58 protein-coding genes (2 of these 58 running past the window's edge) are annotated in these 57,671 nt (G+C 40.8%); 31 read left to right on the forward strand and 27 right to left on the reverse strand.

Going from position 1 to position 57,671, the window contains the following annotated elements; genetic code table 11:
* The 5 genes in view from kynU to GO816_RS12230 are tightly spaced (at most 58 nt apart) and all read right to left on the reverse strand, a layout consistent with a single transcriptional unit that may run on beyond the window.
* Positions 1 to 51: the 5' end (the start) of a kynureninase gene (gene kynU, locus GO816_RS12210; protein WP_157542209.1), read on the reverse strand. It extends 1,239 nt beyond the left edge of the window; only the first 51 of its 1,290 coding nucleotides appear in the window; it begins with the start codon at positions 49 to 51; its stop codon lies beyond the left edge, outside the window.
* Positions 52 to 93: 42 nt separating this feature from the next.
* Entirely contained in the window at positions 94 to 600 is a 507-nt protein-coding gene (locus GO816_RS12215; RefSeq protein WP_157542210.1) for a pyridoxamine 5'-phosphate oxidase family protein, read from the reverse strand.
* Positions 601 to 658: 58 nt separating this feature from the next.
* Positions 659 to 1,264, reverse strand: coding sequence for a DNA-3-methyladenine glycosylase (locus GO816_RS12220; RefSeq protein WP_157542211.1), 606 nt, complete (start codon positions 1,262 to 1,264; stop codon positions 659 to 661).
* Positions 1,248 to 1,904: an alpha/beta hydrolase gene (locus tag GO816_RS12225; RefSeq protein ID WP_157542212.1), complete on the reverse strand. Its 657-nt coding sequence runs from the start codon at positions 1,902 to 1,904 to the stop codon at positions 1,248 to 1,250. The genes GO816_RS12220 and GO816_RS12225 overlap by 17 nt, the downstream gene beginning before the upstream one ends.
* Positions 1,905 to 2,381, reverse strand: coding sequence for a GAF domain-containing protein (locus GO816_RS12230; protein ID WP_157542213.1), 477 nt, complete (start codon positions 2,379 to 2,381; stop codon positions 1,905 to 1,907).
* 74 nt (positions 2,382 to 2,455) lie between these two features.
* Between GO816_RS12230 and GO816_RS12235 the strand changes: the two genes are divergently transcribed.
* Both GO816_RS12235 and GO816_RS12240 read left to right on the forward strand, forming a co-directional pair.
* Positions 2,456 to 3,160 (forward strand): DUF3291 domain-containing protein, encoded by a 705-nt coding sequence (locus GO816_RS12235; protein ID WP_157542214.1) that lies wholly within the window; start codon positions 2,456 to 2,458, stop codon positions 3,158 to 3,160.
* Between the two features lie 3 nt (positions 3,161 to 3,163).
* Complete coding sequence (locus GO816_RS12240) at positions 3,164 to 3,409, forward strand: hypothetical protein (RefSeq protein WP_157542215.1); 246 nt, start codon at positions 3,164 to 3,166, stop codon at positions 3,407 to 3,409.
* On the opposite strand, the gene GO816_RS12245 is transcribed toward GO816_RS12240, so the two are convergent.
* From GO816_RS12245 to GO816_RS12255, 3 genes are read right to left on the reverse strand one after another with little or no spacing between them, the layout of a single operon-like run.
* Entirely contained in the window at positions 3,406 to 3,912 is a 507-nt protein-coding gene (locus GO816_RS12245) for a 2'-5' RNA ligase family protein (protein WP_157542216.1), read from the reverse strand. The two genes, GO816_RS12240 and GO816_RS12245, sit on opposite strands and share 4 nt — an antisense overlap.
* A gap of 32 nt (positions 3,913 to 3,944) precedes the next feature.
* Positions 3,945 to 4,535 carry a DinB family protein gene (locus GO816_RS12250; RefSeq protein WP_157542217.1) on the reverse strand — a complete coding sequence of 197 codons (591 nt, stop codon included), beginning with the start codon at positions 4,533 to 4,535 and terminating at the stop codon, positions 3,945 to 3,947.
* Positions 4,536 to 4,575: 40 nt separating this feature from the next.
* Positions 4,576 to 5,145: a Crp/Fnr family transcriptional regulator gene (locus GO816_RS12255; RefSeq protein WP_198171507.1), complete on the reverse strand. Its 570-nt coding sequence runs from the start codon at positions 5,143 to 5,145 to the stop codon at positions 4,576 to 4,578.
* A gap of 411 nt (positions 5,146 to 5,556) precedes the next feature.
* Here GO816_RS12255 and GO816_RS12260 point away from each other — a divergent pair, with 411 nt between their 5' ends.
* The 11 genes from GO816_RS12260 to GO816_RS12310 all read left to right on the forward strand — a co-directional run bounded on the left by GO816_RS12260 (position 5,557) and on the right by GO816_RS12310 (position 17,092).
* Positions 5,557 to 6,204, forward strand: coding sequence for a GNAT family N-acetyltransferase (locus GO816_RS12260; protein ID WP_157542219.1), 648 nt, complete (start codon positions 5,557 to 5,559; stop codon positions 6,202 to 6,204).
* A 31-nt stretch (positions 6,205 to 6,235) separates the two neighbouring features.
* Positions 6,236 to 7,435, forward strand: a complete 1,200-nt coding sequence (gene argG, locus GO816_RS12265; RefSeq protein ID WP_157542220.1) for an argininosuccinate synthase — start codon at positions 6,236 to 6,238, stop codon at positions 7,433 to 7,435.
* Positions 7,425 to 7,877: a GNAT family N-acetyltransferase gene (locus GO816_RS12270; RefSeq protein WP_157542221.1), complete on the forward strand. Its 453-nt coding sequence runs from the start codon at positions 7,425 to 7,427 to the stop codon at positions 7,875 to 7,877. The genes argG and GO816_RS12270 overlap by 11 nt, the downstream gene beginning before the upstream one ends.
* Before the next feature lie 2 nt (positions 7,878 to 7,879).
* Entirely contained in the window at positions 7,880 to 8,863 is a 984-nt protein-coding gene (gene argC / locus GO816_RS12275) for an N-acetyl-gamma-glutamyl-phosphate reductase (protein WP_157542222.1), read from the forward strand.
* A 24-nt stretch (positions 8,864 to 8,887) separates the two neighbouring features.
* A complete protein-coding gene (locus GO816_RS12280; protein WP_157542223.1) occupies positions 8,888 to 10,030 on the forward strand; it encodes an aspartate aminotransferase family protein in 1,143 nt (380 codons plus the stop codon).
* 55 nt (positions 10,031 to 10,085) lie between these two features.
* Positions 10,086 to 11,033 (forward strand): N-acetylornithine carbamoyltransferase, encoded by a 948-nt coding sequence (locus tag GO816_RS12285; protein ID WP_157542224.1) that lies wholly within the window; start codon positions 10,086 to 10,088, stop codon positions 11,031 to 11,033.
* 1 nt (position 11,034) lies between these two features.
* The gene (locus GO816_RS12290) at positions 11,035 to 11,649 is read left to right on the forward strand and encodes an FMN-binding negative transcriptional regulator (protein WP_157542225.1); all 615 of its coding nucleotides are present in this window, start codon (positions 11,035 to 11,037) and stop codon (positions 11,647 to 11,649) included.
* 183 nt (positions 11,650 to 11,832) lie between these two features.
* Positions 11,833 to 13,716, forward strand: a complete 1,884-nt coding sequence (htpG, locus tag GO816_RS12295) for a molecular chaperone HtpG (RefSeq protein WP_157542226.1) — start codon at positions 11,833 to 11,835, stop codon at positions 13,714 to 13,716.
* Between the two features lie 149 nt (positions 13,717 to 13,865).
* Entirely contained in the window at positions 13,866 to 14,762 is an 897-nt protein-coding gene (locus GO816_RS12300; protein ID WP_157542227.1) for an ABC transporter ATP-binding protein, read from the forward strand.
* A gap of 10 nt (positions 14,763 to 14,772) precedes the next feature.
* Complete coding sequence (locus tag GO816_RS12305) at positions 14,773 to 16,023, forward strand: ABC transporter permease (protein ID WP_157542228.1); 1,251 nt, start codon at positions 14,773 to 14,775, stop codon at positions 16,021 to 16,023.
* Positions 16,024 to 16,090: 67 nt separating this feature from the next.
* The gene (locus GO816_RS12310; protein WP_198171508.1) at positions 16,091 to 17,092 is read left to right on the forward strand and encodes a Ppx/GppA phosphatase family protein; all 1,002 of its coding nucleotides are present in this window, start codon (positions 16,091 to 16,093) and stop codon (positions 17,090 to 17,092) included.
* On the opposite strand, the gene GO816_RS12315 is transcribed toward GO816_RS12310, so the two are convergent.
* The gene (locus tag GO816_RS12315) at positions 17,093 to 17,839 is read right to left on the reverse strand and encodes a glycosyltransferase family 2 protein (RefSeq protein ID WP_232336563.1); all 747 of its coding nucleotides are present in this window, start codon (positions 17,837 to 17,839) and stop codon (positions 17,093 to 17,095) included.
* Positions 17,840 to 17,976: 137 nt separating this feature from the next.
* Between GO816_RS12315 and GO816_RS12320 the strand changes: the two genes are divergently transcribed.
* From GO816_RS12320 to GO816_RS12345, 6 genes are all read left to right on the forward strand, one after another.
* Positions 17,977 to 18,678, forward strand: a complete 702-nt coding sequence (locus tag GO816_RS12320; RefSeq protein WP_157542230.1) for a 3'-5' exonuclease — start codon at positions 17,977 to 17,979, stop codon at positions 18,676 to 18,678.
* A 47-nt stretch (positions 18,679 to 18,725) separates the two neighbouring features.
* On the forward strand, positions 18,726 to 20,450 hold the full coding sequence (locus GO816_RS12325) for an ABC transporter ATP-binding protein (protein WP_157542231.1): 1,725 nt from the start codon (positions 18,726 to 18,728) through the stop codon (positions 20,448 to 20,450).
* Positions 20,451 to 20,552: 102 nt separating this feature from the next.
* Positions 20,553 to 22,694: a ribonuclease R gene (gene rnr, locus GO816_RS12330; protein ID WP_157542232.1), complete on the forward strand. Its 2,142-nt coding sequence runs from the start codon at positions 20,553 to 20,555 to the stop codon at positions 22,692 to 22,694.
* A 23-nt stretch (positions 22,695 to 22,717) separates the two neighbouring features.
* The gene (locus GO816_RS12335; RefSeq protein ID WP_157542233.1) at positions 22,718 to 23,692 is read left to right on the forward strand and encodes a polyprenyl synthetase family protein; all 975 of its coding nucleotides are present in this window, start codon (positions 22,718 to 22,720) and stop codon (positions 23,690 to 23,692) included.
* Positions 23,693 to 23,846: 154 nt separating this feature from the next.
* Complete coding sequence (locus tag GO816_RS12340; RefSeq protein WP_157542234.1) at positions 23,847 to 24,767, forward strand: WD40/YVTN/BNR-like repeat-containing protein; 921 nt, start codon at positions 23,847 to 23,849, stop codon at positions 24,765 to 24,767.
* 47 nt (positions 24,768 to 24,814) lie between these two features.
* On the forward strand, positions 24,815 to 25,204 hold the full coding sequence (locus GO816_RS12345; protein WP_157542235.1) for a VOC family protein: 390 nt from the start codon (positions 24,815 to 24,817) through the stop codon (positions 25,202 to 25,204).
* 110 nt (positions 25,205 to 25,314) lie between these two features.
* On the opposite strand, the gene GO816_RS12350 is transcribed toward GO816_RS12345, so the two are convergent.
* Entirely contained in the window at positions 25,315 to 25,665 is a 351-nt protein-coding gene (locus GO816_RS12350) for a hypothetical protein (RefSeq protein WP_157542236.1), read from the reverse strand.
* A 370-nt stretch (positions 25,666 to 26,035) separates the two neighbouring features.
* Between GO816_RS12350 and GO816_RS12355 the strand changes: the two genes are divergently transcribed.
* A complete protein-coding gene (locus tag GO816_RS12355; RefSeq protein WP_232336564.1) occupies positions 26,036 to 27,163 on the forward strand; it encodes a mechanosensitive ion channel family protein in 1,128 nt (375 codons plus the stop codon).
* Here GO816_RS12355 and GO816_RS12360 read toward each other — a convergent pair.
* Both GO816_RS12360 and GO816_RS12365 read right to left on the reverse strand, forming a co-directional pair.
* Positions 27,160 to 27,645 (reverse strand): DUF4126 family protein, encoded by a 486-nt coding sequence (locus tag GO816_RS12360; RefSeq protein WP_157542237.1) that lies wholly within the window; start codon positions 27,643 to 27,645, stop codon positions 27,160 to 27,162. The two genes, GO816_RS12355 and GO816_RS12360, sit on opposite strands and share 4 nt — an antisense overlap.
* 498 nt (positions 27,646 to 28,143) lie before the next feature.
* Entirely contained in the window at positions 28,144 to 29,016 is an 873-nt protein-coding gene (locus GO816_RS12365) for an AraC family transcriptional regulator (protein WP_157542238.1), read from the reverse strand.
* 325 nt (positions 29,017 to 29,341) lie between these two features.
* Here GO816_RS12365 and GO816_RS12370 point away from each other — a divergent pair, with 325 nt between their 5' ends.
* From GO816_RS12370 to GO816_RS12395, 6 genes are all read left to right on the forward strand, one after another.
* On the forward strand, positions 29,342 to 30,490 hold the full coding sequence (locus GO816_RS12370) for an iron-containing alcohol dehydrogenase (RefSeq protein WP_157542239.1): 1,149 nt from the start codon (positions 29,342 to 29,344) through the stop codon (positions 30,488 to 30,490).
* 41 nt (positions 30,491 to 30,531) lie between these two features.
* On the forward strand, positions 30,532 to 31,470 hold the full coding sequence (locus tag GO816_RS12375; protein WP_157542240.1) for a dihydrodipicolinate synthase family protein: 939 nt from the start codon (positions 30,532 to 30,534) through the stop codon (positions 31,468 to 31,470).
* On the forward strand, positions 31,463 to 32,506 hold the full coding sequence (gene pdxA / locus GO816_RS12380; RefSeq protein WP_157542241.1) for a 4-hydroxythreonine-4-phosphate dehydrogenase PdxA: 1,044 nt from the start codon (positions 31,463 to 31,465) through the stop codon (positions 32,504 to 32,506). The genes GO816_RS12375 and pdxA overlap by 8 nt, the downstream gene beginning before the upstream one ends.
* The gene (locus GO816_RS12385; protein ID WP_157542242.1) at positions 32,503 to 33,660 is read left to right on the forward strand and encodes a four-carbon acid sugar kinase family protein; all 1,158 of its coding nucleotides are present in this window, start codon (positions 32,503 to 32,505) and stop codon (positions 33,658 to 33,660) included. The genes pdxA and GO816_RS12385 overlap by 4 nt, the downstream gene beginning before the upstream one ends.
* A 25-nt stretch (positions 33,661 to 33,685) precedes the next feature.
* Positions 33,686 to 35,260, forward strand: a complete 1,575-nt coding sequence (locus GO816_RS12390) for a sodium:solute symporter (protein ID WP_157542243.1) — start codon at positions 33,686 to 33,688, stop codon at positions 35,258 to 35,260.
* 92 nt (positions 35,261 to 35,352) lie between these two features.
* Complete coding sequence (locus GO816_RS12395; protein WP_157542244.1) at positions 35,353 to 37,290, forward strand: glycoside hydrolase; 1,938 nt, start codon at positions 35,353 to 35,355, stop codon at positions 37,288 to 37,290.
* 8 nt (positions 37,291 to 37,298) lie between these two features.
* Here the strand turns inward: GO816_RS12395 and GO816_RS12400 are convergent, their stop codons facing one another.
* The 6 genes from GO816_RS12400 to GO816_RS12425 form a co-directional block, all read right to left on the reverse strand.
* Positions 37,299 to 38,012: a ThuA domain-containing protein gene (locus GO816_RS12400; RefSeq protein WP_157542245.1), complete on the reverse strand. Its 714-nt coding sequence runs from the start codon at positions 38,010 to 38,012 to the stop codon at positions 37,299 to 37,301.
* A gap of 114 nt (positions 38,013 to 38,126) precedes the next feature.
* Positions 38,127 to 39,092, reverse strand: coding sequence for an ankyrin repeat domain-containing protein (locus GO816_RS12405; protein ID WP_157542246.1), 966 nt, complete (start codon positions 39,090 to 39,092; stop codon positions 38,127 to 38,129).
* A gap of 7 nt (positions 39,093 to 39,099) precedes the next feature.
* A complete protein-coding gene (locus GO816_RS12410; RefSeq protein ID WP_157542247.1) occupies positions 39,100 to 40,539 on the reverse strand; it encodes an ankyrin repeat domain-containing protein in 1,440 nt (479 codons plus the stop codon).
* Entirely contained in the window at positions 40,532 to 41,035 is a 504-nt protein-coding gene (locus GO816_RS12415; RefSeq protein WP_157542248.1) for a hypothetical protein, read from the reverse strand. Before GO816_RS12415 ends, GO816_RS12410 begins: the two co-directional genes overlap by 8 nt.
* 156 nt (positions 41,036 to 41,191) lie before the next feature.
* On the reverse strand, positions 41,192 to 43,678 hold the full coding sequence (gene priA, locus GO816_RS12420) for a replication restart helicase PriA (protein WP_157542249.1): 2,487 nt from the start codon (positions 43,676 to 43,678) through the stop codon (positions 41,192 to 41,194).
* Between the two features lies 1 nt (position 43,679).
* Complete coding sequence (locus GO816_RS12425; RefSeq protein ID WP_157542250.1) at positions 43,680 to 44,069, reverse strand: DUF423 domain-containing protein; 390 nt, start codon at positions 44,067 to 44,069, stop codon at positions 43,680 to 43,682.
* 89 nt (positions 44,070 to 44,158) lie between these two features.
* On the opposite strand from GO816_RS12425, the gene GO816_RS12430 reads away from it, so the two are divergent.
* Positions 44,159 to 45,724, forward strand: a complete 1,566-nt coding sequence (locus GO816_RS12430) for a hypothetical protein (protein WP_157542251.1) — start codon at positions 44,159 to 44,161, stop codon at positions 45,722 to 45,724.
* Positions 45,725 to 45,807: 83 nt separating this feature from the next.
* Complete coding sequence (locus GO816_RS12435; RefSeq protein WP_157542252.1) at positions 45,808 to 47,226, forward strand: DUF5723 family protein; 1,419 nt, start codon at positions 45,808 to 45,810, stop codon at positions 47,224 to 47,226.
* Positions 47,227 to 47,235: 9 nt separating this feature from the next.
* Here GO816_RS12435 and tsaB read toward each other — a convergent pair whose 3' ends face one another.
* From tsaB to rpmH, 4 genes are all read right to left on the reverse strand, one after another.
* Complete coding sequence (gene tsaB / locus GO816_RS12440; protein ID WP_157542253.1) at positions 47,236 to 47,916, reverse strand: tRNA (adenosine(37)-N6)-threonylcarbamoyltransferase complex dimerization subunit type 1 TsaB; 681 nt, start codon at positions 47,914 to 47,916, stop codon at positions 47,236 to 47,238.
* A 9-nt stretch (positions 47,917 to 47,925) separates the two neighbouring features.
* Positions 47,926 to 48,168 carry a membrane protein insertion efficiency factor YidD gene (yidD, locus tag GO816_RS12445; protein ID WP_157542254.1) on the reverse strand — a complete coding sequence of 81 codons (243 nt, stop codon included), beginning with the start codon at positions 48,166 to 48,168 and terminating at the stop codon, positions 47,926 to 47,928.
* A complete protein-coding gene (locus GO816_RS12450) occupies positions 48,152 to 48,544 on the reverse strand; it encodes a ribonuclease P protein component (RefSeq protein ID WP_157542255.1) in 393 nt (130 codons plus the stop codon). The genes yidD and GO816_RS12450 overlap by 17 nt, the downstream gene beginning before the upstream one ends.
* A 76-nt stretch (positions 48,545 to 48,620) precedes the next feature.
* Positions 48,621 to 48,779: a 50S ribosomal protein L34 gene (rpmH, locus tag GO816_RS12455; protein ID WP_157542256.1), complete on the reverse strand. Its 159-nt coding sequence runs from the start codon at positions 48,777 to 48,779 to the stop codon at positions 48,621 to 48,623.
* Positions 48,780 to 48,913: 134 nt separating this feature from the next.
* Here rpmH and GO816_RS12460 point away from each other — a divergent pair, with 134 nt between their 5' ends.
* Positions 48,914 to 49,780, forward strand: coding sequence for a ChaN family lipoprotein (locus tag GO816_RS12460; protein ID WP_157542257.1), 867 nt, complete (start codon positions 48,914 to 48,916; stop codon positions 49,778 to 49,780).
* Here GO816_RS12460 and mscL read toward each other — a convergent pair.
* The gene (gene mscL, locus GO816_RS12465; protein ID WP_157542258.1) at positions 49,777 to 50,166 is read right to left on the reverse strand and encodes a large-conductance mechanosensitive channel protein MscL; all 390 of its coding nucleotides are present in this window, start codon (positions 50,164 to 50,166) and stop codon (positions 49,777 to 49,779) included. The genes GO816_RS12460 and mscL overlap by 4 nt on opposite strands.
* A 163-nt stretch (positions 50,167 to 50,329) precedes the next feature.
* Here mscL and rpoN point away from each other — a divergent pair, with 163 nt between their 5' ends.
* Positions 50,330 to 51,805 carry an RNA polymerase factor sigma-54 gene (gene rpoN, locus GO816_RS12470; protein ID WP_157542259.1) on the forward strand — a complete coding sequence of 492 codons (1,476 nt, stop codon included), beginning with the start codon at positions 50,330 to 50,332 and terminating at the stop codon, positions 51,803 to 51,805.
* A gap of 6 nt (positions 51,806 to 51,811) precedes the next feature.
* Here rpoN and GO816_RS12475 read toward each other — a convergent pair whose 3' ends face one another.
* On the reverse strand, positions 51,812 to 54,106 hold the full coding sequence (locus tag GO816_RS12475) for a PAS domain S-box protein (RefSeq protein WP_198171509.1): 2,295 nt from the start codon (positions 54,104 to 54,106) through the stop codon (positions 51,812 to 51,814).
* 265 nt (positions 54,107 to 54,371) lie between these two features.
* Between GO816_RS12475 and GO816_RS12480 the strand changes: the two genes are divergently transcribed.
* On the forward strand, positions 54,372 to 54,992 hold the full coding sequence (locus GO816_RS12480; protein WP_157542261.1) for an L-threonylcarbamoyladenylate synthase: 621 nt from the start codon (positions 54,372 to 54,374) through the stop codon (positions 54,990 to 54,992).
* Positions 54,993 to 55,146: 154 nt separating this feature from the next.
* Here GO816_RS12480 and trpA read toward each other — a convergent pair whose 3' ends face one another.
* The 3 genes from trpA to GO816_RS12495 form a co-directional block, all read right to left on the reverse strand.
* Entirely contained in the window at positions 55,147 to 55,917 is a 771-nt protein-coding gene (gene trpA, locus GO816_RS12485) for a tryptophan synthase subunit alpha (protein WP_157542262.1), read from the reverse strand.
* A gap of 92 nt (positions 55,918 to 56,009) precedes the next feature.
* Entirely contained in the window at positions 56,010 to 57,191 is a 1,182-nt protein-coding gene (gene trpB / locus GO816_RS12490; protein ID WP_157542263.1) for a tryptophan synthase subunit beta, read from the reverse strand.
* Position 57,192: 1 nt separating this feature from the next.
* Positions 57,193 to 57,671 carry the 3' portion of a phosphoribosylanthranilate isomerase gene (locus tag GO816_RS12495; RefSeq protein ID WP_232336565.1) on the reverse strand. Its footprint extends 175 nt past the window's final position, so only the last 479 of its 654 coding nucleotides appear in the window; its start codon lies off the right edge, out of view; it ends in the stop codon at positions 57,193 to 57,195.

The following is a 57,671-nucleotide window of genomic DNA, read 5'->3' on the forward strand; positions in this document are numbered from 1 at the left end:
ATCCTGTGCATCAAGCTGCGCAGCAAATTGGGCAGTGTTTTGAAATTCCATTGGTCAATTATACAAAAAAGGCAGGTTTAACCTGCCTGTATTTTATAGATCAACTTTCTCGTGCTCGCCCGGTTCAAATTTTGTTCCGGTTATTACTGCTTTCATCCACTTAAACGCCAGGCCTAGCGCACCTGCACTGTTGTCCCAATATTCAGCATCGCTAATGTCAACCTTAAGCAAAATGAGTTTTGGGTCTTCAACTCCGTCTTTGAAAAAAGCTTCAATAAATGGATCCCAAAGTTCATGCATCTTTGCTCTGTCATCAACAAGCTGTGCTGTACCATTAATACTGATGTAAGTATTTGCACTTGAATTTGAATAAGTAACGTTCACCTTATTGTCAATAGATATTTCGGCAACCTTAGGTGAAAACTCATTGGTAAAGAACCACAAAGCACCTTCCACATCAAGTTGAGCAGTAGCCATTGGCCTGCTGTGAAAACCATCGGTAGTGCCGAAAGTAGTTAGCATTGCTGTTTTCGATTTATCAATAAGCGTACGCAGATGATCGATATTTTCAAGTTTTTTTAATTCATTCTGATACTCCATGGCGAGATATTTTAGTTTGATAACTTAATAACCCACCAGCATGAGTTTTGATTGAATTTTATTTATTTGGTTTGCTTACGTAGGCATTGCCTTTTACATAGAAGCGGTATGGCAACAGTGCATCTTCCTTAGCATAAGTAACGCCAATGCGCGGAACGGCAGCAACTTCCTGATCCGAAAAGCTTAACCCACGGTCCTCAATCCAAATGGTATCACTTTGGAAGCTTACACCATTAAGCTTGCGTGTTATGCCCAAAGCCTTACCTACCGAACCAGGACCGGCGGTGATATTCGGCTTTACAACGGCCATGTTGCGCCTGTGCAATATGGCATCAATTCCCTCTGTTGGATTTACTGCCCTAATAAGTACAGCGTGAGGCTGCCCCTCCACAGATGTTACAACGTTAAGCATTTCATGTATTCCATAGCAAAGGTACACATAGGCAATTCCACCATGTTCATACATGGTTTGTGTGCGGGGTGTTAAACGATAACCATAGGCATGTGACGCCTTGTCTACAACTCCATTATAGGCTTCTGTTTCAACAATGTAACCGCCGCTAACTACACCGTCAATACAGGTAAATATATACTTACCAAGTAAATTACGGGCAACATTGGTTACCTGATTATTTAAATAGAAACTTTCAGGCAACTTCTTCATTGAGTATGGATTGTATTAGTTTGCTGATTTCGGCTCCACGAGTATATACCATATCATGACTGCCTTCATTCACAATGTGAGTGGCTGTAGTTATTCTTCGATGCGGAAATATCAGATCCTTATTACCAATGATGTGATAAATTTTGGCGTTAAGAGGATTTGGCACCCAGTAAAGAATAGCGTGCATAGCCCAGCGCATAAACGCCGGGGAAGCGTTTTTTATCATATCTGCAAACAGAAACCCGGCTTTACCTTTGGTATCGCCAAATAAGGGCTTTATAATACCACCCATAGCGGTGTAAAAACCATGAGGTATTATTTTGTAAACTGGAACTTTACGAAAAAACTTAAAGTAGGCCGGTATTTCATCTGCCGATTTGATACTTGATATGATAATGGCCTTACGCAGGTTGAGCAGCGTACTTATTTCAACGGTCATCACTCCTCCTAACGATACTCCTAATACATTTGCCCCATTTGTAATATCATAAGTATCTATTAGTTTTTGAGCATAAGTAGAAATAGTGTCTGAGGATTCGGGCTCAACCCAGTCTACATGAACAAGTTCGTAGCCGGGCACATTAAGCTTGTTAAACAAACGCCTGTCGGCACCCAGTCCTGAAATAAGAAAGAGTTTCATTTAAAACTTAATGAGCTTCACCAGTTCTTCAAGGTACAAAGCATCTGTTTCATCAAACTGATCAAGCATCTCACTGTCAACGTCTAAAACGCCCATTACCTCTCCATTGTGTAATAGTGGTACAACAATTTCAGATTGCGACAACGAACTGCAGGCAATATGCCCGGGAAAAGCTTCAACATCGGGTACTACAAGGGTTTTCTTTTGTTCCCAAGCAGCACCGCACACCCCTTTGCCCAGGCCTATACGCGTGCAAGCCACTGGGCCTTGAAAAGGCCCTAAAACCAATTGCCCTTCTTTAACCAAATAAAAGCCAACCCAAAACCATTTGAATTGCTCTTTAAGTGCTGCCGCCATATTAGCCAGGTTAGCTGTTTGGTCTGTTTCGCCATGCAAAAGCGCCTCTATTTGAGGTATGAGCGATTGATATTGTGCTGCTTTATCAGTTGATTGAATGATGTTCAAGTCTTCGGCCATGGTACAAATGTAAGCAGGTGCCCATAAAAGTAAATAAGGTGAATATCATATTTAATTGTTTATTTCGCTCAGTAATGATTGTTAGCCTCACTATAGTACGCTACCGGAAAACATTTGTACCCTTTGCGCTTTTTGCCATGGCCATTCACCGGTTTCCGCTTATGCTGCAAAAAGGCTGTACTTTTTGGAAATTAATGGGCTGTGGGCGCAACGGAACTTTCGACCTCTCGCCCGATTGGCAGCAGTGGGGTCTACTTGCAGTTTGGCAATGCAGGGCCGACTATGAGGCGTTTCAACAACGGTCGTTTATAACATCATGGTGGAAAAAGCTTACCATAGAAAGCTGGACAATGTTAGCCGAGCCACTTCAAAGTCATGGCAAATGGGATGGACAAGATCCGTTTAATGGTGCGGCAAAGCAGGACTATGAAGGCCCTGTTGCTGTTTTAACACGTGCCACGATAAGACTTAACCGTTTAAAAAACTTCTGGAGCCATGTTGACCAGGCAGCAGCCTACATGACAAAAGCACAAGGATATATCACATCTGTTGGGATTGGCGAAGCACCTGTGTACAGGCAAGCTACATTTTCGGTATGGGAGAGCCTTGATGATGTTAAGGCGTTTGCCTACAAAGGCCGCGAGCATGCCGATGTTGTTAAAAAAACCCGCACTGAGAATTGGTATAGCGAAGAGCTGTTTGCACGTTTTAAACCTGTAGCTGCCTGGGGTACCTTAAATGGCCAGGATCCGTTGCAGGGAAAAGTTAAATTTGAATAACACATGAGAGTAATTGCCGAAATACCCCATACAGATTTTAAGGTTTCCATATTTAACATGAACCGAAAGTTCATTATTAAAATCGAGCAAGGTGCCTTTGAGCAAACTTATAAGGTTGCTGAGGCTGACCTGATGGATGGTGTAAACAGTGTATTTGAATTACTGGATGAAACCTTTTACGCCACCGTTACTGCACGTTTTGCTGACATGCGTAAGGATTGGCGCGAAACATTCAACAGGTATAATTAAGTTCCAAATTTAAATTCTCGTACAAATTCCCATGGCCCTCCCCTGTACTCAAACAGAGCCAGGCCGGTTCCTGTTGCTTCAAATGATTCAAAATCATTTTCCAGTTGAGCTTTAAGCAACATTGCGGCATCATGCGTAACCTTATTTTGTATAGTTATGTGAGGCCAAAGCTTTTGCTTGTCTTGCGGAATTAACCAAGGTTGCCAAAGTTGCTGCAAATAATTATGAAGTTGCTTTAACTGCATACACTCAATATCAAAAGCCACACCGCTGCCAATACTTTTAACCGCTTTTATCTGTAGTTGCATTGTTGTTTGATTTATTGCAGCAAATTCAATATCCTTTACAATTTGAGCTTCATGAGCAGGCAGGTTATGAAAAAGCGTTAAATGAGCATCCAAATAGTTGCGCTCGGGTGGGAAGTGTGCCGTTCTTAATTGGTTAAAATATTGTTGACTTGCATCATCAAGCATTAACGTAAGTATTAAAGGCGCATCATTCATACCTACATAAACGTAAATTTTGGTGTATGTGTTTACTGCTTGTACAACTGCTGCCGTTCAAGCATCTCTATGGCATCGTTAATTTGAATTAGATGACGTTGCTGATGCACTACTAACACGCGCAACATATCTCCTAATTTTAACCGAATAAGTTTGGTGATGCTCATTGGTACGCGCAAGCTATTCAAATCATAATGCTGTGCCTGCTCTATTAAGTTGGCAAATCGTATCTGGTTTTGCAAAAAGCTGTTCAGCACGTTTTGAGCATTAAGGTACGGGGCAGGAATATAATCTTTGAATGCCTTAGTTTTATTGCTCACTTTACCTGCAGCATCGGGCTGCATTATTTTTGTTAAATAGCCACCAATGCGTCCGGAGGTAAATTTTGAATTGTCGTCATTATATATTTGTTTGTGCTTGCTGAAAGCCTTTTCAATTTCGGGCAAATAAAAATTGTGGTAAAAGTTGAGATGTTCTAAAACTTGCGCAATGCTCCATTTGCCGGGTACAGGAGCACTATTCAACATTTCTTCGTCTGGTGTGAAATTGAGGATCGCATTAGTTACAGTTTGCAAATCTGCTTTTAAAGCCTGCAAAAGTTGTAATGAATTAAATTGTGACATGACTTTATTTGTGTTTGGGCAAAGTAACTGTTTCCAATGCCTAAAAATCTTGATCTATGCCATTGTTTTTACCTTCATCCATTTTGCTTAACAATTTACTGAACGTAGCTGGATCAACACCTATGTATGAAGCCAGATACTTGTGCGGAACGAGGTTAAATATAAATGCGCTTCTCTTGAACAATGCGTTCATCTTATCAGCGGCCGAATAAACGCTTAGCTCCTTTTGTCTTTCCAAGACACCTGCAAGCGTATAACTTAGCAGTACACGCATCCAGCGTTCAATCTGAGGGTACTGCTCCGTAACTTGCATAAAGTGAGTATAATTTATTCTCAACAAACGGCTTGTGGTAAGCGTTTCGAAGTTCATGGTTGAAGCACGCTGCAATAAATAGCTCTCAACCACCCCCGCAAATGAACCGGGATAAAAGAACACCATCGTAGCTTCCTTATTCTGGTGGTTACAATAGCATCTTTGTATGCCCTCACTTACAACGTACAGATACCGCTCGGTATCCCCTTCAATAGTTAAGGTTTGCTTTCGCTTGCAATTAACAACTTGCCAGTGCGGTAGTATCGCATCAAAGGCCTGCCGGTCAAATGCTTGCACGATATTAAATACCTGTAAAAGGCATTCAATGTCTGGTTGTGTTATGTTTGATGATGCACGCAAAATTTATTTAAAAATAATAACGTTTATATGCATTTTTTACTTGCATAAATAAAATATATTTGAATACTTTGCACAAAATTCTGAAACAAATTACATTATTTATAAAATGAACATCCAAAGCATAATAAGGCCTTTTACCGAAGCAGTAACTGCACGGTTTGCCGCTGCTTTGAACGTTGCTGTTTTAGTTAATTTTCCGTCTCGACGACGATTATTCATTCCAAGGGTTTGAGAAAGTTTTTACTTTCACCACAACCCAAACGGAACATACGTGTTTCACTATTAAACAACCTTAGTTTTATTTTAGGCTTTAAGCCGATAGTTTGACGGTAATACGTTTAATTACTCATGACTTTACAAGATTTTGATATAATAGTTGCGTCTGAGAAACATGTTGATTACGCCCCTCAAATTTGTGATGAGATGGCGGCATCAGCAAAAGCACGCGGCACCGGCATTGCACAACGTTCGCCAGAATATGTTGCTAATAAAATGCTTGAAGGCAAAGCCGTAATTGCCTTACATAAAGATGGCACCTGGGCCGGCTTTTGCTATATTGAAACCTGGAGCCACGGCGACTTTGTGGCCAACTCGGGCCTCATCGTTAACCCCGAATTTAGAAAGGTGGGCTTGGCAAAGGCCGTTAAGATGGCTGTATTCCAGTTATCGCGCGATAAATATCCGCACGCTAAAATATTTGGTTTAACAACCGGTTTAGCCGTGATGAAGATAAATTCCGAACTAGGTTACGAGCCTGTTACCTATTCAGAACTCACTCAGGATGAAGATTTTTGGAAAGGCTGCCGCAGTTGCGTTAACTACGATATTTTAACGTCTAAAGAACGCAAAAACTGCATGTGTACCGCCATGCTGTGGGACCCGGAAGACAAGCAAAAACAGCTTGAAGAAAACCTTAAGAAAATAACTCATAAGGCTACCCTGTTAGAGCGTATTGAAAGCGCACTTAAAAAAAGCCTTAAGAACATACATTTTTAATACAAAGTACATTACATATTACAACCGTATAATGAAGAAAAAAGTAGTTTTAGCCTATAGCGGCGGATTGGATACCTCATTTTGCTGCATCTACTTAACCCGCGACTTGGGTCATGAAGTACACTCGGTAATTGTAAACACCGGTGGTTTTAGCGACGAAGAACTAAAGCAGGTTGAAGAGCGTGCATTTAAAATGGGCGTTACCTCACACCACGTAGTTGATGAAACGGCTAACTTTTACAACACTTGTGTACGCTACTTAATTTACGGTAATGTATTAAAAAACAACACCTACCCTTTATCAGTTAGTGCGGAGCGTGTAAGCCAGGCTACTGCTATTGCCAATTACGCCAAAGAAATTGGCGCAGAGTACGTAGCACACGGTAGTACCGGTGCTGGTAATGATCAGGTGCGTTTTGATATGATTTTTAACATCCTAGTGCCTAATGTACAGATTTTAACTCCTATCCGTGATTTGAAATTGAGCCGCGAGGAAGAGATTGAATACTTGAAGAAGCATGGTGTTGAAATGAACTTCGAAAAAGCCAAATACTCAATTAACAAGGGCATTTGGGGTACTTCAGTTGGTGGTAAAGAAACCTTGACCTCAAACTTAGGTTTACCAGAAGACGCGTGGCCTACCCCGGTTACCGCGGCAGACACCAAGCACATTGAACTTGAATTTGTGAAAGGTGAACTGGTAGGTATTGACGGCACTTCTTACGATCATCCGGCTAAAGCTATACAGGCATTGCAGACCATAGCCCAACCTTACGGGATTGGCAGAGACATTCACGTTGGCGATACCATTATTGGTATTAAAGGCCGCGTAGGTTTTGAGGCTGCCGCTCCTATCGTAATTATCAAGGCACACCATACATTGGAGAAACATGTGTTGACCAAGTGGCAGCTTTCATGGAAAGACCAACTATCGTCATTCTACGGCAACTGGCTGCACGAAGGTCAGTTCCACGACCCTATTATGCGTAACATTGAGGCTTTCCTTAATGATACTCAAGCCAACGTTAGCGGTAAAGTATTCGTCGAACTGAACCCATACCGCTTCCAGGTAACCGGTATTGAATCTGATCACGATTTAATGTCGAACAAATTTGGTAGCTACGGCGAAATGAACAACGCCTGGAGCGGCGAAGACGTAAAAGGCTTCTCTAAAATATTTGGTAACCAGGTGATGATTTATCACAAGGTAAACGACCAAAATGAAAATTAAAAGAATTGATGTTGATGAGTTAAATCTTGTTGCCGATCTATTTGATCAGTACAGGGTGTTTTACAAACAGCAGCCAGATAAAGCTGCATCAACATCATTTCTTTCACAGCGTTTAAGCAATAAAGAGTCGGTAATATTTGTTGCTTTAGATGGGGCGGATCAACCGGTTGGCTTTACCCAGCTATACCCAAAGTACTCATCGGCCAAACTTACAAAAAACTGGATCTTGAATGATTTGTACGTTGCTGAAGCTTACCGAAAAAGAGGCATTGGCGAACAATTGATTAAAACGGCAATGGAGTTTGGTAAACAAACCGGAGCAACATTCATTCAGTTGGAAACGCAAAAGGAAAACTATACCGCGCAAAGCCTTTATAAAGCCATCGGCTTTGAACAGCAAGAGTTAACCGACGATTTTTTATTATTCAAAATAACAATATAGCAATGGCTAACATAAAAGCAGGTATTATTGGAGGAGCAGGTTACACCGGAGGCGAGTTATTGCGCATTTTGGTAAACCACTCACAGGTTGATATTGCCTTTGTGCATAGCAACAGCAATGCAGGCAATTACATCTACGAAGTTCATACCGACCTATTTGGCGATACTGAGCTAAAGTTTACCGGTGAGTTATCCCACAATATTGACGTTTTGTTTTTGTGCGTTGGTCATGGTGATGCCCGCAAGTTTTTGGAAGCAAATCCATTCCCTGAAACGGTAAAGCTTATTGATTTGAGCCAGGATTTTAGGTTGAAACAAAAGTCGGGTATTGATTCACGCAGATTTGTTTATGGTTTGCCGGAGTTAAATCGTGATGCTATAAAGCATGCCAGCAACATTGCCAACCCTGGTTGCTTTGCAACCTGTTTACAACTAGGCTTGCTGCCCTTAGCTGCCAGCAATAACTTAAATGCCGAAGTACACATAACCGCCACCACCGGTTCTACCGGTGCAGGGCAAAGTTTGTCGGCTACCTCACACTTTACCTGGCGTAATAACAACGCGTCGGTTTATAAAGCGTTTGATCACCAGCATTTAAACGAAATTGGCGAATCGCTTACGCAGTTACAGCCAGGTTTTGATAAAGATGTTAACTTTATTCCGTACCGGGGCGACTTTACCCGAGGCATCATAGCCTCAATATATTTGAACAGCGACCTAACCGCCGAGGATGCGGTAAAGTTATATAGTGATTATTACGCCGCCCACCCGTTCACCCATGTAACTACCCGCAACATTGACTTGAAGCAAATTGTAAATACTAACAAGTGCTTTGTCCAGGTACAGAAAAAGGGCAACAAGTTATTCATCATCAGCATTATGGATAATTTGTTAAAAGGCGCATCGGGCCAGGCGGTACAGAATATGAATTTGATATTTGGTTTAGATGAGACAGCTGGCTTGCGTTTGAAAGCAGCTGCGTTTTAACCTTTTACCCTTAACCTCAAAAAAATGAATTTATTCGACGTATATCCAATCAATCCTATCAACATTGTAAAAGGTGTTGGCAGCTTGGTTTATGATGATAAAGGAACTGAATATTTAGACTTATACGGCGGTCATGCCGTAATATCAATTGGTCATACTAATCCGCATTATGTTAAGCGTTTAGAAGATCAGTTGCACCAGATTGGCTTTTACTCAAACTCGATAGAGATTCCGTTGCAAAAGCAATTGGCCGAAAAGCTGGGCAAGGTATCGGGCAAGGAACATTACCAACTGTTTTTGTGTAACTCTGGAGCTGAGGCTAATGAAAACGCACTTAAACTGGCTTCTTTTTATAATGGTAAAAAGAAGATCATCGCTTTCCGCAAAGCATTTCATGGCCGTACCTCTTTGGCTGTAGCTGCTACCGACAACGCCAAAATTGTTGCCCCGGTTAATGAAACAGACAATGTGATATTTTTGCCTTGGTGCGATGAAGCTGCTTTAGAGCAGGCATTTGCCCAAAATGAAATATCGTCAGTTATAATTGAAGGCATTCAGGGCGTAGGTGGTATACAGGTAGCTACCGAAAGCTTCCTGCAAAAAATAAGATCATTATGCGATGAGCATAATGCTGTATTTATAGCCGATTCTGTACAATGTGGTTATGGCCGTACAGGTAAGTTTTACTCACATGATTTTGCCGGTGTTGATGCCGATATTTACAGCATGGCAAAAGGTATGGGCAATGGTTTTCCAATTGGGGCCATCAGCATTTCGCCAAAAATAAAACCGGCTTACGGTATGCTGGGCACCACGTTTGGAGGTAATCACTTGGCTTGCGCTGCTGCATTGGCGGTGTTAGAAGAAATTGAGCAAAACAACTTAATGCAAAATGCTGCCGAAGTTGGCGGATACCTGATAGAAGAACTTAAAAAGTTTGAACAAGTAAAAGAAGTGCGTGGCAGGGGTTTGATGATAGGTATTGAATTACCTGAAGAATTGGCCCATGTGCGTAAAGAGCTACTGAATAAACATCACATATTCACCGGCGAAGCTAAGCCAAATGTAGTAAGGTTATTACCTGCATTAAACTTAACCAAAGCACATGCCGACCAATTCTTAACAGCATTTGCAGCAGTTTTAAAACCAGCATCCGTAACGGCATAATATAATTTTCACCATTAATAGTACCCCTCCCCTTTGGGGAGGCTTAGAGGGTTTCATGAAACAGTTTACATCAGTACACGACGTTAACAACATTAACGCCTTAGTGGCCGAAGCTTTGGAATTGAAAAGCAGTCCGTATGCTTTTCAAGAGTTAGGAAAGAACAAAACCATAGGTTTAGTATTTCTCAATCCAAGTTTACGTACCCGCATGAGCACGCAAAAAGCCGCGCTTAATTTAGGTATGAACGTAATGGTACTAAATATTGATAAAGAAGGCTGGGCACTGGAACTGCAGGATGGAGCTGTGATGAACGGCACTACCGTTGAGCACGTACGCGAAGCCGCTGCCGTTTTAGGTCAGTATGTTGATATAATTGGTGTGCGCTCATTCCCCGGACTTAAAAATTGTGATGAGGATTATACCGAGCAGGTGTTCAATAAGTTTGTTGAATACTGTGGCGTACCAGTTGTAAGCCTTGAATCGGCTACCCGCCATCCGTTGCAGAGTTTGGCCGATTTAATTACTATCACCGAGCTTAAAACGGTTAATCGTCCTAAGGTGGTTTTAACCTGGGCACCTCACATTAAAGCGCTGCCACAGGCTGTGCCTAACTCCTTTGCTGAGTGGATGTGTAAAGCCGACGTTGAATTTGTCATCACGCATCCCGAGGGTTACGAATTAAGCGAAGATTTTACCCAAGGCGCAACTATAACGCATAACCAGGATGAAGCCCTTACTGGTGCCGACTTTATCTATGTAAAAAACTGGTCGGCTTATGAGCCTTACGGTGCAGTTACCGGCACTCACCCTGAGTGGATGCTGAACAACGAGAAACTGAAAGCAACCAATGATGCTAAAGTAATGCACTGCCTGCCTGTTCGCCGCAACCTGGAGCTATCTGACGAAATACTGGACGGACCAAACTCTGTGGTTATACATGAAGCAGGTAACCGAGTTTGGGCTGCTCAGGTAGTACTTAAGCAATTGTTGCAAAGCTTGTAAAATGTATACGCCAAAAAGCTTTGAGTTAAATGATGTTAGCGAGGCTGTTGCTTTTATGAAGCAATACAGCTTTGCTACATTAATTAATACAAGCGGCAATATACCCGAGGCCACTCACCTCCCCTTTCTGATTAAACAACAAGGTGAGCAGGTGATCTTATCTTCCCATTTGGCCAAGGCCAATCCACAAGCTGAATATATAACTAACGGAACATCGCTGGTAATTTTTACCGAGCCGCATGCATACATATCTCCTGCCCATTATGAAAAGGAGCTGAACGTACCAGCCTGGAATTACATAGCAATACATGCCTACGGTGAAGCTACAGTAATTACAGACGAAGCGGAACAATTACAAGCACTCGAAGAAATGATAGGTTCATATGACATGGCCTATCTTAAGCAATGGGCGGGTTTGCCTATGGACTATAAACTGAAGATGTGCAAGGGAATTGTAGTATTTGATATCAAAATAAGCGACTTACAGGGTAAAAAGAAACTCAGCCAAAACCGTACTTCTACTGATCGTGATGCTATCATCAAAGCCTTTTCTCAAAGTCCCGATTTCAATGAGCAAGTGATAGGCAGCTACATGCAAGCCGAAGTTCATAAATAGCCTCTGGTATCGTTGAAGTAAAACACGTCTGCTCCCTTCTGAAACATCGACACATTTTGCAGCATCAATTTTTGGAAAACTACACTTGCTGTTAACTTCTCTGCCATTTTGACAATTAAAATACAATTGGAACAAGCCTTGTTAAAACCGTTGTAATCAAATAATAATATTAAAAATAATCATATGCAGGAAAAAGGAACAATTTCGATTCATACCGAAAATATCTTCCCCATCATCAAAAAGTTTTTATACTCTGATAACGAGATTTTTTTGCGCGAGCTGGTATCAAACGCGGTTGACGCTACTCAAAAAATGAAACGCTTATCGTCTTTAGGTCAGTATAACGGCGAATTAGGTGAATTACAAGTTGAAGTTGCGTTAGACGAAACTGCCAAAACCATTACCATCTCTGATAACGGTATTGGTATGAATGCTGATGAGATAAAAAAATACATAAATCAAATTGCATTTTCGGGTGCAACTGAGTTTATGGAAAAGTTCAAAGAGGCTAAAGACGCTAACGAAATTATAGGACGCTTTGGTTTGGGCTTTTATTCTGCCTTTATGGTTGCCGATCAGGTTGAAATTAACACGTTATCTTACCAGGAAGGTGCAGAACCTGCGCGCTGGACTTGTGATGGCAGTACGGAATTTGAAATAACTGAAGGAACACGCACCACAAGGGGTACCGACATTATATTGCATATCAACAAAGATTCGGAAGAGTTTGTAAGCAAACAGAAACTACAGGAAATTTTAGACAAGTATGCTAAGTTTTTACCTGTGCCAATTAAGTTTGGTGAGCGTACAGATCAAGTTCCTGATGGTGAAGATGAAGAAGGCAAGCCTAAGTACATGTCGGTAGTTAGTGATAACATCATCAACGAAACTACCCCTATATGGACCAAAGCGCCATCTGAACTTAAGGATGAAGATTATCTTCAGTTTTACAAAGAGCTTTATCCATTCTCTGAAGAACCGTTGTTCTGGATTCACCTGAACGTGGATTATCCGTTTAACCTTACAGGTGTGCTATACTTCCCTAAGGTTAAAAATGACTTTGATTTTCAACGTAATAAAATTAAACTTTTCTCTCGCCAAGTATTTATAACTGATGAGGTTAAGGATATCGTTCCTGAGTTTTTGATGCTCTTACACGGCGTTATCGACTCACCGGATATTCCGCTGAACGTATCACGAAGTTTCTTACAGGCCGATAGCAATGTAAAGAAAATTAATACTTACATCACCAAAAAAGTTGCTGATAAGTTAAGCGAAATTTTCAAAGCCGACCGTAAAGCCTATGAAGAAAAATGGAGCGACATTGGCTTATTTGTGAAGTATGGTTATGTAAGCGATGATAAGTTCAATGAGAAAGCTAAAGACTTTGTGTTATTGACCAACACCGCCAAAGAAAACTATACACTAAACGAGTACAAAGAAAAGGTTACAGCAGCACAAACTGATAAAGACGGACAACTGGTATACCTATACACCAATGAGCCGGAAAAGCAGGATTCATTTATACAATCGGCTACCAAAAAGGGTTATGATGTTTTGGTGATGAACTCCCCTATTGACAATCATTTTGTTAGTCAGCTGGAACAAAAGCTCGAAAAGACATCATTGAAACGCGTTGATGCTGATGTTGCGGATAAGCTTATCAAAAAAGATGATGCACCTGCAACTGTGTTGACTGACGATCAGGTTACACAGGTCAAAACCGTATTTGAAAAAGCTATTACCAAACCTGGCTTTAAAGTTGAGCTGGAAAGTCTTAACCCCGACGAATTACCGGTAACCGTAACCATGGACGAATTTATGCGCCGCATGAAAGATATGGCTCAAATGGGTGGCGGCATGAGCTTTTACGGCAACCTGCCAGACAACTATAAGGTTGTGGTAAACGGAAATCATAAACTTATAAGCCGAATTTTGGAAACCGGCGACGAAAATGAGCAAGCTCAATTAGCTAAGCAAGCTTTCGACTTGGCTTTACTTTCACAAGGTTTATTAACCGGTGCCGAACTAACCGAGTTTGTTAACAGAAGTGTAAGCTTAATTTAAGCTGCTTTTAAAATAATGAAGCCTGAAAGCATTACGCTTTCAGGCTTTTTTTGTTGAAAATATTCCTGCGGTATTTGTAACAAGGTTTTGTCAATGTTATCTAAAAATTAAACGCTAAATTCACGTACTTAACCACTGACCCCACATTTATGCTTAGCATTCGCAACATTGTAAAACAATACGCCGGTCACCGCGCGTTGGATGATGTTAGCCTTGAGGTACCGGCCGGCCAGATATTTGGTCTATTAGGCCCTAATGGCGCCGGCAAAACGTCTCTTATCCGCATCATTAATCAAATTACAGCGCCCGACTCGGGTGAAATTCTATTTAACGGCGAAAAGCTCAATCAATCTCATATTGAAAGGATTGGCTACATGCCCGAAGAGCGCGGACTATACAAAAAAATGGCTATAGGCGAGCAGATCGTTTATCTTGCCCGCCTTAAAGGTTTAAGCAACGCTGAGGCTACCCGCCGCATAAAAAACTGGTTTGAAAAGCTACAAATTCAAGACTGGTGGAATAAAAAGGTTGAAGAACTTTCCAAAGGCATGCAGCAAAAAGCACAATTTGTTGCCACCGTTTTACACGAACCTGATTTAATCATTCTTGATGAACCATTTAGCGGATTTGACCCGGGCAATGCTGAGGTTATAAAAAACGAAATAATCGAGCTTAACCAAAAAGGTGCAACAATAGTTTTTTCAACGCACCGCATGGAGTCTGTTGAAGAGTTGTGCAGCTCAATTGCCCTTATACATAAATCACACAAAATACTTGACGGGCGCATAAAAGACATACGCAATTCATATCGTAATGCAACATATGTAATTGAGTATAGCGGTAATGCTTTAAGCTTAAACGGTAACCAACCCTTTACCACCATTGATGAGACATTTAGCGATGAAACGCATACATTACGTTTGAAACTAAACGAAGGTGCTACCTCAAATGATGTTCTACAATACCTTATTCCACAGGTAAGCGTCAACCGCCTGCAAGAAATTATACCAAGCGTTCACGAAATATTTATTAAGCAAACCAAATAAGCCTATTCACATGAACAAAGTTTTACTTATTATACAACGCGAATACTTATCGCGTGTGCGCAAAAAAGCATTTTTAGTAACGGTGTTTTTGGTACCTGTTCTTTTATTGGCAATGTATGCTGTAATGTACCTTATTTACAAAAACAGCAGCGAGCTAAATGCCATACGTACGGTTAAGGTTTTAGATGAAACCGGCCAATTTGCCGGCAAAATGCAAAACAAGTCAACCATTAAGTTTGAGGATGTAAACAAACCTTTGACTGCAGCCCGTAAAGATTTAAAAACACATAAAGACGATATCTTGCTGTACATACCAAAGGACTATGAGAGCCTGAAATCTATACAGCTGCTTTCTGAAAAGAAACCGAACATAACCGTATCAATGGCCATTGAGCGTCAGCTGAATGATATAGCCACTAATAACAATATGATTGCACGCGGTATAGACACGTCAAAAATTAAGGATGTTAAAAGTAACATAAGCATTAGTGCCAAAGAGGTGACAGACAGTGGCGACAAGGAATCAAACGTGGGTGCTTTGTATGGTGTTGGTGTAGCAGGTGCCATTATCATTTACCTTTCGTTATTTATTTACGGCGCACAGGTTATGCGTGGTGTTATTGAAGAAAAAACCAATCGCATTATTGAAGTAATTGTATCATCGGTTAAGCCATTTCAGTTAATGCTTGGCAAAATTATAGGGGTAGCGTTAGTAAGTTTAACCCAGTTTTTGGCCTGGATTATACTTTCTGTAGTGGTAAGTTACATTGCCAACAAATACTTTAACGCTCCGCAAAGCCCTATGCTGGGTGTATTTGCATCATTAAAGGGTGTGCCGTTTGGGTACATTGTAAGTTGCTTCTTGTTTTATTTCCTTACCGGATTTTTACTTTATAGCGCACTGTTTGCGGCGGTTGGTTCTGCAGTTGACAGTGAATCTGAAACGCAGCAGTTTATGTTTCCTATCACCATGCCGTTATTGTTTACTTACCTTATATCAGTAACGTTTCTGGCTCAAAACCCTGATAGCACACTGGCCTTTTGGCTATCTATCATTCCGTTCACTGCTCCCGTAGCTATGATGGTTCGTTTACCATTCGACCCTGATCCGTGGCAGGTAGGCCTATCAATGGGCTTAATGGTAATTGGCTTTATTTTTACCGTTTGGGTAGCAGCACGTATATATCGCGTTGGTATTTTAATGTACGGAAAAAAAGCAAGTTACAGCGAGTTGGTAAAGTGGTTTTTCTACAAAGAGTAATTCCGTCAACCATTCTTTGTTAACGTTATTTTAAGCTTTCCACCATGTGGAAAGCTTAAAACATTTTATGGGGTTTGTACATTTAAGCCGTATGCTTCCTTTTACTAACAATGTACCTGTTTTGAAAAATTATAAAAACCGTGTGGCCGTAATGGATTTGGGCACCAACACCTTTCACCTTACCATTGCCGAGCCTGATGAAAGCTTCTTCAAAGTTATACATCATGAGCATCTTGGCGTAAAACTGGGCAAAGGTGGAATTAATGAGGGAACTATCCAACCCGAGGCTTTTGAACGAGGATTAGATGCACTTAAAAACTTTAAATTACTTATTGATCGGCATGAGGCTAAAGCGGTGAAAGCCATTGCTACGTCGGCTATGCGCAGTGCATCAAATGGTGAGAAGTTTATGAGTGAGGTTTATGAGGCTACCGGAATTCAAATAGAAACTATTACAGGCGACAGGGAAGCAACTTACATTTATGAAGGTGTAAAAGCGTCGGGATGTTTAACCGATGCTGACAGCTTGATTATTGACATTGGCGGTGGCAGTGTTGAATTTATTATATGCAACTCAAAACGTATACACTATAAACGTAGTTTTGAAGTAGGTGCTGCACGTTTGATGGCTTTGTTCCACCATTCGGATCCTATTTCCAATACTGAAATCAGCAAACTTACTGATTACCTTGATGAAAAATTAAATCCATTATATGAAGCCGCATCCGGATATCAAATCAATGACATTGTAGGATCTTCAGGCGCTTTTGAAACGTTTGCTGAGCTAATTGAGCATAACAAGAATCACGAGTTTGATATCAGCGATCATCTAACCTATCGCTTTACGGACGGAGAATTGAATCAAGTACTAAACGAGATCATTGATTCCACCCATAACGAACGCAAGTTCAACAAAGGTATAGCTACAGTCCGGGTTGATATGATTGTAGTAGCAGCATTGCTAACCCGCCACTTGTTACACAAATTAAACGTAAAAAACGTTGTGATGACGGCATATTCACTTAAAGAAGGTGTGCTGGCCTGTCTACTAAACGAAGAAAATGTATAACTACTTGGCTTTGAACAATCCAAATTTGAGGATACAATATATTGCTCTTACCCCATCTTTCCAACCTATTTTTTTGCCTTCGTAATAGGTTCGGCCGTAATAAGATATGCCTACTTCGTAAATACGTATATGAGGTATACGCGACATTTTTATGGTTACCTCGGGTTCAAATCCAAATCGCTTTTCGGTTAACTTAAGACTCTGTACCATACTGGTTTTAAATAGTTTATAACATGTTTCCATATCGGTTAAATTCAAATTTGAAAACATGTTTGAAGCCAGTGTTAACCAACGGTTGCCAATAGTATGCCAAAAAAACAATATTCGGTGCGGGTTGCTGCCCATAAACCTTGATCCATAAACCACGTCGGCAAAACCATTAACAACAGGCTTAAGCAGGTCGTTATATTCGGCTGGATCGTACTCTAAATCGGCATCTTGTATAATCAAATATTCTCCCGTTGCCTTTGATATACCGGTATGTAAAGCAGCACCCTTACCCTGGTTAACATTATGTTTATAATATTTAATTTCAATTTCAGGGTTTTCGTTGGTGTAGCGCTGCACAGCCAATTCGGTATCATCAGTAGAACAGTCGTTTACGATAATTACCTCTTTTTGTATATCATTAATTAATTCAACTGCTTTAACCTTATTTAAAATAAGATGAATGGTACGACCTTCATTGTAGGCCGGTATCACAATTGATAACTTACTTATAATCATGGGCAATGTTTGGTATGTCATGCGCTAAAAGCTCCTTGTGCATCGTCATATCATGTACAACACGCAGGCTTATTAAATCACAAACGTACAAAAGTAAGGGCAAAAGTACATCATCAGTAAAAATGCTTTAATTTGTAGCGTAAAGTAAACTGTTGAATATGCTCGATAATCTGGACTGGTATAACATCATGGTAATTGACATAGAAACCGTACCTCAATACGGTAGTTATGCCCAGGTTCCGGAAAATTTAAAGCATTTGTGGGAAAAGAAAACAACCTATCAGCGCAAAGAGGAAACAGCCGAAGATTTTTATCGCAACGCCGGTATTCAAGCCGAATTTGGTAAAATCATTTGCATATCGGTAGGTATGTTTACACGCGAGGGCGGCCTTAGGGTAAAATCTTTTGCTTCACATAACGAAGAAGAACTGCTAGCCAATTTTTCTGCTATGCTGAGCAAAAGATCGCATAATTTGGTTTTGTGCGGGCATAACGCAAAGGAATTTGATTTTCCATACATATGCAGGCGTATGTTGGTTAACGGGATAAGACTACCATTGCAATTACAAATTGCCGGTAAAAAGCCTTGGGAAATTTGCCACTTAGATACAATGGAGCTGTGGAAATTTGGCGACTACAAAAACTTTACCTCACTAAATTTAATGGCAGCCATATTTAATATACCTACGCCAAAAGATGATATTGATGGCAGCATGGTTGGACACGTGTATTGGGTAGACAACGCACTTGAACGGATATGCGCCTACTGCCAGAAAGATGTTGTAGCGACAGCTCAACTATTAAAACGCTTCAAGGGCGAGGAGCTTATTGAAGATGATATGGTTACCATTGTTGAATAATATTGTATGCAAAACTATATTAAGTAAACCTCCTTATTGCATATAGTATGCTTCAAATAAATGATTTACATATTAGTTTTAATACGGCAAACGGCTTATTTGAGGCTGTGAAGGGTATTTCGTTTAGCATAAAAAAAGGCGAAACGTTAGGTATAGTAGGTGAATCGGGCTCGGGCAAATCTGTTACATCTTTAGCTATAATGCGTTTGCTTAACGAAGAACAAAGCAATATTACCGGCAGCATATTGTTTGATGGAGTTGAGCTAAGTAAGCTAAGCGAGCAGGAAATGCGTAAGATAAGAGGTAACCGCATAGCCATGATTTTTCAGGAACCTATGACCTCTTTAAACCCGGTTTTAAAGTGCGGCATTCAGGTAACTGAGGCCATAAAGCTTCATCGCAAGCTAAGCCGAAGTGATGCAGATAACGAAGCAGTAAAGCTGTTTAACGAAGTACAGCTTCCTCGAGCCGAAAGTATTTTTGATAGCTATCCTCATCAGCTTTCGGGTGGCCAGCGGCAGCGTGTAATGATAGCCATGGCCCTGTCATGCAACCCTGAGTTATTAATTGCCGATGAGCCTACCACCGCACTTGATGTAACCGTACAGAAAACTATTATTGATTTGCTGCTTAAGATTCAGGCTGAGCGCAACATGGCCTTGCTGTTTATATCGCATGACCTAGGCGTGGTTAGCCGGGTAGCCGATAAGGTTTTAGTGATGTACAAAGGACAGGTAGTTGAACAAGGCATTGCCAGGCAAGTATTTCAACATCCACAGCATCCTTACACCCAAGGGCTGCTGGCCTGCAGGCCAACAGTAAACCGTCAACTAAAAACGTTGCCCGTAATTAGCGACTTCTTGAAAGTTGAACGTGACGGCTCACTAACCAGCACAGGATTAAACATAGCAAGTCTGGAACGCCAGTTGGCTGTTGATACTAAAGTAGCTGAACACCATAAAAAAACCTTATTTAACCAGGAACCCATTTTAAAGGTGACTAATCTTTGCACATGGTTTCCTGTAAAATCAGGGTGGTTTTCCTCAAAAAAGGAATATATCAAGGCTGTAAATAATGTAACTTTCGATGTTTATCCTGGCGAAACGTTAGGATTGGTAGGCGAATCAGGCAGTGGAAAAACCACACTTGGCCGCAGCATACTCAGACTTATTGAACCTACCTCCGGCCAGGTAAATTATAAAGGAACAGATATCAGAACGTTGTCTGCCGATGCGTTAAGGAAAATGCGCCGGCAAATTCAAATTATCTTTCAAGACCCATATTCTTCTTTAAATCCGAGGCAAACCATAGGTCAAATTCTTACAGAACCGATGCAGGTTCATGGTTTACATCAAGATAACGCTTTGCGTAAGCAGAAAGCGCTTGAATTACTTGAACGTGTGGACCTAGCTGCCGAACATTTTAACCGCTATCCACATGAATTTTCGGGCGGCCAACGGCAGCGGGTAGTCATTGCGCGGGCCCTGGCACTTCAACCCGAATTTATAATTTGTGACGAATCAGTTTCGGCACTTGACGTTTCTGTACAAGCTCAAGTACTCAACTTACTTAAACAGCTACAGCGCGACTTAGGCTTAACTTACATTTTCATTTCGCATGATTTGTCGGTAATCAAGCATATATCTGACCGCATTATGGTGATAAACAAAGGGCGAATTGAAGAAATTGCAGATGCTGAAGAGCTTTATCAAAATCCGAAAACACCTTACACTCAAAAACTTATTGCCTCCATTCCGCAAATAAGTATTTAGCAAATTGATTGTTGCACAACTTTAACAGGTTAAGCTTGTTATTAATTACGTAAAACTGCTTATGCATTACATTGCATATATTAGCAACATACTGTTAGCCTAATGTCGAAAAAGAAAAACATAGCCCCTTCTGTAAAACAGGTTCTTACACAGCTTGTGCTGGATGTATTTGAGCAAAACGGAAAGGAAGCTTTAAACTATAAACAAATCTCATCCAAATTAAACATCCGCGAGCCAGAATCGCGTGAGACTATTTTGGAGATACTTAAGGAAGAAGCTAAAAAGAAAACATTGCAGGAAGTATCACCCGGTAAATTTAAGGTGCTTGAGCTTAAAACCTTTGTTGAAGGCCGGGTAGACATGACCGCCGATGGTTCGGCTTTCATTGTAACTGATGATGAGTTTGAGAACGACATCTTTGTTGCCCCCCGTAAAGTACGCACTGCGCTCAACGGCGACCGCGTTAAAGTTTACGTTTATGCTAAAAGCAAAGGCAAGCGCAAAGAAGGTGAAGTAATGGAAATTATTAAGCGCGCTAAAATGGAATTTACGGGTATTGTAAAAATTTCTGAGCGCTTTGCATTTTTCATACCCGACGACCGCAAAATGCTTCACGATATTTTTATACCGCTAAGTGACCTCAACGGTGCCAAGAACGGCATGAAAGCCGTAGCCGCAATTACCGATTGGCCGCCACAAGCCAAAAACCCAATTGGTACAATCAAAACCATATTAGGAACGCAGGGGGAAAACGATACGGAAATGAACGCCATTTTGGCTGAGTACGGTTTCCCACTAACATTTCCTGCTGAGGTTGAGGCAGAAGCTGAGGATATAGCAGATGATATAACTGATGAAGAAATAGCTAAGCGTCGTGATTTTAGGGAGGTGCTTACCATTACGATTGATCCGTTTGACGCAAAAGATTTTGATGATGCCATTTCATTCCAAAAGCTAGAGAACGGCAATTACGAAATTGGTGTACACATTGCCGACGTTGCGCAATACATCATCCCTGATTCGGCTTTAGACAAGGAAGCTTATGAACGCGGTACTTCGGTTTACCTGGTAGACCGTGTTATACCCATGCTGCCCGAGCGATTATCAAACGGATTGTGCTCGCTTCGTCCGCATGAAGACAAATTGTGCTTTGCAGCTGTCTTTGAAATGAATGATGCCGGACATGTATTAAGTGAATGGTTTGGAAAAACCGTTATACACTCCAACCGCCGCTTTACCTACGAGGAAGTGCAGGAAATTATAGAAGCCGGCGAAGGTGAATATTCTGATGAAATAAAGACGTTGAACGCCGTGGCTTATAAGCTGCGCGAGCAAAAATTCAAAAACGGAGCAATAAGCTTTGAAAGCACCGAAGTTAAATTTAAGCTGGATGAGCAAGGCAAGCCTATTGGCGTTTATGTAAAGGAACGTAAAGACGCGCACAAACTTATTGAAGACTTTATGCTGCTGGCTAACCGTAAGGTCGCCGAATTTGTAAGCAAAAAAGGCAAGGGACGTAAAAAGAAGTTTCCGTTTGTGTATCGTGCTCACGATGCACCTAACCCCGAAACGTTAGGAAGTTTTGCACAATTTGCCGCACGCTTTGGCTATCGTATCAATATGAAGTCGGATAGGGAAATTGCCAAGTCGCTCAACCATTTAATGACTGATGTTGAAGGTAAAAAAGAGCAGAATGTGCTTACACAACTGGCAATACGTTCAATGGCCAAAGCTATATATACCACTAAAAGCAGCAGCCATTACGGCCTTGCATTTGACCATTACACCCACTTTACATCGCCCATACGCCGCTACCCCGACGTAATGGTGCACCGCCTGCTGTTTCACTACTTAAATGGCGGCGAGCCGGTAAATGCCGAACATTACGAAGCATTATGCAAGCACAGCTCAGACATGGAGAAAAAAGCTGCTGATGCAGAGCGCTCGTCAGTGAAATACAAACAAGCTGAGTTTCTACAAGATAACATTGGAAGTGAGTTTACCGGCGTTATCTCGGGAGTTACTGAATGGGGAATGTATGTGCAGATTACCGAAAATAATTGCGAAGGCATGGTCAGACTGCGTGATATATCAGACGACTTTTATACCTTAGACGAAAAAAACTACGCCATTATTGGTCAGCGAAAAAAGAAGGTCTATCAACTAGGTGATGAAGTCCGGATTAAAGTAAAAAACGTAGATCTTACCAAAAAGCAAATTGATTTTTCGCTGGTGCTTGATTAGCTTTTGACGGCACCATCTATTTTATGAACACACTTAAAAATTTACAGCTGCTTATTGAAGACGCTGTAGGAAAATTATCGTACCCGGTAACGCCTGCAGAGTTATACGAGCCCATCACTTACATTCTATCAATTGGCGGCAAACGTATGCGCCCTGCCCTGCTGCTTATGGCTTGCGATATGTTTGGCGGAGACGTTAAAAAGGCCATTTCGCCTGCTTTAGCCATTGAAGTATTCCACAATTTCACGCTGGTGCATGACGACATTATGGATAACGCGCCGCTTAGACGCGGTAAAGCCACCGTACACGAAAAATGGAACCCAAACACAGGCATTCTTTCGGGCGATGTTATGCTGGTTGAGGCCTATAAGCTTATGATGCAGGTTGATGATGGTATTTTGCTAAATGTACTGGAAATATTCAGCAATACGGCAATTGGGGTGTGTGAGGGGCAGCAGTTTGACATGAACTTTGAGCAGCAAAGTCATGTACAAATAGATGACTACATCAACATGATTCGACTTAAGACGGCAGTACTGCTTGGCGGAGCGCTTAACATAGGTGCCCTCATTGGCGGTGCAAGTGCAAAAGATGCCGGATTGCTTTACACCTTTGGCGAACAACTGGGCATAGCTTTCCAACTGCAGGATGATATACTGGATGTATACGGCGACCCTGAAAAATTTGGTAAGCAAGTAGGCGGCGACATCATCTCCAACAAAAAAACCTTCCTGCTCATCAAAGCTCTCGAGCTTGCGGGTGAACAAGAAAAACAGGTTTTGAACCAATGGCTTAATGCTGCTAATTTTGATGCCGTTGAAAAAGTAAGTGCGGTAACTGATATTTACAATGCTTTAGGCATAAGGCAACAAGCAGAAGAAGCCGTGTACACCTATGCCGCTAAGGGATTTGAAGCACTTGATAAGCTTTCGGTAGCTGAAGATAAGAAGCAGTATTTACGAAGCTTTGCTGATGGGTTAATGGTGAGGGAGAAATAACTAATAACTACCAAAGCCTGCCCATACGTTATTGCGAGGAACGAAGCAATCTCAGCGCAGCTATGTTAATATATAGTTCACGGCTTGCTTCGTTATTCACTATGACAGGATAAATCGAAGCAATTTTTATTTTTCCTGGTACAATTAGTATCTTGTGATAACCAATAAAATGAGGATCTGTCACCTATTATTCCTTTCTCTTTTATTTATTTCCTGCAAGCGGGATTTATCTTCCAGCAAACAAAAATCTGAACGCAAACTAAGTCAGGACTCACTCAGGATTTTAAGAACGCAAGAACTTGCCGAAGCAAAAGAAGATCACACCATTTACAGCGCGGTTGTATTATCTAAAGATACTATAATCCTGCTAAGGCGTCCGGTTGGATTAGAATACAGCACCAATGGCGGTAAAACGTGGCAATGGATAGCAAAGAGTATATTCAGGGTAGATGAGCTAACCGTTGATAATAAAGGCATCTGGTGGGCATTAAAAAGATGGAAAGGCATACACGAAGCCAGTGATTGTAGCATGTATAAATCGACCGATAAAGGCAAAACCTGGAAAAAATACACTTTCAATACTTCAGTTTTTTTTCCTTACCATTTTTACTCCAAGCCTCATCAAAAACTGGCAATTTCTACACATTTCGAAAACACGGTTTATCAACTGTCTGGTACAAACCCGAGACGTAATTGGCAGTTTATTAAGAAGCAACCTAACGACAATCAGATAGATACTGTTTCAACAGGCAATTATTTCATTCACGATAGTGGATATGATGATGCGCTTTGTGTAAAGCGGGACAATAAAGCTATTGATACATTGATTCGCTTCACCAAGGCTGATCTTATTTATTATATAGAGCAAAAAGACAATGAACTATTTGTAGCAGGCCCGGACAAAGATGGTAGGGACTTATACTTTGCGGTAATAAAAAAAGAGAAAATTCAAAAAGAATTTACAATACCGGGTGGAGAAAAAATGCAGAAATCAAGCCTTGTTAACATTATTATAACAGGTTCATCTGGTGCATATGTTTATAAAAACAATAAAGTAACACCTATTTATAAATAACATTCGCCGCCATTTCCTATCTTCATATCACCAAACACAAAGCAAACATGAAAAAAGTAACAGGCATTGGCGGCATATTTTTCAAGAGCGAAGACCCAAAGGCAATAAACGAATGGTATGCTCAAAACCTCGGTTTACCTACCAGCGCCTACGGAACCACGTTTGATTGGCTGGAGGTTGATGATGCATCAAAAAAGGGCACTACTGTTTGGAACGCATTTCCGGCAGATACCAAGTACTTCAATCCATCGGCCAAGCCATTCATGATCAATTACCGGGTTGCTGATTTGGTTGCACTGGTAGGCGAGTTAAAGGCAAACAACGTAACCATTGTGGATGAAATAGCTGAATATGACTATGGAAAATTTGTGCACATCTTAGATCCTGAAGGCAACATTATTGAGCTTTGGGAACCCAAAGATGCACAGTCTGAATAATACTGTTTAATAGATTTATATTGAAGAATAAGCCTGAAAATAATTTCAGGCTTATAAAAATGTATCGATTATTTTTCTCAGTATAAGTCCGCAAATTATCTGGCGGGTTCTCATAAAACTTTTCTCTTGAAAAGGTATTGACTGAAAAAGTATTTTTTTTCAAATGTTGTTGGATAGGCAAAAACAAACTCCCAACCTAACGCCGAAACATAGTTTAAAGCATCGGCAAGTGAATCATATTCTTTCACTTTGCTTGTTTCATCAACTATGTTATTACCAAACTTTTTAAGCAACTGTTTATCACTACCAAAGTCAACTTTTATTGAACATTTTGTTGATCCCATATAGCTGGTAGAAAACAACGTAAAAAATTGTTCTTTGGGTTTAACGTAGAATCCTGGTGATTGAGCCAACACCGCTAAAGGCAACAGTAAAGCAATAAGGATAATTGATTTTTTCATAGTGATAAACTTTAGAACTTATTGACTGCGTTTTTTCAAAATGGTTTAAACAAAACAGGCCGACGATTTACATCAACGGCCTGCTCAATCACTCTAAAACAATCACCTCTACTCTTTAGAAGTTTCTTAGTTAATAAAGGCCAAGACCCATATTAATATTATAAAGCAAATTTATTAATTAATTATAAAATATCATCGTATAACACAGCCTTTTACGAAATGCTGACAATCTTTATTTCGTTACCAGTTTACTCCTTTGCCAGTACTGTTATTTAACATAAATAGCAAATATTTATTGTGTTTCCCCGCTTCATAAAAGCGGATTTAAACTAACTGCAAACAATAAGTCCTCAGCTGCCTTTAAAACGGTATGACGTTAATCATACTACAAATTGGCAACCGTCTTCCGCCCGAAGTCTTAGACGTATCAAAGCAAATGCACCCCTTGCTTTGGAACTTTTGCATATTGGTAGCTGCAACAATAATTGGATTACTTATCAAATTCATATCATCACGCTTACTGCGTATTTATTCACAACGAAACAACTATTCCTTCTTTGGTTCATTTATAACTCACTTAAGCTGGCCTATAGGTTATTTTATACCCCTACTTGTATTCAAGATAATGATGCCGCTTATGCGCATGAACAAGTTATACTATGGCTTTCTCGATAGATGCGTAAGTATTTTACTGATCATATCTTTTGCCATATTGCTTACCAGGGCCATACGAGTTTTAGAGGATTATGTGTATCACATATATGATTTAAATAAAGCCGATAATTTAAAAGAACGTAAGATACGTACCCAGCTTAAGTTTCTACGTAAGCTGGTAGTAGCTATAATTGTGTTTGTGACTATAGCACTTGTGCTATTAAGCTTTGAAAGTTTCCGCAAGTTAGGTACGGGCTTATTAACAGGCGTGGGTATTGGTGGTATAATAATTGGTTTTGCAGCACAAAACTCATTAGGCAACTTGCTGGCAGGCATGCAGCTTGCTTTTACGCAGCCTATCCGTATTGATGATGTGTTAGTAGTTGAAGGAGAATGGGGACGCGTTGAAGATATAACCCTTACCTACGTTGTACTCCGTATATGGGATCAGAGGCGACTTATTTTGCCTATTAATTACTTCATTCAAAAGCCGTTTCAAAACTGGACGCGCATCTCGGCAGATATCATTGGCACTGTTTTCATCTACATGGATTACTCTATCCCGCTTCAGGCTTTGCGTGCTGAGTTTGAACGCTTGCTATCCTTAACTAAACTGTGGGACGAAAAAGTGCAGGTGCTTCAATTAACTGATGCTAAAGAGCGCACAATAGAAATAAGAATGCTGGTAAGCGCACGCAATTCATCAGACGCTTTTGACCTGCGGTGTTATATACGCGAAAACATGATTACTTACATACAACAAAACTACCCGGAAGGCCTGCCAAAAATCCGCACGGATTATACGGACAAATTTCCGCAGGCCTTACCAGAAAGTTCTATTTAGGCTGCGTTGGCCAACCCAGTGCCTGCTCCTACAACCAGTGCATCTTCCAGTCCGCCAATCAAAGGGTCCAGTATATGGGAACTTTTAACAGTTGCTTTTCGCAAATAAAAACTTCCGAAGGTTGACAGTATTGCTGCACCACCGCCAAGCAGTGCACCAAGTGCTGCATTACCCCCACCCGCTTTGTAAACACTGGCCCCCGCTAACGCTCCGGTCAGAAATCTTCCGGTTAAAGCTGGCAGCGCTACACGGTTAGGAGCAGTAGGCATTTTATCGCCCACAAATTCGGCAACGGCTAATAGCTTAAAAGCTGTAGCCGTTTTGTCAGACTGCATAAAGCTCAAAGGCGAATGTTCCATCGCTACTGATTTGTGTTGGCTGAGAATATGACTGGTAATAGCAGGCGCAGCCATTGACCGACTACCTGCAATAGCGCCTAAACTTAAAGCTTGCCAAAAAGGCTTTGATATTTTAAACGACATACATTTAGTGTTTTGTTTAATAAGTACATTAAACAGCAGTTTGTGTTTTACAATAGAAAATTATTAAAGCAATAGTTACAAAAGATATTACAGCTTTAAAACACACCTGTGAAGATTAAAGAGGAAAACGCTTCAGAAAATTTGGCAAACGCGATAGGTAAAGGCCTGCTGGCGAACATGGTTTTACAGAAGACTTTACACTTTCACAAATGATTGAAGTATGTACAACCAAACCCAAACATAGTGATGCTCCTGTAAAATGTTGCCTCGCAGGTTACCGGTGCGCACCGGCAGATGAAAGCAAAAGAGAGAAATTGGAATTAAATAACGAAATACACTACGCCACGCAATAAGCTGGGGTATAACACGAGGTATACCTGGCACGGCAGGTTTTGAACCCGACTAATCGGTCGTTTAAACTTAAGAAGGATTTTGAAAAAAGCTCTGGTAAACTTAGTCCTATAAAAAAAGCCATCTTTAAGACGGCTTTTTTTATGCTTAATAGTTTAAATACTTACGCTTATACTCTACCGGCGTAACCCCTTTTATTTTTTTAAAGTGACGATAAAAGTTGGAAATATTATTAAAACCACAATTGAAGCAAATAAGCTCGGTGGTTAACTTATTCTCTACTAATTGGCGGCAGGCGTGACTAATGCGTATTTCGGTTAAAAAATCGTAATACGTTTTATTGGTCATTAGCTTAAAGTACCTGCAAAATGAAGTCACACTTAAATTACTCAATGCCGATATTTCTTTAAGTGTAATATCGCGCTTGTAGTTGGAAAGCGTATACGTATAGATGTTACTCAACCGCTTATCATCCAGATCGGTATTTTGCTGAAACGCACTTATCTCGTTAACAATAGGTTTGTAATCACTTGTTTCGGCCAAATGCTTCATTATCGACAGCATAATAATTATACGGTCGAGGTTAGTTGCATCAATAGCCTGCTTCATCAACTCAATGATTTTCACCTTAGCATCACCGGTAATTATCATACCGCTTTTAGCTCGCTCAAACAACCTTGGTATAGCATACGCTTCGGGCAGGTGTAAAATATCTTTACCAAGGCACGTAGGTAAAAAGTGCATTACAATAGCCTCAATATGCAAGCCTGAGTTTGGCTGATAGTACTCCTCGCGGCATCGCCAGGCATGAGGTAAGTTTTCACCCAGCAATACCAACTCCCCCGATGAAAAATTACCAATGTTATCACCTATAAAACGCACACCCTCCCCTTGTATATTATAATGTAGCTCCAGTTCAGAGTGATAATGCCATATATTGCCATAATTGGGCATTACATCGTGCCTCACACTAAATGAGCTTTCAATTTTACCAGGAAGTTTACGATAAAGCGGCTTCATAAATGAATGTTGTAAATTAGCTTAACTGTAATTTCATGTCAATATTATATAAAATATCCATTAAAAAGTACAGCTACGAACTATTTATGCTAACATTCTACTATTTATAGAAAAAATACTATAAAGATTTAGCATTAACCTTTAATATGTTTGTGCTTAAAGTAACCAATAATCAAACTAAGGCACTGCTCAGATTAGGATCGTTGTGTAGTAATTACTGCCACAACAGGTGATGATTTGTTAATTACTTTAATTTACTTTTTTACGGCAACGTGTTCGCTTGGTAATCAGGCATACGGCTAATTAAGTTACTGTAACACTATACATGGTTCAACAATTACTAAAAATTCATTTTCCGGGTAAGCTTGTTTTTGGCAACGGTTCACTTGCCAATTTAAAGGATGAGATTTTGCCCCATGCCCGCGAAGTTCTGATTATTACCATCGGCCCGTTGTTAAATCAACTCGATCCTTTTTTTAATTCCCTTAAAGAAGCAGGTGTTTCCTTACACGTGAATATCGACATTAACCAGGAACCAAGTTTTGCCGACTTCCGTGCTTTGATGAAGCAGTTTGAAGGTATTAACGCAGATATGGTTATTGGTATTGGCGGCGGCAGCGTTCTTGACATTGCAAAACTGGTGGCTGCACAGCTAAAAAATGATCAGCCTCTTGAAGCAATTGTTGGCAATGGTTTACTAAAAGGTCGTCAAACGGGTTTAATCTGTGTACCAGCAACATCCGGAACAGGAAGTGAAGTATCACCAAATGCTATTTTGGTTGATGATGAACATCAAAAGAAAGGCATTATTAGCCCGTACCTGGTGCCTGATGTAGTTTACGTTGATCCATTGCTTACCCTCAGTGTTCCGCCGGCAATTACTGCTGCTACTGGTTTAGATGCGCTTACTCACTGTCTCGAAGCTTATACCAATAAATTTTCACAACCATTTATCGACATTTATGCCTATGAAGGCATGCGCCTTATAGCCGAAAACCTGGTTGATGCCGTTAAAGATGGGAAGAATGAAGACGCACGTTCAAAAGTGGCAATGGGCAGCATGTTGGGTGGCTTTTGCCTTGGTCCGGTAAATACGGCAGCCGTGCATGCATTATCATATCCATTGGGAAGCACATTCCATTTGCCTCACGGTTTATCTAACGCGTTGCTTCTACCTTATGTGATGGAGTTTAACGTTCCGGCAGCTCCGCAACGTTACGCTGATGTTGCCATTGCTTTAGGCTGCGAAAGACAAAGTGATCATTTAAGTACAGCACAGGCAGGCATTGCAAAAATAAGAGAACTGATTGCCGCCTGTGGTATACCGGCTACTTTGAAAGAAGCGGGAATAACAAGAGAAGTAATACCACAATTAGCACAAGAAGCCATGCTTATACAGCGTTTGCTGGTAAATAACCCGCGTCATGTATCATATGATGACGCTGTTGATATTTTTAACGCTGCATTCGAATAACTATAAGATTAAAAACTTGGTGTAAACACCTCCATATATTAATGAAAATACAAAAGAAATACAAAGGCACAGTTGTTCCGCTGGTAACACCTCTAACTGCCCGGTATGAGTTAGATGAACAGGCCGTGGAACGTATTGTACTTAACCTGTACAAAAATGATGCTATGCCTTTTATTTTGGGCACTACCGGAGAGTCGGCCTCATTGCCTGCTACACTAAAGCATGCGTTTGTAAAAGCAACAGCTGCGCTTAAACAACCGGGGGCAGAGTTCTATGTAGGCATATCAAGTAACTGCTTTGAAGAAAGTGTAGAGTTGGCTAAAAGCAGTTTGGATGCAGGTGCAGCAGCAGTTGCGGCAACGCTTCCAACTTATTACCATCTTTCTGAAGACCAGATGAAAGACTATTTTGTACGCCTTGCCGATGCCGTAGCTGGTCCTGTAATTATCTATAACATACCGGCAACAACCCACATGTCTATCCCCTTGGAATTAATTGATGAGTTAAGCCACCATGAGTTTATTGTTGGCACCAAAGATTCTGAACGCAACGATGGCAGACTGGATCGTTCATTAGAACTTTGGTCGGGAAGAGAAGACTTTAGTCACTTTTTAGGATGGGCAGCCAAATCAGCTTACGCATTATTGAATGGCGGCGATGGACTGATACCAAGTACAGGTAACGTTGCTCCTGAAATTTATTGTGAAATGACGAAGGCAGTAATTGCTGGCGACACAGAAAAAGCTTATCACTACCAGCATCTTTCTGATACGTTGGGCAACGTCTACCAGTCAGGACGTACACTTGGCGAATCATTACGCGCTTTGAAAGTTTTAATGCAGGAAAATGGCCTATGTGATGCGCACATGATGCCGCCTTTGAGCGCACTACATGAGCGCGATGAGCAAAACCTAGTTAAATCTTACCATCAACTTTTACAACAAGAATCATCTTTTTTTAAACAGCCCTCAAATGTCTGAAAAACCTATCATCGGAATTACCATGGGCGACCCGGCCAGTATTGGTCCGGAGATTGCCTTGAAAGCGCTTACCGAAAGCAAGATATATGATATTTGCCGTCCGCTTATTGTAGGCGATGCAGGTGTATTTAATCACATCATCCAAAAAATTGGTCTTGATTTAAGCATCAATACAATTCAGAGTGTGCATGAAGCAAAATTTGAATTTGGCCGCCCGGATGTTTACGATCTGAATAACGTAAACTTAGATGAATTGGAGTTTGGTGTAATATCAGCCATGGCAGGTGATGCATCATTTAAGTCTGTAACAAAAGTTATTGAACTGGCCATGGCCGGTGAAATTGATGCAACGGTTACCGGCCCTATTAATAAAAAATCGGTTAACGAGGCCGGGCATCACTATGCAGGCCATACCGAAATTTATGCCGAGTACACAGGCACTAAAAAATATGCAATGCTATTGGTTGAAGATAGCATGAAGGTTATACACGTGTCAACTCACGTGTCTCTTCGTCAGGCTTGTGACCTTGTTAAAAAAGACCGCATACTTGAAGTTACCGAGTTGCTTTACAATGGTTTAATAAGCCTTGGTGAAAAAAACCTTAAAATTGGTATTGCAGGCTTAAATCCACATGCAGGAGATTCGGGCCTATTTGGTACCGAAGACGACCAGGAAATTCTTCCTGCTGTACAAGAGGCTTTAGCCCGCGGATACGACGTAGAAGGTCCGGTTCCGGCTGATACCATGTTTTCAAAAGCAGCTACCGGCTATTATGGTGGTGTAGTTGCCATGTATCATGACCAGGGCCATATACCATTCAAACTTACAGGGTTTAAATGGAACCCGGAAAAAAAACAAATGGACAGCGTAAAAGGCGTTAACATAACCATGGGTTTGCCAATTATACGTACATCTGTTGACCACGGTACAGCATTTGAAATTGCAGGGAAAGGCATTGCCAGTCCCGACGCTATGGTTTTAGCTATTGAATCGGCTGTACAGCTGGCTCACCATAAAACTACTGCTACGGTATGAGGATAGCCGTAATTGCGGATGATTTAACCGGTGCCGCCGAAATTGGCGGCATTGGTATTAAATACGGCCTTAAAGTTGAAATATCACGCAATGTTAATACGGCTTCACCTGCCGACATGCTGGTGATAAACACCGATGCCCGCTCAATGAATGAGGCTGAGGCCATTGAAGTTACACGTAACGTTAGTGAGCAACTAAAATCGCTGAATCCGCAATTTGTTTTCAAGAAAACCGATTCTGTTTTACGAGGCCATGTACTTGCCGAAATAGCTGCACAATGTAAGGCAATGAATTTTAGCAGTGCCATTATAGTACCTGCAAACCCATCGCTTGGCCGTACATTGGTGAAAGGGCATTATTACATCAACAATATCCCTATTCATCAAACCAGCTTTAAAGATGATCCGGAGTTTCCGGTAACTCACTCGCATATACTTACTCGGTTTAAATCTTCACCATATCTTTTTAGTGTTATGCCCCACTTTGCCAACACTAATAACGAAACAATCATAGTTGGTGAAGCCGAGGTGCAGGGCGACTTAAATAATTGGGCTGATAAATTAACCAACCGCACTCTTGCTGCAGGCGCAGCAGGCTTTTTCACTGCCTGTTTAAACAAGCTTATAGGAGAGCCTCAAGGTAACAATACCGTTGACGAATTTAATTTAGCTGGCTCTATATTGTATATTAGCGGCAGCACGTTTAAACCAAGCGTTACGCTTATTGAAGAGCTGAACGCCAACAACGGTCCTGTAAGTTATATGCCTGAGAACTTAGCAATTTCGGGCGATGATAACGAAACGTTGTTGCATGATTGGGCTGTTGAAACAGCAAGCTTAATTGAGCAGCAAAAAAAGGCTGTAATGAGCATACCTGATAACAATAATGCCCACACTAGCGATGGTGCTTTACACAAACGCTCATTTATGGCGCGTGCGGTAAAAAAAGTTTTTGATAAGGTACAAGTGAATGAACTGGTAATTGAAGGAGGCTCAACAGCGGCCGCTATACTGGATTTGCTTAATATACATACTATGGTACCCGTGCAAGAGCTTGCACCCGGTGTTATACGTAGTGCTGTACCAAACACTAATTTGCACATAACGCTTAAGCCAGGCAGCTACAGCTGGAGCAAAAGCATTTGGGCATTTTAATTATAAACCGAACCAATACTTAATTATGAAGCCCGTTTTAGGCGTTATAGATTATACCATTATTATTGGCGTGTTACTGGTAACCCTTTATTTGGGTTTGCGGTATGCAAAAAATCAAAACAGCACCCAATCATATTTTGCTGCTAAAGGCCGCGTTCCGGCGTGGGCTATTGGTATGTCTTTACTTGCAACACTTATAAGCAGTGTTACCTTTCTGGGTTATCCGGGTGAAGGCTTCTCCTCAAACTGGATTTTGCTGGTACAAGGTTTAATGGTACCGATTGTATTGCTTGGCGTAATTTGGATTATTGTGCCCCTGTACCGCAAAGTTATTGGATTAAGCACCTATGAATACTTTGAAAAGCGCTTTGGTACTGTAGCCCGTTATTATAGTTCCATTGCATTCGTTTTAAGGCAATTTTCAGGTATGGGAACGGTATTTTTCCTGCTAGCTGTTGCCTTAAGTAACATGACAGGCGGCAATACTTTTGCTATCATCATTGTAACCGGATTAATCATCATTGCTGTAAATTTAATGGGTGGCATTGAGGCTGTTATATGGCTTGATGTATTTCAGGGCTTTATGCTTTTTGCCAGCGGCATTGTTTGCTTGCTGGTGTTACTGTTTTCAGTAAAAGGCGGCGTTACGGAAATATGGAATGTAGCTTCAGCAAATAACCGTACCGGCTTCGGCCCTTATGATATTGACTTTAGCAAACTTACCTTTATTGTAATGGCCATTAACGGCATGTTCTACGCCATTCAAAAATATGGCACAGACCAAACCGTTGTACAACGGTACCTGACAGCCAAAGATGACAAGGCAGCCATAAAAGCTTCATTACTCGGTATATCGCTTACTGTACCTGTATGGACTTTATTTATGTTTATAGGTACCGCACTTTTTGTTTACTATAAGCAAAATCCATTGCCTGATGGTGTAAGTGCAAATGGTGTATTTCCATACTTCATTATAACGCAGCTTCCAACCGGTGTGGTGGGCTTTATATTGGCAGCCATGATATCTGCAGCTATTTGCAGCCTAAGTGCCGATTTAAATTCGCTTGCTGCTGTAGGCGTTGAAGATTACTACAAAAAAATACGTCCTAACCGCCCCGATAAAGAATACTTATTTGGCGGCCGGGTAATGGTAGTATTTTCCGGATTGCTATCAATGGCCATTGGTATGCTGTATACCAGCATTGGAAACGAAGGCGTGCTAGGCGTTGTGTTTACGCTTTATGCTATTTTTTCTGGAGGTATAGTTGGTATATTTCTTTTAGGTTTGCTTAGCTCACGTGCTAATCGTGAGGGAGTAAACATTGCCATAGTGGTGTGTATTATTTTTACTTCGTATGCATTCCTTACCTCTACTCCTATTGGACTTGGCGAAAATAAAACCCTGCTGCTTGATTTAGGAAAATACAACTTCACACATAACAAATTAATGTTGGGGGTGTATAGTCACTTGGTGGTTATAGGTGTTGGTTATATTGCAAGCTTGTTCTTCCCTAAGCCGAATTTAGACCGCAACCTGCTGTTTAGCGGATGGCGCGAAAGCCGCCGTAAGGAAAAGGCTTTAGAATTAGAAGAAGCCTAAGACAGCACTTAAAATACAGACTTGAGTATTTGCACAAACCTGCAACATTAATCACCCGTATACAAAGGCAAAAGTTTATTTTTACAGCCTTTATGAAGCGCTTTCTTTTACTTGTTGCAGCCACTTTCACACTGTTTAACCAGGCGTTCAGCCAGGCGGAATTATCACCCTGGGGAAACATTAATGGCATACGCAAGCAAGGTCATTTGCTCAAATTTGAAACAGCACTGCAATACATTAAAAGCGATGGTGTACAAATACTAACCACAGCGAGAGAGAGACAAAGACCTGTTTATAGTCGTAACGGCAGTGAGCAAACCGTTAGAACAAATTTAGATAGCCTGTACTTTGAAGAAACTGTAAGCAGCAATACCGGCACCAAAGCTCGGGTTAATATAAAAATGACCGCCCACGCCGATACCAATTTTGTGGGTGCGTTTTTTATTGTTAAGCTTCCGCTACCAATAACCAACTCTCTAAATCTCCAATTAATTGGGGAAAGTAAAATTGTTGACCCCGCCTCGCTCAACACCTCCCCTATTAAAAATCTAACTGCTATCAAGGCTAAAGGCTTTGAATTAAAAGATGTGCTGTTAAATCTTAAAGTTGAAAGCACCGAGCAGGATTCAATATTTATACGTAAAGATGAAAATACCGGTGAGGTGTTAGTTTACTTTACTTTAAGAGAAGCACAAATAAAAAAAGGAGAGGTAATTCAGAAAAGCTTTGATATTGAGGCTTCGGGTGAAATTGATAGAAAACCTGCCGAAATTAAAATAAATACCCAGCAGCAAGGGCGTAGCTTTGATGGACTTGGAGGAAATTTCAGATTGCAAAACCCTACTACCGACCCTCTGGTTATTGACTACAGTTTAAATAACCTCCGCCTGGCCTGGGGCCGTGTTGAGATGCCTTGGAGGTACTGGCAACCTGTAAAAGATAACAACCCTTTAGATGCCGCCCGGCAAAACCAGTTACCTTCACAAGTTACAGACGCCATGCAAATGGCACAACGACTTAATAAACTGGGTATACCCGTAATTGTTTCGGCATGGTCGGCGCCTGATTGGGCAATTGAGGGTACCTACAATGAAGGCTTCGTAAACGGTATATGGGGTAATCCTTTGCGAAAAGATGTAATGACGGACATTTACCGATCACTTACACGTTACCTGACCTACCTAAAGGATAATTACGGTGTTGAAGCCAGGTATTTTTCGTTCAATGAATCAGACTTAGGAATAAATGTGCGCATGACGGCAACTGAGCATGCTGAGTTTATTAAAGGCTTTGGCGCTTACCTGGATAGCAAAGGAATAAAAACAAAGCTACTACTGGGTGACAATTCAGATGCTAACAGCTGGTCATTTTTAAATGCAGCAATGAGCGATGCAGCAGCAAAACCTTACATTGGAGCAGTATCATTCCATTCATGGAGAGGTTGGGAAACCGAAACTTTAAAAAAGTGGGCCGATGCTTCCACTCAATTACATGTACCTTTGTTAGTAAGCGAAGGTAGTATTGATGCTTCTGCATGGCAATATCCTGTTATTTTCCAGGAACCGTGGTACGCCATAGATGAGATTAATTTGTATTTAAGGCTGTTAAATATTTGCCAGCCTGCCTCAATTTTACAATGGCAACTAACGGCCGACTATTCCCCGCTTGCCGGTGGAGGTATATTTGGCGACAATAGCCCTCTCCGTCCTACGCAACGCTTCTGGAACTTAAAGCAACTTTCCTCAACACCTAAAAGTGTATTTGCCTTACCTGCTACAAGTAACAACGAAAACATAACGTGTGCAGCCCTGGGTAGTAGTAGCACCAACGTATATGCGCTGCATTTAGTAAATAACGGAGCCGAAAGGGTTGTAACCGTAACCGGCTTGCCTAACAAATTGCTGAAGTTTAAAGTGACGGTTACCAATGCAGAGAATAACGCAAAAGAGTTGGGCACTAAAAAGTCCTCTAACGGCCAAATTCAATTTAAGATTCCGGCACGAAGTTTTGTTACCCTTTCAAGTGAGTAATTACTAAATTAATGCTTTCCCATCGCATATTTCATGCCTGCCAAAAGGTGTTTTAAGAACAAATCATCACTATAAGTTTCAGCGGTATGCCCCAATGCGGTAGTAAACGCACGCCCGCCATCAAATTCCTGATACCAACTAATTGGATGATTGGCACCGTTGGTTCCACCCGTGTAGCTTTGCTCGTCCACTGTTAGCACAACAGTTATTTTATCTGATATTCCTTTGAAATTATACCATTCATCTGTTTTGGACCATTTTTCGGGTAAGTGACTTGTAAATGGATTATTTGATGCTGTTTTAATTAAAGTTGCCTGCTGCACTTTAGGGTGCGTATTGAAATAAGCACCTGTAAGCTGACCATACCAAGGCCAACCATATTCTGTATCGGTAGCTGCATGAATGCCAACATACCCCTTTCCTGCGTTTATATACTTTTGAAATTCCTTTTGCTGCATGTCGTTAAGCACATCACCTGTTGTGTTCAAAAAAACAACAGCATCATACTTCTTTAAATTTTTATAGGTAAAGGCAGAGGCATCTGATGTGGTATCAACCTTAAATTTATTTTCATCACCAAGCTTTTGAATTGCGGCAATACCCGCGCCTATGGACTGGTGTTTAAAGCCGGCAGTTTTAAAAAATACAAGTACCTTACTTTTGGCAATTGATGCTGTGCAAATGAAAATTTGGAGAACAATAACGAAATATTTGAGAGGCATAAATGGAATTGGTTTTAGGCTAAGCTAACAAATACATATTGTTTTCAAATCCTTTAAAATAAAAAAAGCCTCGGTGAAAATTCATCCGGGGCTTGTATATGGTATTCATAGTTATCAGCCTGCAGCTAATAACTGCTCCAGTATTTCTGTATAACCGCGCTCGCTTGCAAAGTCCATAGCGCTGCGGCCGTCATTATCAACAGCAGCAATTTCGGCATTATTTTCAATTAACATTGAGGTAAAATCATTAAACCCGCATTGAGCGGCAACTATCAACGGGGTTTCGCTAAAGCTGTTGCGCGAATTGATTTCGGCACCGTTTTGCAACAGTAATTTTCCTAGGTGATGATTGCCGATGCCTGCAGCATAATGTAACGCCGAGTTGCCGTTATGCAAGTGTAAATTAACATCGGCACCATGCTTAACCAGTAACTCAACTATGTGCATATTGGAGTTGTTAACCGCAAGTATAAGCGCGCTAACACCGTTGTTGTTCAACTCATTTACGCCTGCATTCGATATTTTAAGCAATGAGGCTACAGTTTCGCTATGATTATTGTAAACCGCTTGGTGCAGTGGTGTATTTCCGTTATCATCTTTTTGCCCGGCATTCTCTAAACTCAAAGCGTTGACCAGCTCACGCATACCATTAGCCGTAGCATGATCAAATATGTTGTAGCCGCCGTTATCTTTTACAGATGTATCTGCACCCAACGTTATTAAGTATAAAGCGGTCTCAGTTTTTTGTGCCAGCACCGCATAGAAAACAGGTGTTTGGCCGTAATTATTGGCAGCGTTAACGTCGGCACCAGCTTCAATAAGTTGTTTCAAAATTTCTTTGTTCCCGGTACGGGCCGCCATATGCAACGGTGTTTCGCTGGTGTTGTTAGCTAGGTTTACATCGGCTCCTGCGCTAATCAATGATTTTACAATATCCTTTGCCCCTTTACTGCTTACATAGTACAAAGGCGTATTACCCAAAGTGTCGCGCTTATCTACATTTATTCCGCCTTTTTTCAAAAACGCTTCAACTATACCCTTTTGTGCATTTTTGCAGGCATTTAAAAACATGTTATCCATAAATAGCTTATATAGTTGCGGTTAATAATAGTTTTACTACAGCCTCATTGTTATTATTCACAGCAATATCCATAGCCGTTTGTCCGGCATTGTTTACATTTTCAACAACCGACGATTCGGCGTCAAGCAATAATTCAGTTATCATTTTTGCAGATGCCTTATCAGAGTTTGCTGCGGCATACATTAAAGCGGTAAATCCTGTACTGTCAACATACTTTGCATCGGCTCCATTATCAAGTAAAAGCTCGGCTATATTATATTTTGACTCGTTACCACGGGCTGCAAAACTCATCAGAGGTGTTTTACCAAGCAAATCTGGCTTGTTGACATTACAACCGGCTTCAACAAGTATTTCAGCCAGCTTGTTGTTCAAGTCGGCAAGATAGCCTAATGAGCAAACTAAACCTAAAGCAGTATCGCCGTTAGCGTTGATTTCCGCATCTTTATCAAGTCCATTGTCAATAAGCCTTTGTAAAATAAGAGCAATATCCTTTAGGTCTTTGCTCATACCACGGCCAAAATTGCTAATACCTTTTGCTATCAGGTAAAAAACTGCTGTTTCACCTGTGCCTATTTTGTAGTTAACGTCGGCGCCTCCACTCAGCAATAGCTCAACCATGGGTAAAGATGGATATTCGCAGGCAAGCATCAAGGCAGTTCGTTTATGATAGTCTGACACTTCGTTTAAGTCAGCTCCTGATGAAATGATAGCTTCAGCAGCCTGTATATCTCGGTTAAGTACAGCCTCATGAATGGTCATTCCACCGGTTTGCAAATCACTTTCATCACCCGATAAAATAGCTGCAATTTCTTTAACGCCGCTTCGCTGCGCATAAGTTAATGGTGTTACTTCAAATATATCCCTATCTTCAATATCAATCCCACCACTTTCAACAAGTATTTTTACGGTTTTCGCAGCTCCTTCAACAGCTCCGGGTATCGATTTACGATGCACCAACTTATCGCAAATAAGATGTAAAAGGTTCTTTCCTTCCTCGGCAGTGGCATTCATTTTAATTCCTGCATCAGCCATTGCTTGTATAAACGGATACATGTATACCAAACCGGCATCTAAATATGCCACTTTCCCCGAGTCATTTTTTTTCTTTGGGTTAACGCCTGCCTTAATTAAAGCATTTGCAGTATTATAAATTTGTTGCGCTTTAGCATCTATTGCTGCTGCATTTAAATCAAAACGGGTGGTGGTTATGGCATGCAATGGGGTATTGCCATATTTGTCGGCAGTTGGCTGCAACCCTTTAGCCATTAAAAAATTCACCGCATTTTCATCAGTAAAACGTGCAGCTAAATGATATAAGTTTTCTTCTGTGTCGCTCTTGACATCAACTTGCTGTAATGCCTCATACATCCCGGCAATGTCTACACTGGGCTGACCCCCAATCATATTCCGATGATAGGCATCTCGTATCTGATTATATTCATTCATTATTATCAAGTATATTATGAGCTATTTGCAAAGCATTGTCAATGTTGCGATATTTTTTGAATTGAATATGGCTTGCGGTTTCTACAACACGGTTCCACTCGCCTAGCTCTAACCAACAATCAGTTTTTAACCTTACAACAGCATCTTTAAATCTTTCGGTAAAAAGCGAGACGTATTTGGTATCAACAGCAATCAAATGATCATCAGTTTGATTTTGAGCGTTCACAATTGACTGGTAATTTGCGTCGGTTTGATGATGTAGGCTTGGTTTGTTTTGCAGTGTTGCAAGCGCCCTATCAAGGCTTATCAGTGCATCCTTATAGTTTTTACTACCAAAAAGACAAAGAGCCGTATTAAAATGAGTAGAAGTAATATGATCCGGTTCTGTTTTCAATAATTGGTAAGCTTCACTAAACCGGCCTTTATCAATAAGCCTTACTATAAAGTCTTCTTGACTTTGCTGTTGTATTTGCGAATTATTTGCACCTAAAAGCATAACTAACCAATTAACAAACAATAAAACGATTGTTTTTTCGACTTATTGGATAAATGTTAAAAACATGCAGTTTGAGGTATAGAAACCACTGTCTCTTTGTAAACTTTTATGAGTTTACAAAGCGCTAATGATACTTAAAAAGATATTCGACCTGGTTTAATATGGGTCTACATCTGGTTGTACAATGCAACCCTTACTTAACGGAGTGGTTTGAAATTGAACAATAATGTCGCGTATCACCGACTTTACCTTCACAATTGAAACACCATCCTTTTCAAACTTAAGCATGATGCTTTTGATGTAAAAATTGCGAATGCGGCCTACCAACGGATATTCAGGACCAATTACACGGTCGCCGAAATGTTTACGCAATTCAATCGCCAAATATTCGGCCTGCTGATATAGCTTATCAGCATCTTTATGTTTTATATCCAGGTTTATAATTCGGTAGAACGGAGGATATTTGAAGTTTTTCCGCTCATCAATTTCTGTGAGGTACAAGTCCTTATAATCATTACGTATAACCTGATCAATTACCCGGTGCTGCGGGTTATAGGTTTGTATAACTACCTTACCCTGCTTACCACGCCTGCCGGCACGGCCGCTTACTTGGGCCAGCATTTGATAGCTGCGCTCATTAGCCCGGTAGTCAGGATATTTCAACAAGCTATCAGCATTTATAATTCCAATAACTGTTACATCAGCAAAGTCAAGGCCTTTGGCTACCATTTGCGTGCCCACTAAAATATCAATTCGCTTCTCCTCTAAATCATTTAACAAATTTTGATACGCGTTGCGGGCACGCGTGGTATCTAAATCCATTCGGGCTATGCGGCTATCAGGAATCAATACCTGTAAATCATCTTCAATTTTTTCAGTTCCAAAGCCTTTATACTCCAAATGTGTTGAACCACATGCAGGACAAACATTGATATTATCTTCTTTATAGCCACAGTAATGACAATGCAGGTGACTACTGCTTTTATGATAGGTTAAGCTAACATCACAGTTAATACACTTAGGGGTAAAGGCGCATACGCGGCATATGAGTACCGGAGCATACCCCCTTCTGTTCTGGAACAGTATTACCTGCTCCTTATTACTAAGTGCAGTTTGTATATCGGTCATCAGCACACTGGTAAAGTGCGACTGAATCACTTTGCGTTTTATTTCCTCTGCAATACTTACTACCTCTATTTCAGGCAAGCTTACGCCGCCAAATCTCTCTGTTAATTCGGTAAGTCCGTACTTACCTGTACGTGCATTAAAATAGGATTCGAATGATGGCGTGGCCGATCCTAATATGACCTTTGCCTGATATTTTCCCGCAAGGTAGATAGCCGCATCGCGGGCATTGTATCGTGGTGCCGGGTCAAACTGCTTATAAGATGTTTCATGTTCCTCGTCTACGATAACTAACCCTAAATCATCAAACGGCAAAAAAACTGATGACCGGGCACCAAGCACCACTTTGTATTCATGATTAAGCACTTTTTGCCAAACTTCAACACGTTCGTTGTCGCTAAAACGCGAGTGGTATACGCCTATGTCATTGCCGAAGTATTTGCGCAGCCTTTCAATAACGTGGGTGGTGAGTGCAATTTCAGGTAAAAGATAAAGCACTTGTTTACCGTTGTGCAAAGCCTCTTCAACCAACCTAATGTAAAGCTCGGTTTTGCCTGATGATGTTACCCCATGCAGTAACACCACATCTTTTTGAATAAAGTGATCTCTTATCTCATCAAGGGCATTGGATTGCGCGGGGCTTAGTTCAAAGTTTGCCCCCATTTCAAATTCATCGTAATACAAGCGGCTTACATTTCGCTCCTCAATTATGAATACCTCTTTTTCACTCAAAGCCTTCAACACTGCTGCGCTTACACCACTTTCTTCCATCAAATCATTTTTTGATACTAATGATTGATTTCTTGACAGCTTTAAGTATGCTAGTAGAGCATCTGCCTGCTTAGGTGCGCGGCGTTCCAATTCTACAAAAAGTTCGCGCCGCATATCAGCTTCGTTATAAAGCGGATTAAGTTTTATGTAGCTGCGTTTACGTGGCTTATAACGTTCACTTACCTCCTCGCTGATATGAATGATGTTTTTATCAAACATTGATTTAAGCACGGGCATTACAATTTTTTGCCCCAAAAGCTTAACAATATCACTTACAGATAAAATTGGCTGTATATCAAGTGCATCAACAATGAGGTATTCTTTATCATGCAACAAAGAGCGGTCAAAATTGCCATCGGGGTTAAGCATAATGCGGGTTTCACTCGCCAGCTTAAGCGCAGCGGGTAACGCAGCAGCCATTACCTCTCCGGTATTACACAGGTAGTAATCAGCCAGCCACTTCCAGAAATCTAATTGCTGTGATGTTACCACCGGACGGTCGTCTAAAACCTCCATCAGGTATTTAGCTTCGTATTTCTCAGGTGCAATGGTGGTAATTTCGTCAATTACGGCAGTGTAAAGCTTGCTTTTACCAAATTGTACCACTACCCTTTTACCAACAGCTACCACATTATTTAGCTCAAAGGGCACACGGTAGGTATATAACCGCGATATAGCAAGCGGTAATATTACGTTTACAAAGAGGGTAACTCTATCGGTTGATTGATTTTCAGCAAATTCGAGCATATTACACTTTACCCTTCAAAGCAGACAAAAGCAGGGTGAACCAGCCGGCAATGAATAGCAAGCCGCCAATAGGCGTAATGGGCCCTAAAATGCGTAGCCAGCTCCACTGTAAAATGTTTCTGCAAGACAATAAATACAACGAACCCGAAAAAAACACTATACCAAATGTAAACAACAAGTAGCCAGCGTAGGTTAAGTTATTATCGCTTTTATTAAGCGCCGCTAAAGCTAAAAGCGCAAATACATGGTAAAAATTATATTGAACAGCGGTGCCCCAAACCTGCAATTGCTGCGGTTCGAGCTTTTCTTTAAGCGCGTGAGCACCAAACGCACCGGTTATGACTGCTAACATGCCGAAAATGGCAGCGGTAATGATTATAGACTTATTCATTTGTAATTATACAGTTGCTAATGTAACCAATTGCAAGTATTACTTTATTGGCATAAGGTAAAAATCTACATTTGCCTAATTCAAAATATATGAAACGACTGATTACTATCACCATCCTTTTGCTTGCCGCCACCGTGTTTGTAACAGTTAAGTATTTTGATAATTTAAAAATGTCCGGCAATCATTCTGCTGATGTTATCAGTTCCATACCCTCCTCTGCTGCGGTTGTGTTCGAATTTAATAACGATGCAAGCTTTTACGATATCTATAAAAACAGCCCGCTATTTGCCTCTTTGTTAGGCAGTGATAGAATGGACGAACTCCATATGCTACGAAAAGGTTTATTGAATAATGCATCTGCTCAGTCTTTATTCAATGCACAGGATATTTTCCTGTCCCTTCATCCACAGGGTATTGATAGCATTGAATACCTTTTTACCACGGCTTCATCCGGTGCTTTTAGCAATGAAGCGATTACACAAATGAAACTCAAGCCTACAACGCTGGGAAGTAAGAAGGCTTATGTGTTTCAGCCAGACTCGGTTAACAGAGAGTTCTACATTGTTGAAAGACAACACAATGTTTGGTCAGGAAGCTTTTCAAAAACTCTTTTGCAGGAAAGTATTGATATCAAAAAGTCATTACCGGCTAATTTTGACCTTATCTCTGATCAGCAGCATTCGACATCATTGGGCAATTTATACGTCAATTATCAGCAATGTGGTTTGCTTTTAAACAACCTTTATAAAAGTGAAGACTCCGACTTGTGGAAAGGTTTGTTTAAGCTGCCTGCAAATACATCCTTAAGCTTAAACTACAAAAGCGATGCACTGCTCTTTAACGGTTTCACTACCTTCAAAGGCAATTCACCCGTAAGCTACATGGATATATTTAGAAACATGGTTCCGATAGAGCTTACGTTACAAAACATATTCCCGGTAACAACAGCTTACAGCAATGTTTACGGCATAAGTGATTTGGCAGCATTCAAGGAATTGCTTAATAGCTGGCAACAAAAGGCTCACTTGGTTAAGGATAAAAAAGCGCTTTTTAACAAAATAAAAACAGAAAGCGGAGTACAATTTGACAGTGAGTTTAACAAATTGCTTGATAATGAATTTGCGCTGGTTACCACACGTTTTCAGGAACGAATTGCCATCATTAAGGTAAAAAATGGCGCGGCACTACGTCCGTTTTGCAATAATATAAGCGCCATGCTAACAGAAGATATTGGCCAGTTTAACTTTAATCAGGTACCCATGTATTTGTTAGGCGATGTACTTTCAGGCTTTAGAAAGCCGTACTTTACGATAGTTGATAACTATTTGGTTTTGGGAAATTCGCAACGTGAAGTAAGCAATTTTCGCGAAAATTATTTTGGTAATCTTTTCCTGAGCAAGCAGTCAGATTTTAGAGAATTTTCGAACTTATTGGCCCAGCGTTGCAACGTTAGTTACTTTATAAATTTTAAGAATGCAGGTTACGCTTTTAAACGCGCGTTAAAGCGTGAGTATGCAGACGCCTATAATGCCGAGCCAGGATTTAAAAACTACTACGCAGCTGCCTACCAATTATCAGCATCTGATAAACAATTTTATACCAACCTGTGTCTTAAGATTAATACGCCTGATTCGCTGAACACAAACGGTAACTAATTTTTTACAATTAGTCATCTGGCTTGAAATAATATCAGGAGGATTACGTATTATTGATTACTAACTATTGATAATCCTTTTTGATGAAGAAATTTTTTGCAGGAGTACTGATGCTGCTTATCAGTGTTTCGTGTTATGCACAGCGCTTTGCGCATTACAACACAGGTACTCTTTATGATTCTTTTGAAAATCCTTCACAGGCAGCCTTTATACCTGACTCAAGCAGGCAGTTTGCATTTAATCTACTACCAAATTTTAACGCTAATCTGTATTTAAAAGGCAATGCTCAATACACCTTAAAGTCGAGGCTTTTTTTAGGAAAATATGACAACAGTGCCTTCACTGTTGGTGAGGGTAAATTTAATGATGTAACAGCAAACGTAAATGCATATATAGGTATGCTGCGCATGTTTACCAGCATGAGCGGAAAGACCGAAGTTGGCTTGTCATACCAAATAAAAGGAAATGGCCGCGGGCATGTTACAGACGAAACCATTGCCCTTTTTAATGGCATAGATAAATTCAACACTAACCAGCCCTATTTTGACTTGTTTAATAACCGCGCTTTTTATGAGGCATTTCACCAGTTCAGCATAAATTACAGGGAAAAGGTTACGCATAACTTTGCCGTAGGCGCTAAGCTCAGCTTGCTGTCGGGCATTGGCTACAACAACTTGAATGTTACTGAATCTGAACTCAACCGTAATCCGGCTGATCAAAATGCTGCCACCTTACGATTAAGGGGAACCTTTCAAAGTACTTATGTATTGGGGCAGTTTCCAAGGCGCGATCTGTTGCCGTTTTTCAGAAGCCCGGGCGCTGCCATTAGTCTTGGCGCAACCTATGCCCCCAAAGGATATATCATACAAGCTAACGTTAAAGATTTGGGTGCTATACGTTGGCGCGGAGGTGCTACTACTTATCGCTTTAACCAAACGCGTACTATTAGGACAACCACGCCCGCACAAACGGAGCTGGATGTTGAAGATGCTATAACCGGCATATTTGAAAGCAACCCGCGTAGAGGTTCGTTCACCAAAGCAATTGTTGGCCGGGCAGATCTTTCAGTAGGAAAAAAATTCATGTTGAATGAAAGCATCAATTATTTTCCAACCGCAGTTATTTCAAAGCTTATTAATGGAAGTGGTACAGCTGCGGCGCTGGTAAACCAGGTAAACTTCAGTAATTTCAGTACCTCACTTAGCGGTATTTATAACGAAGACAAACTGTTTGATTTAGGCTTACAATTAATGTACAAAACACCCAATATGGACATCTTTATTGGCAGCGAACAGTTAACACGCAGCTTTAACTTATATAGTGCCAGCAGAGAGAATGAAAGTGCAGTAACCAACCCTATGTCGCACTCGGGTGCTAACATATACTTTGGCTTCTCATTTAAATTTGGAAAGCTTTTAGAAAGGTGGAAAAACGACAGCTACTATTATGACGGCTCAGAACAAGGCCCTTTAGGCTGTACCTGGAAACGCTGGAATAACTAGTATAAAGTGCTAAGCCTTTTTACCGGCAATAAAATCTTTTAAATAAAACGGCTCAAAATAAGCCACATCCTCAAATTTTTGAGAGCTGAAAGCTTCAAATGCTCCTTTGCTTAAGTGCTTTGCCGAATTTATAAAATCAGTTTCGAAACGGGCGTTGCTCCACTTACCCAAAACCTCCTGACATTTAGCGGCACCATCACCGAAAAACAAAACCTTTTGCTGCTCAAGTACTGATGCAAAGCTATGCTCATCTATAATTTCGGCAGTTGTTGGCTGCAACCGGTTACCCTTTCCATCGAATAAAGCTGTGTACACTTCCATGCGCCTGGCGTCAATCATAGGGCATAGTAGCAAATCTTCATCATTAATTGAATTAGCCATACCGTTTGCCATGGCTTGTAATGTTTCTACTGCTATAAGCGGTTTGTCTAATGCGTAACATAGTCCTTTGGCCGTTGATACACCAATACGTAAACCGGTGTACGACCCTGGGCCACTACTAACTGCCACAGCATCAATATCAACATATTGCATTTTAAGCGAGGCAAAAACTTCTTCAATAAAAACAGTGATTACTTCAGCATGTATGTTCCGCTGATTTAATTCTTTAACGGCCAGAATTTCATTTTGCGATGCAATAGCAACAGAGCAAGCCGTAGTAGCTGTTTCTATTTGAAGTATTAAACTCATGAGTATTTATTAAGGTACCGGATCATGCCCATGCCCGCCCCACGGGTTACAGCGGCCAATACGTTTCAAAGTTAACCATCCGCCCTTAAACGGACCATATTTTTTTATTGCCTCTACACCGTATTGCGAGCAGGTTGGTGTGTAACGGCATGCTGATGGTAGTATTGGAGAAATAATATACTGGTACACTTTTATAAGTGCTATGAAAACAGCACCTACACACCGTTTTATAAAGTTAAACAGCTGCAACATCTGCTTGCTGGCAAAGTTGTACCATAAGTTTTACCATACGCTTATCCATAAAAGCAAAGTCGTTAATCTCTTTACCTATGTAATTTATAGAAAGCAGTATTTGTTTGTTGTTTTGCAGCAAAGGCCCGTATAGTAACGCATCTTTATGCAACCGGTAAGCTTCGCGGGTACGGCGTTTAATCAGGTTACGATCAACAGCCCTGCGGTAACGTTTTTTTGCCACGGCAAAAACAACCTGCACTGGATGAGTTTGAGGCTGAGGCGCAGATATCCACGATACACGAAAAGGGTAACACAAAAAGGAAGACCCGCCATGAAAAAGCTTATCTAAAAGCCTTTTATTACATAGCCGCTCTTCCTTTTTAAAAGTATACATATTGCTTAAATGGTTAACCGAAAAATATTAATTCACTACGGCACCACTCCCGGTATTACAGGGCAAGCAACCTGTATTATGCTTTATGACGACGCTCGTCAGAAACTGATAATCTTTTTCTTCCTTTAGCTCTTCTTGCAGCTAATACTCTTCTGCCGTTAGCAGTTGCCATGCGCTCACGGAAACCGTGTTTGTTTCTTCTTTTACGTTGAGACGGCTGAAACGTTCTTTTCATGATTGTTATATTCTTTGTATTTCGTTATTCTATAAACTAAAAAACGGGAGTGCAAATTTAGGCTTTTTATTTAAGTTTTCAAATATAATTATTAGTATTTACGTTTGTACATAGTAACATGTAAAGCTCAACCTATGAAAATTGCTTCCCTTCTGTTGTTTTACTTACTTCCGTTTATAGCAGTGGCGCAAGTTAATTATAAAATATATAACACCAATACGCAAAAAACGGCAACACTAGACGAGGTTGTTGCCGAAATGGACAAGGCTGATGTTTTATTTTATGGTGAGGAACACAATGACTCACTGGGCCATACCATTGAATTGGCGATATTCGACATGCTGGTTAAGAAATACCCACAAAATGCTGTACTATCATTAGAGATGTTTGAAACCGACACCCAGCCGATTTTAAACGAATACCTCAACAACCTCATAAGAGAAAAGAATTTGCTTAGTGATGCCAGGGCATGGAGTAATTATAAAGATTACCGGCCATTGGTTGAACTGGCTAAACAAAATCATTTGCCCGTTATTGCAGCAAACGCTCCATCCAGGTATACTAACAGAGTTACGCGTTTAGGCTTGAGTAGTCTTCAGGAATTAGATAGTAAAGCAAAGGGATGGCTCCCTCCCCTGCCTATCGACACGTCAACTGGTGCATATTACAATAAATTTGTAAAAACCATGGGCGGACATGCCAATATGGGCGGTATGAAAATATATCAATCGCAAAACCTTTGGGATGCAACTATGGCCTGGAGCATAGCCAAGCACTTGAAAGCAAATCCACGCAGCAAAATTATGCATGTCAATGGCGGCTTTCACAGTGAAGATCAATTGGGCGCCATTGAACAATTAAAAAAGTACGCACCAAAAGCACGCGTCATAAATATTGCTGCCTATGCTGTAGCCGATTACAATAGAATTAACTGGAACAGCTACAGTAAAAGCAACAACTATATAATTTTAACCAACGGAAATTTGCCTAAAAGCTTTTAAACCTTACGGGCAAGCAAATCACGAATCTCCGTAAGTAATACTTCTTCTTTGGTAGGTGCCGGCGCAACGGTTGGCGCTGCCGCTTCTTTCTTTTTAAACTGATTAATAGCCTTTATAAATAAAAAGAGTGCAAAAGCTACTATTATAAATGATATTATTTGCGACAAGAAGTTACCATATTTTATTGCTGTACCCGGTATTACCAGCTGGCTAAGGTTTGATAAATTGGCTGCCTTAAGTGCCGGTGTAAGTATAGCGGGAGTAATGATATCCTCAACCAGTGAGCTTACAATTTTACCAAATGCGCCACCTATAACAACGGCAACGGCCAAATCTAACACATTGCCCTTTACGGCAAACTCCTTAAATTCTTTAATAAATGACATAGCGGAAAATATTGGTTTACATAGCTAATTTACGAGTAATGCATTCACATCAAAATTTTTTATTGTTTAAAACAAAAGCGGCCAATTAGCATTAACCAATAATCATCAACTTTACTTTTTGTTTAATAGCGCCTTTGATGTATTTTTGGCGCTGCCTATATATATGTTAAAACAGAATCTTCAACAAAAACTTTTACAAAAGCTCTCGCCTCAGCAAATTCAATTTATCAAGCTGCTGCAGGTTCCTACCGTGTCATTAGACACTCGTATTAAAGAAGAACTTGAAGAAAACCCTGCGCTTGAAGACCTGAGTTTAACCAATATGAACGAGCCGGAGGAGCAATACCCCGATCGTGATCCCGACGATGATGATTACTCTTCTAATGATGATAATTCAGAATATGATGAGTTCAATATAGATGATTATCTTCAGGATGATAGTGTAAATGATTATGGCTCGCGTTATGACCAAAACGGTGATGATGAGGAAGACCGTAAGGAAATGCCTATAGCAATCCAAAGCTCGTTTTTTGAAAACCTGCAGGCACAGCTAGATCTTGTGCCTTTGGATGATAAAGACTTTCGTATTGGTCAACAAATAATAGGCAGTTTGGATGATGATGGCTACCTGCGTCGCCCTATAATGTCACTAACTGATGATTTGGCATTTTCACAAAATGTGATGGCAGAAGACGAAGAGGTAGAGGAAATGTTGAAACTCATCCAAACCTTCGACCCTCCGGGTGTTGGTGCCCGCACTTTACAAGAGTGTTTACTTATACAGCTTCGACGTAAAGATGCTAACGACCCGATTGTAAAAAAGGCAATTTTGGTGGTTGAGAACTATTTGGAAGAGTTTACCCGTAAACATTATGATAAGCTTGAGAAATCATTAAACATGAATTCAATTGAGCTGCGTGGCGTGGTTAACGAAATTTTAAAGCTTAATCCTAAACCGGGCGATACCAACGAGGTTAACACCAAGCAACACCAGGTAATTCCTGATTTTCATATTACCAATAACGACGGAACACTTATACTAACCCTTAATGCAAAAAATGCACCTGAGTTGCGGGTTAGCCGCTCATACCAGGAAATGTTTGAGCATTATGATAAAGCTTCACAACGCGATAAAAAGTTGAAAGAGGCGGTACAGTTTGTTAAGCAAAAGCTTGACTCGGCCAAGTGGTTTATTGATGCTATTAAGCAACGCCAGCAAACGTTGCTTAAAACCATGAATGCCATAATGCAATATCAGTACGAGTTCTTTTTATCTGGTGACGAGCGTAACCTTCGCCCAATGATTCTTAAAGATATCGCTGACCGTATTGGCATGGATATATCTACTGTATCAAGGGTTGCCAACTCTAAGTATGTTCAAACTGAGCATGGAACGTTTCTTTTAAAATCCTTCTTTTCTGAAGCTATACAAACCGAAAGCGGTGAGGAGGTTTCAAACAAAGAGGTTAAGAAGATTTTGGAAGAATGCATTGGTGGTGAAGACAAAAGACATCCGCTTGCTGATGAAAAGCTTACCGAAATATTGAAAGAACGGGGCTACAATATAGCACGCCGTACCGTAGCTAAATACCGCGAGCAAATGAATATTCCGGTTGCCAGGCTTCGTAAAGAGCTCTAAGATTAGTTAGTTTATTGGCTCATAGGCTATCGAGTCATCGCCTGCGTACAGTTCATTGCTAATGCGGTCGTTGATGTTATGAACTATACCATCAAGCTCTTCAGCGCACGTATTAATCATTTCAATTACCTGCTCCTTCTCCTCCATGCTTTTTGAGCCTCGAGCCACATAGGCAAGTCCTAAAATTGAGGCAACAGGCCTGCGGATTTCGTGCGAGCTAAGCCATGATATATGCTGTAGCACCTTATTCTGATGGTTTATCTTTTCCTCGCGCTTACGTCGGTCGGTTATATTCTGGTGCACGGCCATGTATCCAGTGTGTACACCCTTATCGTTAAATATAGGCTTGTATTCTACATTTACCCAAGGCGACGAACCGTCTTTCAAGAAATGTTGAATGTCAATACTGAACGTTTCCAGGGTTTCCTTACGGCGCCTGATTTCTTCAATTGTGCCCGGGGCAAATCTATCACCTCCCAAAATATCGCCCGGGTAAATTCCTTTTAATTCCTCAAGCGTGTATCCCGAATATTCTTCAAAAGCACGATTAGCCCAGGTTATGCTATGATCGGTATCCATAACAATAACCATGTTATTAATTTTGGTAATAATCTCAGCCAGGCGCTTATTTTCTTCGTTAGCTCTCTTCAAAGCATCAATATCTTTTACCGCGCCAACTATGCGGGTTGCAACGCCCGACGAATTGTACAAGTAATATCCCTGTGAAAACACCCATATGTAATCTCTATGTCCGGCGCACTTAATACGATATTCGCAGTCCCAGTTGGTTTCGCCGCGGTTTAATACTTCTTGCTGACTTCTGGTTACATTTTCCCTGTCGTCGGGATGTATATGCGATCTCCACCATTTGAGAGATCTGCCAATTTCATTTGGGTCACAATTCAACAGCTCACTTACGTCAGTATAAAACGACAGGTAATCGTTTTGAATATCATAGTCGTAAATGACATCGCGCGTTGCCTTAGCCACAGTTTCGTACCTTGATATTGCGCTTTCAAGCTGCATGTCTTTCAGCTTTTTATCGGTTATGTCTACAAAATAAACGGCAATTCCATCAACTGTAGGGTAGGCATCAACATAATGCCACTTTTTAAAATGCTTCCAATACGCCTCAAAACGTACCGGAATGTTCTCTTTAATAGCTTTGGTGTATTGCTTAAAGGTAATTCTTCCTTCAATACCAGGGAACACATCAGTCAAACCTTTCCCAATAACGTCAACAGCCGAAAGCCCTGTCTCAATTTCAAATTTCCTGTTAACCTTAGTAAATATTAAACTATGATCGAGCGTGTAAAAACCCTCGTTAATACTGTTAAGTGTATCTTCGAGGTTAAGCATATACTTGTTGCGCTCATGCTCTAATTGTTTAAGCTCGGTTATATCTTGTGCTGAACCTAAAAGTTTAAGCGGCTTACCATCGGCCGAATGCACCAATTTTGCAATTTGCCTTATATACCGCGTTTCGCCGGTTAGCAAATGTATACGGTGAATTACATCAAACTTTCTACCCGTAGTAATTAAAAGATTTAGTGCATCCAGCATATCAGCCCTGTCTTCAGGGTATATCTGCTGCACATACAAATCATAAGGATTTTCGGTAGTATATGGCTCAATACCGGCTATACTATACATTTCCTCCGACCAAATGAGCTGTTTATTTTCAAGATAAAACTCCCAACCGCCAACTCTTGCAATTTGCTGCGTTTCACTTAACTTGTTTTTTTCCTCACGCAATTCGTCATTTAAACGCTTAAGCTCCTGTTCATAAGCAAGCTTTTGTGTAACATCCTGCGCCGTGACCATAATGTGACGCTTTTTGTTAAACGCTATTTGCTGGGAACTAATAGCTACAGAAACTTCACTGCCATCGCGCTTTAAATGACGCCAAACACCTGATGGTTTGAGTTGATCTGATACCTGGCTTATAGATTCGATCACCCGCTGCCTGTCTTCATCGGGTCGCATATCTAATATGCTCATGCTTAAAAATTCATCCCGGGTATACCCGTATTGGGCAATTGCCGTATCGTTAACGGAGATAAATTTTAAGGTAACAGGGTCATATATCCACTTGGCCAGCGGGCTTCCCTCATACATAGAGCGATATTGACGTTCGCCGTCTAAAAGCCTTTTATTATTTAATTTGATAAGATACCACAACAGTAAAGTTGTAATAAAAACGAAGAAAACACCTTTTAAACTGCTTACAATAAGCATATCAGCAGCATTAAGCTGGCTCCTGAATAAAAAAAGTACCTTATCGCTTGCGGTTATCCACAAGCAACAAGTTAACAGATATATCAGTGAAATTTTTACCTCTCCTACCCTCATTGCACGGTTACAAGCTTAATACGCAAAAAGGCAGAGTTGCGTTGCGTTACGAATGTATATTATTCTAATTTGGGGTACAAAAAGTAATATGTTTTTTAACTATAACAGCTAAATGATATTTACTCAAGTGCAATATTATTACTATAAGTTAATATTACAAACGCCGTTCTTGAACATTGCTAAAACCATTTAACGCTATATTTGCTTCATATTTATGCTACTTAAAATATATCCCGAAAACCCGAACCCTAAGGCTATTGAACAGGTGGTGCAGGTTTTGCGCCGAGGAGGTTTAATTATTTACCCTACAGATACCGTTTATGGCTTAGGGTGTGATATTACCAATCACCGAGCTATTGAGGCTGTGGCCAAACTTAGGAACATGAAGCCTGAAAAGGCTAATTTTTCATTTATATGTTATGATTTAAGTAACCTGGCTGATTATAGTAAGCCAATAGATAACAGCATTTTCAGGGTATTGAAAAAGGCGCTGCCTGGTCCGTTCACTTTTATATTAAATGCCAGCGGCTTAGTACCAAAATTACTTAGCTCTAAAAAGAAGACTGTAGGTATACGTGTACCTGATAACGTTATTGCCCGCGAAATTGTACACCAGCTAGGCAACCCCATATTGTCCACCTCCATTAAAGATGATGACGATATTATAGAATACTCAACCGATCCTGAACTGATACATGAAAAATATCAGGATTTAGTTGATATCGTAATTGACGGTGGATATGGTGGTAACGTAGCTTCAACGGTAGTTGACGTAACCTCGGGTGAGTTTGAAGTTATTCGTGAGGGAAAAGGTGATTTAGAGGCATATTTGTAAGTTCAACAGCTCCTAGAACTGCAAAGTTATACAAATATGTCATTTCGAGGAACGAGAGATCTTTTCAAAGTGACCAACTAATCGACCCGAAAAAATTTCTCGTAACGTCGAAATGACATAATTTGATTCTATCGTTTAAAAACTGACTTGGGATTTAATTCCTAATACTCTTTACAAACTCCGGAATACGCTCTAAATACCCTTCCTCTGCCTGGAATTTCACAAATGCACTACCAACAATTGCACCGTTGGCATATGCGGTAGCTTTATCAAATGCAGCCTTATTGCTGATGCCGAAACCAATAACCACCGGATTATTCAATTCCATGTCTTTGATGCGTTTAAAATACGTTTCCGTTACATCTGAAAGCGTTAAGCTACCGCCGGTTATGGAGGCTGATGATAAAAGATAAATAAAGCTATTGCTCAGGCCATCTATCTTGCGTATACGATCTTCGGCAGTTTGCGGTGTTACCAGGAAGATATTGCTAAGGCCATGTTTAGCAAAGCATTCTTTATACAAGGTTTCGTACTCGTACATAGGCAGGTCGGGTACAATAACACCGTCTACTCCTACTTCGGCGGCCTTAGCACAAAAACGTTCAACACCATATTGCACCATAGGGTTGGCATAGCCCATTAATAAAACGGGAATGCTAACACGCTTACGCAGCTCGGCCAGTTGCTCAAATAATACGTTCAACGTCATACCGTTATCAAGCGCCTGCTGCGAACTATTTTGAATAGTAGGTCCATCGGCAACCGGATCAGAATACGGAAAGCCTATTTCCAAAAAATCAACCCCGGCTTTTTCTAAAGCCTCAGCTACATCAACAGTAGCGTTTAAGTCGGGGTATCCGGCAGTAAAGTATACAGATAGCAGGTTGTTCTTCTTTTGGTTGAACATGCTGTTTAGTCGGTTCATTCTTTTAGTTCATAGTTGATGGTTAATAGTTCATAGTAGAGATTAGTTATGCATTTTGCCATGAACCATCACCTATGAACCATAAACCTATGTTAAAATCCAAAGTGTTTAATATAAGTACTCAAATCCTTATCGCCACGGCCTGACAAGCAGATAACAACATTATCAGTTTTTTCAAACTTCATTTTTTCAAGCTGGGCGAATGCATGTGCCGATTCAATGGCCGGTATAATACCCTCCAGTTTCGATAACAACAGACCTGCTTGCAAAGCTTCTTCGTCGGTAATGTTGACGTATTCGGCACGTTTAATTTTATGCAAATGCGCATGTTGCGGACCAATACCCGGGTAATCTAAACCGGCTGAGATAGAATAAGGTTCTACTACCTGCCCATCTTCAGTTTGCATTAAAATGGTGCGACTACCATGTAGTATACCTTCCTTGCCTAAAACCGACGTTGCTGCTGAGTGACCACTGTTAACCCCTTTTCCGGCTGCTTCAATGGCTATTAGTTTTACATCCTCATCTTCTAAGAAATGGTAGAACATCCCCATGGCATTACTACCGCCGCCCACACAGGCCAGCACGTATTGCGGCAACTCATTACCTGTATGCTCAAGCAGTTGCTTTTTAGCTTCTAATGATATAATGGATTGAAACTTGGCTACCATCTCTGGGTACGGATATGGCCCCACTACCGAACCTATAATGTAATGCGTATCAACGGGATTGTTTATCCAGTCGCGCATGGCCTCGTTAGTAGCATCTTTCAATGTTTTGCTGCCCGATGTAGCCGGTACTACCTTTGCTCCCAACATTTTCATACGGGCTACATTTGGCGCCTGGCGCTCCATGTCAATTTCGCCCATGTAAACTACGCATTCAATACCCATGAGGGCACAAACGGTAGCTGTAGCCACACCATGCTGACCTGCACCGGTCTCAGCAATAATGCGCTTTTTGCCCAAACGCTGTGCTAACAGTATTTGCCCGATGGCATTATTAATTTTGTGTGAGCCGGTATGATTCAAATCCTCACGCTTAAGAAAAATATTTGCACCATATTTTTCAGACAAGCGCTTGGCGTGATACAAAGGAGATGGGCGGCCTACGTAATCTTTTAACAACGATTTAAACTCAGCTTTAAAGCTTTCGTCGGTAATAATGTTTTGGTACTGCTGGCGTAGCTCTTCTACGTTTGGGTACAGCATTTCGGGGATGTAAGCACCACCAAAATCGCCATAGTAACCTTGTTCGTTAACCGTATATTTCATGTTAGTTTGTTCTCAATAATGTAAAAGCAGCGCGCAACTTGTTCTCATCTTTTAAGCCTGGCTCCATTTCAAAGCGGCTGTTTAAGTCAACACCATAAAACGCCGGGTGTTTAATTTGTTTTACCTCAGTTAAGTTATCAGCACTCAATCCGCCCGAAAGGAAGAACGGCACATCTAACTGATATTGATCCAACACCCGCCAATCAAACACCTGCCCCGAGCCGCCATGAGCCGCGGTTTTGGTGTCAAATAAAAAGTAATCAACCTTATCGGCATAGTCCGCCAACACCCCAAAATCGAAAGTTTCATCTATACCAAATGCCTTTAGCACAGTACCCTTTTCTCGTAATTCAGCACAGTATCCCGGGCTTTCACTGCCATGCAATTGTACGGCAGCAAGCTGGTATTGGTTTATCAGCCGTTTAACCGTTTTTATATCTTCGTTTACAAAAACACCCGTTTTAATAATAGACGCAGGTA

Origin of the sequence: Mucilaginibacter aquatilis, from assembly GCF_009755275.1 — a bacterium.
Lineage (GTDB): Bacteria > Bacteroidota > Bacteroidia > Sphingobacteriales > Sphingobacteriaceae > Mucilaginibacter > Mucilaginibacter aquatilis.

What these genes read in the sequence shown, in the direction of transcription:
- GO816_RS12215 (WP_157542210.1), bottom strand. Translation starts at nt 600, where the DNA reads ATGGAGTATCAGAATGAATTAAAAAAACTTGAAAATATCGATCATCTG.
- GO816_RS12220 (WP_157542211.1), bottom strand. Translation starts at nt 1,264, where the DNA reads ATGAAGAAGTTGCCTGAAAGTTTCTATTTAAATAATCAGGTAACCAAT.
- GO816_RS12225 (WP_157542212.1), bottom strand. Translation starts at nt 1,904, where the DNA reads ATGAAACTCTTTCTTATTTCAGGACTGGGTGCCGACAGGCGTTTGTTT.
- GO816_RS12230 (WP_157542213.1), bottom strand. Translation starts at nt 2,381, where the DNA reads ATGGCCGAAGACTTGAACATCATTCAATCAACTGATAAAGCAGCACAA.
- GO816_RS12235 (WP_157542214.1), top strand. Translation starts at nt 2,456, where the DNA reads ATGATTGTTAGCCTCACTATAGTACGCTACCGGAAAACATTTGTACCC.
- GO816_RS12240 (WP_157542215.1), top strand. Translation starts at nt 3,164, where the DNA reads ATGAGAGTAATTGCCGAAATACCCCATACAGATTTTAAGGTTTCCATA.
- GO816_RS12245 (WP_157542216.1), bottom strand. Translation starts at nt 3,912, where the DNA reads ATGAATGATGCGCCTTTAATACTTACGTTAATGCTTGATGATGCAAGT.
- GO816_RS12250 (WP_157542217.1), bottom strand. Translation starts at nt 4,535, where the DNA reads ATGTCACAATTTAATTCATTACAACTTTTGCAGGCTTTAAAAGCAGAT.
- GO816_RS12260 (WP_157542219.1), top strand. Translation starts at nt 5,557, where the DNA reads ATGACTTTACAAGATTTTGATATAATAGTTGCGTCTGAGAAACATGTT.
- argG (WP_157542220.1), top strand. Translation starts at nt 6,236, where the DNA reads ATGAAGAAAAAAGTAGTTTTAGCCTATAGCGGCGGATTGGATACCTCA.
- GO816_RS12270 (WP_157542221.1), top strand. Translation starts at nt 7,425, where the DNA reads ATGAAAATTAAAAGAATTGATGTTGATGAGTTAAATCTTGTTGCCGAT.
- argC (WP_157542222.1), top strand. Translation starts at nt 7,880, where the DNA reads ATGGCTAACATAAAAGCAGGTATTATTGGAGGAGCAGGTTACACCGGA.
- GO816_RS12280 (WP_157542223.1), top strand. Translation starts at nt 8,888, where the DNA reads ATGAATTTATTCGACGTATATCCAATCAATCCTATCAACATTGTAAAA.
- GO816_RS12285 (WP_157542224.1), top strand. Translation starts at nt 10,086, where the DNA reads ATGAAACAGTTTACATCAGTACACGACGTTAACAACATTAACGCCTTA.
- GO816_RS12290 (WP_157542225.1), top strand. Translation starts at nt 11,035, where the DNA reads ATGTATACGCCAAAAAGCTTTGAGTTAAATGATGTTAGCGAGGCTGTT.
- htpG (WP_157542226.1), top strand. Translation starts at nt 11,833, where the DNA reads ATGCAGGAAAAAGGAACAATTTCGATTCATACCGAAAATATCTTCCCC.
- GO816_RS12300 (WP_157542227.1), top strand. Translation starts at nt 13,866, where the DNA reads ATGCTTAGCATTCGCAACATTGTAAAACAATACGCCGGTCACCGCGCG.
- GO816_RS12305 (WP_157542228.1), top strand. Translation starts at nt 14,773, where the DNA reads ATGAACAAAGTTTTACTTATTATACAACGCGAATACTTATCGCGTGTG.
- GO816_RS12310 (WP_198171508.1), top strand. Translation starts at nt 16,091, where the DNA reads ATGGGGTTTGTACATTTAAGCCGTATGCTTCCTTTTACTAACAATGTA.
- GO816_RS12315 (WP_232336563.1), bottom strand. Translation starts at nt 17,839, where the DNA reads ATGACATACCAAACATTGCCCATGATTATAAGTAAGTTATCAATTGTG.
- GO816_RS12320 (WP_157542230.1), top strand. Translation starts at nt 17,977, where the DNA reads ATGCTCGATAATCTGGACTGGTATAACATCATGGTAATTGACATAGAA.
- GO816_RS12325 (WP_157542231.1), top strand. Translation starts at nt 18,726, where the DNA reads ATGCTTCAAATAAATGATTTACATATTAGTTTTAATACGGCAAACGGC.
- rnr (WP_157542232.1), top strand. Translation starts at nt 20,553, where the DNA reads ATGTCGAAAAAGAAAAACATAGCCCCTTCTGTAAAACAGGTTCTTACA.
- GO816_RS12335 (WP_157542233.1), top strand. Translation starts at nt 22,718, where the DNA reads ATGAACACACTTAAAAATTTACAGCTGCTTATTGAAGACGCTGTAGGA.
- GO816_RS12345 (WP_157542235.1), top strand. Translation starts at nt 24,815, where the DNA reads ATGAAAAAAGTAACAGGCATTGGCGGCATATTTTTCAAGAGCGAAGAC.
- GO816_RS12350 (WP_157542236.1), bottom strand. Translation starts at nt 25,665, where the DNA reads ATGAAAAAATCAATTATCCTTATTGCTTTACTGTTGCCTTTAGCGGTG.
- GO816_RS12355 (WP_232336564.1), top strand. Translation starts at nt 26,036, where the DNA reads ATGACGTTAATCATACTACAAATTGGCAACCGTCTTCCGCCCGAAGTC.
- GO816_RS12360 (WP_157542237.1), bottom strand. Translation starts at nt 27,645, where the DNA reads ATGTCGTTTAAAATATCAAAGCCTTTTTGGCAAGCTTTAAGTTTAGGC.
- GO816_RS12365 (WP_157542238.1), bottom strand. Translation starts at nt 29,016, where the DNA reads ATGAAGCCGCTTTATCGTAAACTTCCTGGTAAAATTGAAAGCTCATTT.
- GO816_RS12370 (WP_157542239.1), top strand. Translation starts at nt 29,342, where the DNA reads ATGGTTCAACAATTACTAAAAATTCATTTTCCGGGTAAGCTTGTTTTT.
- GO816_RS12375 (WP_157542240.1), top strand. Translation starts at nt 30,532, where the DNA reads ATGAAAATACAAAAGAAATACAAAGGCACAGTTGTTCCGCTGGTAACA.
- pdxA (WP_157542241.1), top strand. Translation starts at nt 31,463, where the DNA reads ATGTCTGAAAAACCTATCATCGGAATTACCATGGGCGACCCGGCCAGT.
- GO816_RS12385 (WP_157542242.1), top strand. Translation starts at nt 32,503, where the DNA reads ATGAGGATAGCCGTAATTGCGGATGATTTAACCGGTGCCGCCGAAATT.
- GO816_RS12390 (WP_157542243.1), top strand. Translation starts at nt 33,686, where the DNA reads ATGAAGCCCGTTTTAGGCGTTATAGATTATACCATTATTATTGGCGTG.
- GO816_RS12395 (WP_157542244.1), top strand. Translation starts at nt 35,353, where the DNA reads ATGAAGCGCTTTCTTTTACTTGTTGCAGCCACTTTCACACTGTTTAAC.
- GO816_RS12400 (WP_157542245.1), bottom strand. Translation starts at nt 38,012, where the DNA reads ATGCCTCTCAAATATTTCGTTATTGTTCTCCAAATTTTCATTTGCACA.
- GO816_RS12405 (WP_157542246.1), bottom strand. Translation starts at nt 39,092, where the DNA reads ATGGATAACATGTTTTTAAATGCCTGCAAAAATGCACAAAAGGGTATA.
- GO816_RS12410 (WP_157542247.1), bottom strand. Translation starts at nt 40,539, where the DNA reads ATGAATGAATATAATCAGATACGAGATGCCTATCATCGGAATATGATT.
- GO816_RS12415 (WP_157542248.1), bottom strand. Translation starts at nt 41,035, where the DNA reads ATGCTTTTAGGTGCAAATAATTCGCAAATACAACAGCAAAGTCAAGAA.
- priA (WP_157542249.1), bottom strand. Translation starts at nt 43,678, where the DNA reads ATGCTCGAATTTGCTGAAAATCAATCAACCGATAGAGTTACCCTCTTT.
- GO816_RS12425 (WP_157542250.1), bottom strand. Translation starts at nt 44,069, where the DNA reads ATGAATAAGTCTATAATCATTACCGCTGCCATTTTCGGCATGTTAGCA.
- GO816_RS12430 (WP_157542251.1), top strand. Translation starts at nt 44,159, where the DNA reads ATGAAACGACTGATTACTATCACCATCCTTTTGCTTGCCGCCACCGTG.
- GO816_RS12435 (WP_157542252.1), top strand. Translation starts at nt 45,808, where the DNA reads ATGAAGAAATTTTTTGCAGGAGTACTGATGCTGCTTATCAGTGTTTCG.
- tsaB (WP_157542253.1), bottom strand. Translation starts at nt 47,916, where the DNA reads ATGAGTTTAATACTTCAAATAGAAACAGCTACTACGGCTTGCTCTGTT.
- yidD (WP_157542254.1), bottom strand. Translation starts at nt 48,168, where the DNA reads ATGTTGCAGCTGTTTAACTTTATAAAACGGTGTGTAGGTGCTGTTTTC.
- GO816_RS12450 (WP_157542255.1), bottom strand. Translation starts at nt 48,544, where the DNA reads ATGTATACTTTTAAAAAGGAAGAGCGGCTATGTAATAAAAGGCTTTTA.
- rpmH (WP_157542256.1), bottom strand. Translation starts at nt 48,779, where the DNA reads ATGAAAAGAACGTTTCAGCCGTCTCAACGTAAAAGAAGAAACAAACAC.
- GO816_RS12460 (WP_157542257.1), top strand. Translation starts at nt 48,914, where the DNA reads ATGAAAATTGCTTCCCTTCTGTTGTTTTACTTACTTCCGTTTATAGCA.
- mscL (WP_157542258.1), bottom strand. Translation starts at nt 50,166, where the DNA reads ATGTCATTTATTAAAGAATTTAAGGAGTTTGCCGTAAAGGGCAATGTG.
- rpoN (WP_157542259.1), top strand. Translation starts at nt 50,330, where the DNA reads ATGTTAAAACAGAATCTTCAACAAAAACTTTTACAAAAGCTCTCGCCT.
- GO816_RS12480 (WP_157542261.1), top strand. Translation starts at nt 54,372, where the DNA reads ATGCTACTTAAAATATATCCCGAAAACCCGAACCCTAAGGCTATTGAA.
- trpA (WP_157542262.1), bottom strand. Translation starts at nt 55,917, where the DNA reads ATGAACCGACTAAACAGCATGTTCAACCAAAAGAAGAACAACCTGCTA.
- trpB (WP_157542263.1), bottom strand. Translation starts at nt 57,191, where the DNA reads ATGAAATATACGGTTAACGAACAAGGTTACTATGGCGATTTTGGTGGT.